A 57,671-nucleotide genomic window follows, 5' to 3' on the forward strand; every position below is an offset into this window, starting at 1 on the left:
CATCGCGCCGCGTCCGTTTGCGGTGCCTCTCGAAACCCGCACCTTCGTCAGCTTCCATCGCCAGCGTCTGCTGCTTCATCCTGTTCTGCCTTCCTTATCCACTCCGCTCTATAACGCTCCGAGTAGCTATGCGGTGGACTTGATCAGCAATGCCCTAACGCTGATGCGTCGTTCGAGCTCATCGGCCAGGCGCGCCTCGGTGTGCTCGGTCTCGTTTGAAGGAAGCCTTCGCTGCACGCAATGATGCGTCGGCGAAGGCCCTTTCTGATCGCAGCTTCGACCACCTTTACGAGCAGGCGGCGAGTACTGCCTCACCGTCGCGCGAGCATGGCAAGCGAGCGATGCTGCTGCAATTGCGAGTCATATCCGGCAAGCGCGCCTTCGAAAGAGCGCACAGCCGACCGTGTCGCGATAGTGGTTGTGACCGCGTCTTCGTGTGTCGTTTCGGTCGCGGCGCCTCCATTCACGACGTGACGCGCACCGCTCAGGCAATAACCCGAAACGCGCCGCGCGTTCAAACATACACGCCCGGTGCCGTTTTCGATCAGCGGCGCGAGCGCGGCTTCCACTGCCCGCTCCGAAACACCGAAAAGAAGTGTCGGCCGGTTCGCGTAGGAAGTCATGTTGCACCTCCATTCGTCTGGTTCCTCAACAGAGGCGACAGAGGGCCGATGGGAATGTTCCAGCTCGCACACCGCAACGGACGCCTGATCGGTTGGACTCCCCTGTAATCGACCAGCGTCTCGAGGCCTGCTTTATGCTGTTCAATCTCCAGGCTCGGGAATCGCCCATTTTCGATTCGAACAAGGAGATAGGCTCATGAGGGCCAGGTCCGGGCGGCACATATCTGCGCCACGGGCGGTCTACTACGCCCTCGCATCGAATATCGCTGTCGCCGTGTGCAAGTTCGCCGTCGCGTTCTACACCAACTCGGGGTCCGCACTCGCCGAAGCCGTACACTCCAGCGCCGACTGTCTGAACCAGATTGCGCTGCTCGTCGGGCATCGCGCCGCGCGAGCCGAGCCCGACGAGCAGCATCCACTCGGCTTCGGTCGCGCGACCTATGTCTACGCAATGCTGGTGGCGCTGCAGCTTTTCATCTTCGGCGGCGTTGCGTCGATGGTGATCGGCGGCTTTCGAGCAATCCATCACTCACGGCTCGAACAGCCTTCGCTCGCGATCGCCGTGTTGTGCGTGTCCGGCGTGATCGAGGCAGTCGCTCTCAGAGCCTCCATTCGCACGATCGAACCCCGCCATCGCGCCGGCGGGCTACTGAAATGGTTCAGGGAAAGCGGCAGGCCGTCCGTGATGCTCGCGGTCAGCGAGGATGTCGCCGCGGTAACGGGCGTGCTCGTCTCCCTGATCGCGATCGGCATTACGGTGCTCACCGGCAATCCGCTTTACGATGCGCTCGGCAGTGTCGGCGTCGGCGTCGTGCTGATGGTCACGGCTCTGTTCTCGATGCGCGAGATTCAATCGCTTCTCGTCGGTGAATCGGCGCACCAGCGCATACGCCAGGAGATGCGCGCGTGGCTCAGCGAGCGCCACGAAGTCCGTCGCATCGTCAGTCTGATCGCCTTGAAGTGGTCGGAGGATCTGGTGATTGCGATTCAGGCCGAACTCGAACCGCACGACAGTGCGAACGACATGGTGCGCACGATCAACCGCATCGAGCACGAATTGAAGGAGCGCTTTCCCTCCGCCCGATGGATATTCTTCGAGCCCGAATTGCGAGAACATGGCCGAGCCCCGCTCTAGTAACGAAAGAGAGCATCGGCGACACGTGGCGCGCCGCTTGCTTCGTATACTGATGCGCAGGCGAGACGGAGACGGTTTGTTCCCCCAATGAACGGCTCGGTCAGGCCGACCCGCGATACGGCTGAGGGTGGCAATGGATAGCTTGCAGTGTGAGTACGACGATTGCGTGGTGCTGGTTCGCGCACTTCGGAACTGGATTGACCGCCACTGGCCCATCGACCGAGCGCGCGTCAAGGCCGAGATGGGGCAGCTCATCGACATGGTGGAACGGGCCGGACCGCGCGACGCGATGTTTCACGGTCGTCTCGATGCGGCGCGCTCGCTGATCGTGCTCGGGCGATTGACGGACGCGCTGGACTGCGTCGATACGCTACTGCCGGTCGTGCAACAAAGCGAGCTCAGCCCCAGGCGTTGGCCGATTACCGCACGGCGCTGGAGACCGTAAAACTCGCCATGGCGTGATCGAACGCATCGCGCCTGTCGCAACGACTCAGGCCGGATAGCCTACCGGGATCAGATAGAGGACGGTCTGGCCGCGAGGCAGCCCGAGCTTGCGCGCCGCCGGAGCGCCGTCGACGGCGCCCACGGGCACGGCGACGAGCCCCAGCGCGACGATCTGCAGCAGCATGTTCTCGGTCGAATGCCCGACTTCGAGATCGGCATACAGATTGGCTCTCCCGCCATATCTCGCGGTCAGCCTGCTGGGGTCGGCGGCCACCACGAGCAAGGCCGGGGCCGCCTCGACCGACGCCTGATTGACCGCAAGCGCGCGCAGTTCGGGGCGCAGGTCGTGGCTGGCGCGCTTCTCTGCCCGATGGCCTTGCGGCAGATAGTGCATCACCTCCGTAGCAGTCACCACGTACAGTTCGAGCGCATACAAAGCGCCGGCCGCCGGAGCCGCACGCTTGCCGTCCGAGCTGGTGATGCCCTGCCCGGCCCACATCAATTGGCCGATGACCTCGACCGGCAGCGGCTTCGACGCGAATCTGCGCACGGACCTGCGCTTTGCGATGGCTTCCTCGAGGGACACCGTGCCTGTGAGGTTGGGCTTGGGCAACTCGATCTGATCAGTGAATTTCGCCTCGGCTCCGTGCGCCAGGCTGGTAGAACCCTCGGCGAGCGCGCCTGCGGCCAGCGCAACCAACAGTTCACGGCGTTTCATTGGGCACCTCCATCAGCAAAAAAGCAGGCTGGCAGGCAAAGCCTGTAGCCTGCGCGATTCTCGGCACTGCGCGTTGGCAAACACGGTCAGGCAACAGAACCCGCAACCGGTGTACGCCGCACATCCGACAGATAGATCAGGATCAGCGAAACCCAGACGATCCCGTAAACGAACATGAAGCAGGCCGAACGCACCCTGAAAAAATCCAGCAGGATGCCGAAGATTATAGGCAGCAGGAATCCGCCCAGGCCCCCTGCAAGCCCGACGATCCCGGTGACGACGCACATGTTCTCCGTAAAATCGTCGGCCACGTACTTGAAGTTCGACGCGATGCCAAACGCGAAAGCCGCGCCGAGCACGAACGCCAGCGCAACGAACACATAGACGGTTACGCGCAGGTGAATGCTCGCGGTACCGTCGATCGTGTGAATCACGAAATCGGTCGGCGGATAGGACAGCAGGAACAGGCAGATCCACGCGACCCATAGTCCCTACCACGTCACGCTATGGGCGCCGAGGCGATCGGCCAGCGCTCCGCCTACCGCCCGCAGCACCGACCCCGCGGATAGTCCGTCTGCTGCGTTTCTCACGTGACGATGCCGCCCTTGACATGGATCTTCCAGGAGCAGGACCCCGTGCAGTTCACGCCATGAGTGGAACGAACTATCTTGTCGTGCTGCCAGCGTTGGCTGGTAAGCATCTTCATTGCCGGTCTTCATCTGTGACAGCACCGTGACCATCCGAAAACTGCGGACGGAGGGCCGTAAAGTAACGTAACCTGTCCAGGAGATGGCTCATGTGCGTCCTGCCTCTATCGGAGTGGGTCGGCGCAAGGTCGCGAAGGGGATTTGAAACGGACAAACTGCGGATGACGTCCGCTTCGTGCCTGAAGGGCTGCCTTGATGCCCGGCACGGACGCTCCTTGGCACACTCAACGTCTCCATCTATGGTGACATGCGTCAAGTCTCCCCCAATCGGACTTTGGTCCTACAAACGCCGCCCGCGCGGTGGTGTAGGTTTGTGATGCGCAACCGACAGGAGAGCAATCATGTGCCGTTGGCTCGCTTATACCGGCAACCCGCTTCAGCTCGAAACCGTGCTGTTCAATGCCCGGCATTCGCTGATCGATCAGAGCATGCATTCGCGGCTCGGCGCCACCACCACCAATGGCGACGGTTTCGGGATCGGCTGGTATGGCCATCCCACCGACATTCCGTTTCGCTACCGCTGCATCCAGCCCGCATGGAGCGACCGCAATCTACGCGAGGCAGCACGGGCGATCCATTCGCCGCTATTCGTTGCGCATATACGCGCGGCGACCGACACGCCGTCGCAGGAAACCAACTGTCATCCGTTCCGCCACGGCCGCTGGCTGTTCGCGCACAACGGGCTGGTGCGCAACTACCCGAAGGTGCGCCGCGATCTGATGGTGCAGATCGACCCCGAACTATTCCCCTCCATCGAGGGCTCGACCGATTCCGAGGTGCTGTTTTTTCTCGCGCTGTCCTTCGGGCTGGAGCTCACGCCGGTCACCGCGCTCGAACGGATGGTCGGCTTCGTCGAAGCCACCGGCCGCCGGCATGGCATCGATGAACCGCTGAACATGACCGTGTGCGCGACCGACGGCGAGCAGATCATCGCGGTCCGTTATTCGAGCGAAGGGCAGTCGCGCTCGCTGTTTCACAGCACGTCGTTCCGTCATCTGCGCGAGTTGTATCCGGACGACGAGCGCATCAGGACGGCCGGCGAGAACGCGTTTCTCGTGCTGTCAGAGCCGCTCTCCGACTTGCCGGGCATCTGGCAGGAAATCCCCGAGAGTACGGCGGTGGTCGCACGCGGCGGCGAGATCGAGCAGTATGCGTTCAAGCCGCGAATGAACTGAACCGCGCCTGGAATTTTGCGCCCCGCCGCCCTATGCTGCGGGAATGAGCAAGGTCAACGGCACAAAACGTGCATACCGGCTCGGGAGAAACGCGGCGTGTCATCTTCGAATCCGGGACCGACGGCAGAAGACAAGCTCGCCTTCTGCGTCGCCTGCACCGCACTGGACCAGGCGACTCGCGATCTGCAACAGTTGAGAAGTAACCCGGCAGCATCGCTGAATGCGCTGTTAAGAGCGCAGCGCGACTACGAATTGACCCGGGTGCAATGGCAGCGCTGCCAGTGGCAACTGCGGGCCGCAACGGCCCACGCAGTGAAGAGACCATCACAATGCATCGGCGCGGTCGTCATCGTTGGGCACGACAAGGCGGTCCGGGATTCTCTGCGTGTTCTGCTCAATGTAAAAGGATATGGACGCTCCAAAGCGCTCGGTTTCGACCATTGGCATGAAATATGGCTCGAGCCATCGCGCCAATTGATCATTCTCGACGTTCCCGTCAATTCAATTACGACCGCGTTGTGGTTCGTGGAGAGCTTCGATACAAGCATCGATAAGCCGCGCATCATCGCGCTGGCGCGGCCGGAAGACGCAGCCAGTTTCGCTGGCAAGGTCGATGCCATCGTTGCCAAGCCCATCGTGCTCGAAGAATTGCTTTACGCAATCGACTTGATCCAGTTGCAGACGAAGACTCCTGCGCATCATAAGTGACGGTGTCCGTCGGCACGGCCCGAAGTTCGTTCGTTCCCTGTAGAAGCCCGTATTTCCGCGTATTTCCACCGAAGCCGCGCTTCGCATCTGCTTGCCGAAGCCGCGCAACGCCCCCACGAACACCCCGGGCCCGCAATTTGCTAAATGTGGCGGCGAGGTGACATATATATGAACGACGACAAATTGATCGAGCCGGAATCCGCCGTACGCGATCCCGTCGAGCGATCGTGGATCAGACGCCTGGGCCCTGGCCTGATCACGGGCGCGGCCGACGACGATCCCTCCGGCATCGGCACTTATTCGCAGGCAGGCGCGCAGTTCGGGTTCAACCTTCTGTGGGTGATCCTGATCACGTATCCGTTGATGACCGCGATCCAGCTGGTGAGCGCGCAGATTGGCCGGGTGACCGGCAAGGGTCTCGCGTCGAACATTCGCGCGCATTATCCGGCGTGGCTGCTGTACGGCGCGGTCGCCCTGCTCGTCGTGGCAAACGTGATCAACATCGCCGCTGACCTGTCGGCGATGGGCGCCGCGGCCGGACTGCTGCTGCCAGGTCCGCAGCACCTTTATGTCGTCTGCCTCGGGGCGTTCTCGGTGATCCTGCAGATTTTTGTCCCCTACGAAAGCTACGCGCGGATACTGAAGTGGACCGCTCTATCGCTTCTTGCGTACGTCGCGGTCGCTCTCATCGTGCCGATCCCTTGGGGCGAAGTCGCGCGCGCGATCGTGTTGCCGCGCATCTCGCTGACGTCGGACTATCTGACCATGATCGTCGCGGTGCTGGGCACGACGATCAGTCCGTATCTATTCTTCTGGCAGGCGTCGCAGGAAGTCGAAGAAATGCGCTCGGCACCGCAACAGGCGCCGTTGCGCCGCGTGCCGCACCAGGCGCCCGCGCAGCTGCGACGAATCCGCTTCGATACCTGGGTCGGCATGGGCGTGTCGAACTTCGTGGCATTTTTCATCATGTTGACGGCGGCGGCTACGCTGCATCTGCATCACATCGAAGTGAAAACCTCGGCCGATGCCGCGCGGGCGCTCGAGCCGTTTGCCGGGCGTTTTGCTTACGTCCTGTTTGCGCTCGGTATCATCGGCACCGGCCTGCTCGCACTGCCGGTTCTCGCCGGCTCGGCCGCCTACGCCGCCGCGGGCAGCTTTCGCTGGCGCAGCAGTCTGGCATTGCATCTGACGCTCGCGCGCGAATTCTATGCGGTGATCGCACTGGCCATCGTCGGCGGTGTGGCCATCACCTTCATGCATTTCGACCCTATCCGTGCGCTCTACTGGAGCGCGGTGATCAATGGCATTACCGCGGTGCCGATCATGGTCGTCATGATGCTGATCGCGCGAAGCCGGCGGGTCATGGGACAGTTCGCCGTCAAGGGCGTGCTGGCCTGGGGAGGATGGCTCGCAACGCTCGCGATGGCGCTGGCGGCGGTGGGCGTGTTCGTGCCGTCGTAACCAGACGCGTGTTCACCTCGAACCCGGCTTTCGTATGTGAAAACGATGCTTCGCAATTCGCGCCGCACGGGTTGCGCAACGGCAACCGTATCTGAACTTCCTCGTTTTACGTTCGTCTGAACGGTGCGTCCGGCCACGGACGGCGCCGCCACATGCTGACGGTTCGCCGACAACCGCGTGGCCGCTCCCCGTTCGACGATCAAGGAGGATTGCACATGCCGAAGAAGCGTTCAGACGAATCGCCAGCCGCACGCGGCAACCGCGGTAGCAGGATCCTCGCCGCGCCGGTTTTCTCGCAACCGCAGCCCACGCCGGACCCGCAAACTTTCGTGGTCAGGCACGCATCCGACACCGCGGCCTACAAGGTCATCGACGAACTGAACCGCGAGCACAAGCTGAAGGCGCTGCCGTTTCCGCCGCCGCGCGGCGGCACCGAGCCCCGGCTGACGTTTGCCGAAGTGGTGAACAACAACCAGAAGCTGCTCGATACGATCAGCGAGAGTGGACAGATCGTCTTTCACGCCACCGGCGATTGCGGCAGTACCAAAGGTCCGTCCACCCAGAACGAAGTCTCGGACAAGATGGTCAGCGACTTCGACGAAGCCGATCCCGCCGAGGTGCCGCAATTCAACTTTCTGCTGGGCGACATCGTCTACAGCTTTGGCGAGGCGCAGTACTACTACGATCAGTTCTATGAACCGTATCGCAACTATCATGCGCCGATTCTCGCCGCTGCCGGCAACCACGACGGAATGGTTTCGCCGTTGAAGCATGAGAAAAGCCTGCAGGCGTTTCTCAGGAACTTCTGCTCCGACTGCTTCCAGGTCTCTCCCGACGCGGGCCACCTTTCACGGACCGCGCAAATTCAGCCAGGCGTTTTTTTCACGTTCGAGGCGCCGTTCGTGCGCATCATCGCGTTGTACAGCAATACGCTCGAGGATCCCGGTGTGATCGCGGACCGTCACATCGGCAACAGTCAGCTGAAGTTCCTGAAAGCGGCGTTATTGCGGGTGAAGAAAGAGAACTATCGAGGCGCGCTGCTGTTCGCGCATCACCATCCGCCGTATGTGGCGCGCGGGCGTCACGGCTGGAGCGTGGAAATGCAACAGCAGATCGATACCGTTTGCGATGAGGTCGGTATCTGGCCGCATGCGGACCTCGCGGGACACGCGCACAACTATCAGCGCTTTACGCGAACCCGTTCCGATGGCACCCACATCCCTTACATCGTTTGCGGCAACGGCGGTCACGAGGTGCAGCGGCTCACCACCAACGGACAGCCGCCCCTTCGCGCGCCGCAGCTGATCCAGGCCGCGTCGAAAGACACCGATGCGGTCGTCCTTGAAAGCTACGACGACCGCAACTTCGGCTATTTGCGGCTCGTCGCCAACGCGAGGCAGCTGCGCATCGAATACCATCCCGCCGTCGACGGACCCAATACGAAAACCCCGGACGACCAGGTGACCATCGATCTGGCCACCCGACAGGTCGCTCATTATGTCGCTCGCGACTCGGGCATACCCGCTCTTGCGGAGCGCATTCGTCAATTCGCGCAGGTCCAGCCTCGCAAAGACTGACAGGTGCGCAACTCGTCCCGATCCGATGCGATCCGCGGCTCCCGCTGGTTTCCCCGCATTAAAGATTCGTGAAAATCTACCGTAATCGTAAAAGTGAGGCGGCTCGCAGCGTTCGAGCCGTCGCTCCACCCGGTAGTCGGAGAACAGCGTGAGATTCAAAGCGGCGGCCCCGTGCCCCAACAAACCCAACCCGATTGAGTCCCGGGTCGATAGCGACGCACACCCGAATGGCTGGTCAGCCCGCAACCAGCAGTTTCTTTCCTATTTCCTGTCGCGGTATGGTCAACGCAGGACCATACCGCTGACGAGTCTTTGCATCGCCGTCATTGCCGGCGTTGGCGTCGGCGCTCTCGTGCATCAAGCGGCCAGTGAAGCGGCGACTACTCTACGTGTTGCGTTGTCGATGATGTCCGGCGTCGCCGGCCTCGCGATCGTTCGTCGCAAACTCGGCCTGGATTACGCGCGGCAAAGCGCCGCCACCGCATTGGCGAGCGGGCTTCTGCATGCGAATCGCGACTGCCTGAAGGTGCTCTCTACCGACGGAAAAATGCTGCGGGTGTCGGAGCATGGCGCGATGTTGATGGAAGCGGAGTCGCCGGCGCAACTGTCCGGCGCGGACTGGCTCGCTTTCTGGACCGGCGAGGACCGCGCGGCGGCCGAGCAGGCTTTGGCGGGCGCCGCCGCCGGCAACAGCACATCGTTCACGGGAAGCTGCGCGACGACGCGCGGGCGCACCAAATGGTGGAACTCGACGCTCACGCCAGTAACAGGCGACGACGGCGCGGTGACCGCGCTGCTTTGTGCGTCGGAGGATGTCACCCAGCAATCGGAACTGTTGAAGACACTGCGCGAACGCGATGAGCTGATGCATGAGATGGAGTTGCATGTCCGGCTCGTGTTCTATTCGTATAGCTCGCATTTCGAACACTGTCATCACATCAGCGCGGGGGTCGAACGCGTGTTCGGCATTACGCCTCAAGAGCTCAGCAACCGGCCTTCGGCGTGGCTCGACCTCGTGGTGCCGGAGGATCTGGAGCCTTTGCTCGCCGAGATGAACCGCATCGCGTCCGAAGTGTCGGAAGGTCGCTTCGAATACCGCATCCGCCGCCCGGACGGTTGCCTGCGCTGGATCAGAAGCACGGCCTACCCGGTGTGCGATGGCTCCGCGAACGTGGTGCGCATCGTCGGGGTCAGCGAGGACATCACGCTGGAACAGGAACGCCTCGCGGCACTCGACCATCTGGCCTACACCGATGGGCTCACGGGGTTGGCTAACCGCGGCGCGCTGATCCGCCACATGAAGAAGCTTTGCAGGCAGAACGTCGCCTTCGGTCTGATGTTCGTCGATCTCGACCGCTTCAAGGTCCTCAACGATACGCTGGGCCATACGGCCGCTGACCGTCTGTTGCAGGACATCGCCAAAGTCATCCAGGGCGCGCTTCCGCCGGATGCCTGTGTAGCGCGCCTCGGCGGAGACGAGTTCGCGGTGATCGTCAGGGGCGAGAGCGACAAGGTCACGCTGGCAAGCCTCGCGCAGTCTCTTCTGAACCTGTTTTCAAGCGACGTTCGAAAAGACCACGCCGCGCCGTTCGTCACGGCGTCGATCGGCATATCCATCTATCCCGAGCATGGCCGCGATCACGAGGCGCTGCTGACGAGCGCGGACATCGCGATGTATGCGGCGAAAAAAGGCGGCCGCAACGGCTTCCGGTTCGCGGACGAAGCGTCCAGCGATGTGCTCGGAGATTTCGAACTGGAGTGCAATCTGCCCACGGCGCTGGCGTCGAACCAGTTCGTGCTGCATTTCCAGGGTATTCACGAGCCGGCCTCTCTGACGGTGAAAGGCGTCGAAGCACTGGTTCGATGGAATCATCCAATGCGAGGTCTGGTGGGTCCCGGCAGCTTCATCCCGATCCTGGAGGAAAGCGGGTTCATCGTCGAAGTCGGGACATGGGTCATGGACGCAGCCCTCGCTCAACTGGCCGTCTGGCAGGCCGCCGGCAAAAAAGGGCTGTCGATGTCGGTGAACGTGTCCGCGCGTCAGTTGCGGGATGACTCGCTGGTCGCGATAGTCGACCAGGCGCTGCGAAAACACCGGGTGCCGCCGCGCTGCCTGCAGATCGAACTGACCGAAAGCGCGTTGATGGAAAACCCCTCACTCGCGCAGGCAACGCTAATGGCGCTCAAGCGCCTGGGCGTGCGCATCGCCATCGACGACTTCGGAACGGGATACTCGAGCCTGCGCTATCTGGCCGATTTTTCGCCGGACATCGTCAAGATCGACCGCTCGTTCACGGCGAGGCTAGGCCGCGACTCGGCGGCCGCGTCGATCGTCCGGGGCATCATTCAGATGTCGCACGAACTCGGCATCAAGGTAACGGCCGAGGGTGTCGAAACGAATCAACAGCTGCATGCGCTGCGCGACGCAGGCTGCGACTTCGTGCAAGGGTTCTTTTTGACGAAGCCGATGAAGGCGGAGAATCTGGTTCAGTGCGAATGCTCTCTGTCCTCGTCCGCCGCAACCTCGGCAGCTAGCGTCTGCTCCCATTGAGAAACAGATCCGCGACGACCGAGCGCAGCCATCGATTGCCGGCTTCGTGATGGTATTTCGCGTGCCAGTGCTGGCGCACCGCGAACCTGTCAACCGGAAAAGGACACGAATGGACCACGACGTCGTTCGTCCGCGCCAGCGTCTCGCCAATGTGCCGTGGCAAGGTAGCGATCAGATCGGTCGACTTGATGATCGATCCGAGTCCGAGGAAGCCGGGCAATTCGAGCACGACGTCGCGTTCGATGTTCTCGCGCAATAACGCCTGTTCGAGCAGTTGGCCGCCCGTGCCAGCCGCAATGACGACGTGCCCCTCGCTGCCGTATTGCTTCAGACTCAGCCGCGCACGCACGCGAGGATGATTGCGGTTCGCAAGGCATACCCAGTCCTGCATATAAAGCTGTTGCTGGTACATACCGCCCCCCAGCCATGGCACGTGCCCGATCGCAAGATCCGCCTCGCCGGATTCGAGCGCCCGCTCCGTATTGCCGTCGATCCTTGCCGCTTCCAGCCGAACGCCCGGCGCCTGCGCCCGCAAATGCGCCAACATTCGCGGCAGCAGCGTAATGTGGCTCGCGTCCGTCATGCAAATACGAAAGCGTCGTTTGGCGGTGGCGGGATCGAACGAGATCTCCCAAGCAGCGAACCGGCGCAGCGACTCCAGAATTTCCCTGCACGGCCCGATCAGCGCGTCAGCCTGCGGCGTGGGCGTCATACCGCCCGGCGTGCGAACGAACAATGGGTCCTGCAAATGCTCGCGCAAGCGACCCAGCCAGATGCTGACCGTCGGCTGACTTTGCCCGAGCTGCTCTGCGGCGCGCGTGACGCTTCGCACGTCGTAAAGCAGGTCGAAAAGCTGAAGCAGCTTGAGGTCCGGAAGCTCAGTGGTACTCATGGCGGTATTGTCATTTGCAATATCGCCATTGTATCCATTACGTTATGCCCATGAACGGACGTCCGTACCCTGGGCCTCCTCGCCCCCACATGCGTCAAATGAGCGGAACGGTCAGGCGGTCGATGATCGCTTGCGTCTGCGGTCGAACGCCGCGCCACCACTCGAACGCCTCCGCAGCCTGCTCGACGAGCATGCCGACGCCGTCGGCGATGCCCTGCACGCCCGCATTTCGCGCGAGCCGCAGGAACGGCGTGAGCCCCTTTCCATACGCGAGTTCGTACGCGGTTCCCGCTGGACTGAACACCTCCGGGGGAACGGCGGGCAACTGACCGGTCAGGCTCGCCGATGTCGCGTTCACGACGAGGTCGAACTGCCCCATCCCTTCGAGTTCCCGGTAGCCGCATGCGATCAATGGGCGGCTGCTCGCGACTTGCGCGACCAGCGCCTCGGCCTTGCGCACATCGCGATTCACGACGACCAGTTGCGCCGGACGCGCCGCGATGAACGGCAGCAACGCGCCACGCACCGCACCGCCCGCACCGAGCACGAGCACGCGCTTGCCCGCCATCGGCTGAGCGAGGTTCACTTCGATATCGCGCACGAGACCGACGCCGTCGAAGTTCTCGGCAATGATCCGGTCGTTTTCGAACTTCAGCGCGTTCACGGCGCCCGCGAGCGCGGCCCGTTCGCTGCGCTCGTCGGCAATCGCGAACGCTTGCAGCTTGAATGGTGCGGTGACGTTCATGCCTCTGCCGCCCGCGGCGATGAACGTCTTGACGGTCTCGGCGAAAGCATCGGCGGGCTCGATCGGACCTTCGATCGCCGAGTAGCTGATGTCCTGTCCGGTCTCCTGCGCAAACAGACCGTGGATCAGCGGAGATTTCGTGTGGCCGATCGGATTGCCGATCACCGCGTATCGGTCGCTCATCACGCGCTCCTCTTCGAAAACAGCACGCCCTGGGTCTGCATCGCGTCGATTTCTGCGGCGCTGAATCCGAGCGACTGCGCGACTTCCGCGTTGTGCTGCCCCAGGTCCGGGCCGACTTCGCGGATCGACGTATCGCAGTCGGAGAAGCGGAACGGCAGGTTAGGCAGGCGCAGCTTTCCGAAGCGCGGATGGTCCTGCTCGATCACCATGCCACGCGCGACGATCTGCGGATCGTTGAGCACTTCATCGATGCGCTGCACTTTTGCGCAAGGCACGTCGACGCCATCAAGCAGCGCCAGCACGTCGGCGACCGGGCGCGCCGCAACCCATGGCTTGACGACCGCGAGAATTTCTTCGCGATGGGCGTTGCGTCCGTTCAGACGGTGGAACCTCGCATCGGTTCCGAAGCCGGCCGGACCGCCGTGCTGTTCGACGAGCGAAGCAAACCGCTTCCACGCATCGTCGACCTGCGCGGCGATCACCAGATCGCCATCGGCCGCGCGAAATACGCCGTACAGTGTCGACGTCGGCATGTCGTGCCCCGTCTGCTCGGGCAGCACGCCTTGCATCGTGTAGCACTGCACCGCGTACTCGTGCATCGACACCAGCGTGTCGTACAACGCCATGTCGATGTGCTGGCCGCGACCGCTCTTCACGCGCCCGAGCAAGGCGGCGTTGATCGCGGCGACCGCGTGAATGCCCGTGTACATATCGCCGAGCGAGATGCGCATCAGCGGCGGCGGTTCACCCGGATTGCCGATCATCTGCATGATGCCGCTCTTCGCCTCGGCGATCAGACCGAAGCCCGCGCGATGCGCGTCGGGTCCGGTGTGACCGTACGCCGAAATCGAGCAGTAAACGAGACCCGGATTGCGCTCGGACAGCGCGGCATAGCCGAGGCCCAGCTTGTCGAGCGCACCGGGCCGGTAGTTTTCGATGAACACATCGGCCGAATCGCACAGGCGTTGCATGAACTCCTTGCCGCGCGAGTCTTTCATGTCGACGCTGACGCCGCGCTTGCCCATGTTCAGTTGCAGGAAATAGGCGCTTTGCTGGTCGTCGAGGATGGTCGCGTGCTGCCGGCCGGCATCGCCGCTGCCGGGACGCTCCACCTTGATCACTTCGGCGCCGAGCGCCGCGAGGCAGCGGCCCACGTACGGACCGGCAAGAAAGTGGCTGTAGTCGACGACGCGAATACCTTCGAGGGGGCGGGCTTGCATCAGTTCGCTCCCGGACGGCGCGGCACCATCAGGCGATGTTCGCCGCGCTGGACGACCTGGCCGTCCTGATTGATCAGTTCGGACGGCAGCACGACGATGCCCCAGTCCGGACGGCTGTTGCTCGCGCGCATATTGCCGACGCGGAACTTGACGTGAAGCACGTCGTTGACCTTGATCGGCAGCAGGAAATCCCACGTCCAGCCGAGCGACATGCCGGGGAGAAAGCGATAGTCGCTCTGCGTCTTCAGCCCATCCGCGATCGACAGGCCGAACAGCCCGTGCGCGACGATCGAACCGAAGTGGCTCGCGTTCGCATATTCCTCGTCGACATGCACGGGCGTGTGATCGCCGGTCAGATCGGCGTAAGCGAGAATGCGTTCTTTCGTGACGGTATAGGTCGGGCTCACGCACTCGTCGCCCTCGTTCGCGTCGTCCCAGTACTTTTCGATGATCGTGCTCATGCTTTACGCCTCCGCGCGTGGATTGATCGCCAGCGCCTGCGCAACGCACGTGGCGGGTTTGGCCTGAATCACTTCGACCGCGAGTCCATCCGGCAGACGCAGCCAGTTGCGCCCCTGCGGCATTTCACTGACGCCGAACGCTTGCGCCGCGGCGAGCGACGCCTCGAGGTCCTCGCACATCACGCCGAGATGCGCGAGCCGGCCCTCGGGACCCTCGTAGCGCGGATCACTGATGAACTGCAGTCCGCCGAGCGTCCAGTACTGACGCGGCTCGTCGCGCGTGCCATCCACCTCGCGCATGGTCATGCCGAAGACTTCTTCGAAAAAGCGGATATGCCAGTGAATATCCGTCACCCAGATGGCGACGTGCTCCAGATAGGCTTTCGCGCCGCTCATGCCGTCGCTCCTTCTCGCTGACGGTCCGTCAACGCGCGCTCGATGCCCTTGATGCACGCGACGAGCGTCGAATTGACCGGCGTCGGCACGCCGAGGCGCTCGCCCCAGCGCACGACCGCTCCGTTGATGAAGTCGATTTCCGTGATCGAGCCTTTTTCGAGGCTCTGCAGCATCGAGGTCTTGAACGCGGGCGAGAGTCCTTCGGCCGCGAGCGTCCAGGCTTGTTCCGCTTTCGTCATCGAAAGATGGATGCCGGCGGCCTTCGCGGCTGCCATCGCTTCTTCGATCGCCGCCAACGCGGTGGCTTTCAGAACGGGCTCTTCGTACAGTTGCCCATACGTCAGACCGGTGATGCCGGTGATCGCGCCCGTCGCGACGTTGATCAGCAACTTGTCCCACATGGTGCCGAGGATGTTGTCGCTGATCGTGGTCGTCAGACCCGCGCTGTTGAACGCGTCGGCGATGGCGCGGACCCGGTCGGTGACCCGGCCATCGAGTTCGCCGACGATCGTCAGCTTTCCGTTCACGCCCGACTGGATGTGCCCCGGCGCCTTCAGCACGCCGCCCACATAGGTCTTGCCCGCCAGCACGCGCTCCCGGCCGACGATTTCGCTGAGCACGTCTTCATGGCCGAGGCCGTTTTGCAGCGACAACACGAGCGTGTCGGGTCCGACGAGATCGAGCGCGCCGCGCATTGCCGAATCGGTGTGGAAGGACTTGACCAGCACGATGACGAGGTCCACCGGCCCGACTTCGGCGGGGTTCATCGTCGCGCGAACTTTTACGCGGCGGGAGCCGTTGGCATCGTCGACTAGCAGGCCGTCGCGGCGCATGGCCTCGACGTGCGCCGCGAAGCGGTCGACCAGCCACGTCTGATGGCCGCCTTCAGTCAGCGCGGAGCCGATCGCGCAACCCAACGCGCCGGCTCCCAGGAATGCGATCTTCATAGATGTCTCCGTGATATGGAGACGAAGATACGATTCCGACCTCATGCTGGCAATGCAATGGATGCAATAACGTCATTGCGAATTTTAATATCGAAGCTATCAATGCGTGCCCACCATTTGCCCGCTCTGTCTCGCGCTCATCGCCGCGGCGCTTTCCGCTCGGTGCATCGCGGCCACCTTCGCTTCCGCTGCCTGGATATCGGCGGGATACGAACCATCATCGCCCATCGACGGGTTGTATCCCGCCGCTTCCAGTTCCTCGAGTTCGTGCATGACCTCCGCACGCGTGAGTTGATGAGGCTGGGGCTCCGACACAGTTTGCGCCTCCGCGCTTGCGGAACTCGCCATCAACATCGCACCGGCGATCATGAGGCTCAGTAACGGGGAAACCGCGTATTGATTCAACGAATCGGATTTCATGATGTACTCCTTTTGACCTGAGGATGTATTCGCGCATCTGCATTCACTTCGGACCGTCTCGTCAGATCGTGAGTGTTACGCGATGCACATCCGGTAGACGGAGTTTTCTCGTTGGATATTCCCGGTCTTTTCTAAATAGAACTACCACGCAATCTCCGACGTTCGATCCCATTGCGCAATTGACCTGCGACGAACGCGCCGACGATCAGAGACAGATACAAGGCCACGAGATCGTGACGCCATGCGTTCAATGCAAGCTGATGCGCAATCAGTTTCGGATCGGGAGTTGGAAGGACCGCCCGCTTCGCTTCGACCGCTCGCATCATCCGGACAAAGCCTGCGGCGGACAACAATGGCAGCACGATGACCCATGTCAACAGCACGGGCCTCATGCGAAGCGCCCAACGCATGTGACGCAAGCGAAACCATAGTCCGAGACATCCGTGTATCCATCCCGGCGCGAGCAGCGCAAGCTGCAAACCCTGCGTACCGGTCGTCAGCAACTGGATCACGACACGCTCGTAGTCCGGTTCGAAGCCATAGAGCGTGGACGCGAGCCGGGTCGTCACAGCATGACGGATCAGCAGCAGCGGCAGGCTGAGTCCTGCCCACAAACGCACCCATTCCGCCAGAGGCAATGCCCAGTGACGGCGGGCATAAATCGTTCGCATCGCCAGCACGAAATGCAGCGCGGCCGCTCCGTATAACGCGATCGTTCCAGGCGCGCTGCGCCAGAGCCGCAGCGCCAGAACCAGACCGCGTCCGGCCAGTTCGAGCGACCAGATGCCGAGCGCGTGATTGAGCAGATGGAGAAAGAGATAGACCAGCAACACCACGCCGGAGCCGAGTTGCAATCGCCGCAATGCGGCCTGCGTCCGCAACGTCATGCGAACGTCCCGCTGGTGTCGTGCGTCACGTGCGGGGCAAACGCCGCATCGTCGACCATGTTCATTTGATCACCCATCCGATGTCAGTCTTACCTGCAAGACCACCGAGATGCGGTGCTTATTCCCGATTCGACTCACGTCGCATCATCGGTTCGAGCCCTGTCAAAGCGTCGCCGTCACCCCACCATCGACATAAAGAACATGACCGTTAACAAAGTCCGACGCGCCGCTCGCGAGGAAGATCGCCGCGCCCACCAGATCCTGCACATCGCCCCAACGCCGCGAAGGCGTGCGATTGACGAGCCAGTTGCTAAACGCTTCATCGTTGACCAGCGCGTCGGTCAGTTCCGTCCTGATGTAGCCTGGGCCGAGTCCATTGACCTGAATGCCATACTGGCCCCAATCGATCGCCATGCCTTTCGTCAACATTTTCACGGCGCCTTTGCTCGCGGTATAGGCGGCAATATTGGGCCGGCCGAGTTCGCTTTGCACCGAGCAGATATTGATGATCTTGCCGCGCCTACGCGCGATCATGTGCCGCGCGACCGCCTGCCCGACCAGAAACACGCTATCCACATTGGTCTTCATCATTTGTTCCCATTGCGCATGGGAGAACTGCTCGAGCGGCGCGCGCCGCTGCATGCCGGCGTTGTTCACGAGAATATCGATCGAGCCGATCTCGCTTTCGATCTGCGCCACCGCCGCGTCCACCGCGTCCGGAGCAGTCACGTCGAAACATCGCCCGTGCACCTTCGCGCCCGCGTCGCGCAGGCGGCTGACCGCTTCAGTCAGCCTCGCTTCATTGCGGCCGTTCAGCACGACTTCGGCACCGGCGCCCGCGAGCCCTTGCGCCAACGCATAACCGATACCGGTACTCGATCCGGTAACGAGCGCGCGGCGCCCACTCAGGTCGAACATCTGCAGACTGTGGTTCAAATCATCCCCCTTTTTGCATTCGATGTACCAGCGTTCGAGTCGTGAAGCTAACCCGATGAATCGAGATCGTGCCGGAATCGACGGCGCTGCGCGGCGTCGGTGATGCAAGCTTCGACCCGTTGAACGAACTCGTCGAAACTTGCGGCATGCCGCGCCTCGCGACTGGCGATCATCTTCGCGATCGGCCCCACATAGACGGCCAGTTTAACGGCGACGGCATCGATGCTGGCCTGATCGATCGCACTGCCCGGTGACGTGCCTGCGGCGCTCGCGGGCGAGACAGCCGATACCTTCGCCGCAGCCGCCGCGACGCCTGAGCCCGGCGATGACGACGCGACCATCGACATATCTGGCGAGCCCGCCGTCAGCCGCGCGAAGGCCTGCTCGAATTCGAGCCGCGCCGTGTCGGGCAACCCCGCCGCCAGTTGCGCGCCGAGCGCCGGCAGGTCGCTCGCGTGGGCGGCCGCGCGTCGCACCAGCAGGCTCGCGAGCGGGCCCATGTGGATCGCGAGTTGGCGTTCGATGCGCGCGAGCATCTCAGGCGACCAGCTCCGCGGCGCCGAAGGCACAGGCATCGGCGGGTTGCCGCCAGCCGTCGCGTGCGCCGGCAAGGAAGCGGACGCGGACCAATACGCGGTGGGCGCCACGATAGTCCGGTCATCGTCGGCCGCGGCGGCTGAGACGGCCAACGACCTCAAGCTCGCGAGCCATTCCGCGGCCGAACCGAAGCGGTCGTCCGGCCGCCGCGCGAGTGCCCTGGCGAGCATCGCGTCGATTGCCGGCGGCAACGCGGAGACGATTTCCGATGGCCGGGCCGGCGCATCTTTGAGGATCTTCTGCCTGATCGTAGCCGGCGAGCCGACGAACGGCTGACGGCCGGTCAGCATCCGGTACAGCACGACGCCGGCCGAGAACAGGTCCGCGCGCGCATCGACCGATTCGCCCTCGAACTGCTCGGGCGACATGTAGCTCGGCGTGCCGATCATCCACCCGGACGAGGTTGCCGATGAGCCGATGCGCGCGACGCCAAAATCGGCGACCTTCAGCAGTCCCGCCGCCGTGACGAGCAGATTCGCGGGCTTGATGTCGCGATGCACGACGCCCGCCTCATGCGCATACGCGAGCGCGGCAAGCAATTGCGCAAGCCAGTGAAAAGCGTCCGAGAGCGGCAGCGGGTGGCCGGGCACCAGCAAGGTATCGAGGCCATGTCCGGCGACGTACTCCATCACGATGTAGGCCGTATCGCCGTCTTCGCCGAAATCGTGGACCGTGACGATGTTCGGATGCGCGAGCCGACCGGCCGCGCGCGCCTCGTTGCGAAAACGCAGCAGCATGTCGCCGCTACTGTCCTCGCTGGCGAGGAGTTCACGGCGCACGGTCTTCAGCGCCACCGGTCTTTCCAGGTGCGGATCGAACGCGAGATAGACGACGCCCATGGCTCCCGTGCCGAGCACGCGGTCGATCCGGTACTTGCCAATCCGAGTAGGCGTTGCTTCGTTGCTCATGCGGGTTCCGATCGAGGGGCGCCTGGCCGATCACGCCAGCTTACGCCCCCAGCATCCGCAGCGCTTCGACGAGACTCGTTTTCATGCGGTTGAACGACACGGCGAGCGACGCGATTTCGTCGCCGCCGCGCGTCGAAAACGATGCGGTGTCGAGCTTGCCGAGGCTGACTTCATCGGCCGCGCGCGACAAAGCCTTGAGCCGCTTCGTCACGAGGAAATGCACCATCAGGTTCAGCGCGATCAGCACGCAGCCAAACACCGCGGCGAACGACAGCATGAACGTGCGCCACACGCTGTGCGCCTGTCCCAGCGGCAGCGACATCGGCACGGACACGACCTGCGCGCCGATCGTTTCATGCAAAGGCCAGTTGAAGCCGTTGGCCGGCCCGTACTTGTCGATCATTGTGCGCGGCGCCGCGCTGGGCGTGCTGTGGCATTCGAGGCACGCGGCCGAGTCGATGCGGGTCGGCCGCGCGATGTAGAGACTCGGGCCCGACGGCGTCGCGCGTTCGCCAATCAGTTCGGGCAGTTCGGGGTGGTCGTGCAGGCGCCGGATCACATCGGTCTCCCAGTCCGTGGCGCGGTCGCGCGGGTTGGTCGGATCGAGCATCGCGCTCTTGTACGAGAAGCCCGGAAATTTCTTCTGGATCGCGAGCAGGCTTTCGACCGCGGAATATGCGGGAATCGACTGCGGCACGAACGCGTATTTGATCTGCGTGGCAAGCAGCGGCGTCACCTGTTCGGACGTGTAGTTCTGCGCCGCGGTGGCGGCTTCGATCATCAGGCTCGCGTCGCGCACGGTCGTCTGCACCGCGTTTTGCTGCAACACCCGGTCGGCCACGAAGCCGGTCGCGGCGAATCCCGCGGCGAACACGACGAGGAAGGCGAGATTGAACTTCACGGTCAACGACAGGTTCATGGCTGCTCCACGCGAATGGTGTGCAAGGGCGTCAACGCCCGGTGGTGCATGGTATGTCAATGATGCTCGTCGTCGTCCGCCGTCGGTTTGTCCCGGTATATCGAGCCGGGGCCGTATGGTGGACGCACTAGCGGCGCTGCTGACGCGGGCCTTTTGGGTGGCTCGCTCGCCGGGCGCGGCGGCGGTGGCGGATGCAAAATCGGCCGCCATTCCGGCAAAACGTCCAGATGGCTATCGACCTGCGCGCGAAAGGCAGCAGTTTTCAGCCGCGGCACGAAGCGTTTGACGAAAGTGCCGCGCTCGCTGACGCTGCTCGTGAGCCAGGCGGAGACGTCGGCGTAATCGACGGCGCGCAGTGGCGCGGCAAGTTCGTGTCTGCTCGGGAGCCGCCCCGCTACCCCGACCAACGCGTCCCGAAAGCCCGGCGGCATCGTGCCGATGAACTCCGCGGACGGCCGGGGTTGCGCGCGCAGAGGGTCGTCGGCATGTCGCTCGAGGTACTGGCCCGCGCGCAAGGTCAGTTTGGGCGCCTGGGCAGGGGCGCGAACGACGGCGATCGCATCATCGCCGGACTCCGCGAAGATGGCGGCGCGCTCGCCGGAGGTCATCGTGACGACCGACCACGGACCATTGCCTGAAGGTTTGAGCTCGAGGCCGTGAAGCTCGATCGACAGCGGCGCTTGCGTGGCTGCGCTCGGGTTGCGGGTGACCTTGAGCCAGCCGCTCAGCATCGTGATTTGCAGCGGTCCCGCCGCGGCGTTTTGCGGCGCCGACGGCGCGTTGAGCAGCACTTGCGTTTGCGGCCCGAGCGCGATCAGCGTCCCCGCACTGTCTTCGAGTTGCGCGGACTTGCCGACGTCGGTTTCGATGATGTCATCGTCGCGCAGCCTGGCGCCCTCTCCCGTCCGATACAGTGAGGCGCCGCGAATCACCGACACGGGACTCTCGGCGAACGACACGACAACCTCCGCATGCACAAGCGGCACCGCCGACGCAAGCAGCGCCAACGCGCCGCCCGCGCGTGCGCGCAAGAAGGCCGACGCCAGCATGACGAGGAAACGGCGAGCGAATGGCATCATCGGGGTCCGTTACGTCGGGGTCTGCGGTACTGTGTATCGTAGACGGTCCGATTCGTCGAGGGGTTCACCGACGATCGCCGACGCACAACGTATTTGCCCCAATCGCGGCACGCGAACCGCCGCGCCCGCGTCAATTCGCAAACGTGGCCAGCTTGAACGTGCACGCAGTCGCCCCCGGCATCAGCAGCCCCTGCTCCACGCCGACGGGCACCTGACTCTTGCCCGGCCCGTACAGCCAGTAGGTGAAGTAAAGCGCTCCCGCATGACTGACCGCGAGCCGTTCCAACGCTTGGAATGGCCCCGAATTGATCTTGCCCAATTGCGGCACGAGGTTGATATCGGTCGAACCGCCGAGCGTGTGCGGAATCGCGTGGCCGCGATGGTAGGTCCCGCCGTTCGCGAGCGGGTGTCCGCGCATCCGCGTGGCGATTGCCTTGCGCGGCACCGCACTCTTTCCCTGACTGATGCCCCACGCCGCGACGAGGCGCTCGGTCGACATGTCGAACAGATAGGAAAACTGGCTCACGGTCGTTTCGAGCAAGTCGCACGATGCCACGCGCCCAACGTAGTCGTCAGCCCACAGGTCGACTAGCAGCGGCGCGACCTCGTCGTTGAACGCGTCTGCCGCATGCGCTTGCGACAGGCGCGGCAAAATGCGGTTGAGTTCTGCGTAATCCGTCATACGTCACCTCGACAGCGCGTTTCGCGCGGGCTCGCTTCGTCCTCGCTTGGTCCTCGCTATCCGCCCGCTCTCGCGACCGCCTCCTGCAAGCGCCGCCGCACCTTGCCGACATCGATGCCGCCGGGTCCCGGCGTATCGATGATCGGCATATAGCGCGCGGGCGTATGCAGCAAGTAGGCCTGCATCTCATCGATCACGATCCGGTCGCTCGGGTCATAGCCGAGATTCTCCAGTTGCCGGGTCAGCTCCGCGCGTTCCTCGTAGCTCAGTACCTGCCACCAGAACGCGCGGCACGCGTGCGCGTATGCGCCGTCCGAGAAGTACTGCCAATGACCCAATTCGTGACTGAGGATCGCCGCCCGGACCGTGGCGTCGATCATCTCGCCGCCCGGCGCGCGACCCAGCCCGGGAATGGTGATCAGAAAGTCGTGTGCGTTGGCCGCTTTCCAGGTCCCCTTCTCGTCGCGAATCAAACGCCATCGCACGAGAATCGTCTGCAGAGTGCGCTCGCCCTGGTTCAGCACCACGCCCTGCTCGCGCGCGAGTTCGAAGAAATGCGTCAACTCCTCCGTGCTGAAGTTGTTGCCCGCCGTCAGCCCGGTCGGGTCGGTGCCGAAGCGCCGCGCGTGAGCCGCGATGGCCGCCGCCGACACCACCCGGTCGTGCGGCATGTCGCGGCGTTCGAGCAATGCCACCACCCGTGCGAACATCGCGCCCTGTTGCTCGAGGCTGGCCGCCTGCATCACATAGAGGCCGGGATGGTCCGTCACGGTGAACAGTTGCTGGCGGGCGTCGGGCGCCAACGCGGCGGCGAGCTGGGCAAGCGGCAAGCGCACCGCGCCGGTGTCGTCGTCGACGGCGGCGGGTCGGTTGGCGGCCTCGTTCGAGGCCTGCGGACCCGCGGCGACCGCGATCGTGGCCACGCACGCGAACAGCAGCATCGCCCGTTTCGCGACGTCGCAATACACGCGATAACGTGTCATCGGCGGCAACCTCGAAAGCACCTAATCCGTGACCGTGACGATCGTCACCCGACGGTTCTCGGGCGCCGTCGGATTGCGCTTGTTCAACGGATCGGAAGAACCCTTGCCGAGCGACGACAGCCGCTCCGCCGCGATGCCGTCCTTCTGCGTGAGATATTCGACCACCGCGGCCGCACGGTCTTCGGAGAGCTTCATGTTGGCATCGGCCGACCCGCGAGGATCGGCGTGCCCTTCGACGCGAAACCGGTACGCCGCGAGTTTCTCCGACTGCAATGCGCCGGCGACCTTGTCGAGCGCGGCCTTCGCGCTGTCGGTGAGCGTGGCCGAATTGGTGGCGAACGTGATCAGGATCTGCGCGGCGGGTTTTCTCGCGGCCGCGGGGCGGGGCGCGGCGGACGGCGGCTTGTTCGACAGCACGAAGCCGCGCGTCACGACGTTCTCGCCCGTCTCGCTCGACTCGTCGGGTTGGAGCGCGCGTGTCACCGACTGCTCGTTGATGTCCTGCTCGTTCAGGACCGGTTCGGCTGCGCGCGCGGCCGTGCACAGCAACGCAAGCAAGCACAGCGCAGCGGACAGAACGCTGCCTGGAAAGCGTCGTGCGGAACAGGAATAGGTCAGGCGTGACAGGCGTGACAGGCGTGACATACGGCGATCTCCGCGCAATGGAGTTGCGGTAAGGCCGCCAGCGCCCCGTCCCGGACCGTCGGCGAACACCGGCGGGAACCGGCGTATGACAGCCTCATCACTTAAAGACGAATGACGGGAAGTCAATTTGAAACGCTGCTCCTTACCCCGCGCCGCGCGTGTGTGTGAGGCCGTGACTACGCGACCGGGTTCGAAATCACGTCGATCAGCGAGTCCCACTCCTGCCCGCCGACGTCGAGCAGACTCGCGAACTGCGGGCCGGTCGTCGCGGCTGTGGAAACTCTCACCGAAGCCGGCACCGCCGGCGATCCTTCGCTCCACCAGACCGCGTGTCCCACTGCGACGGTCCGTTCGAGCAAGGCCGCGAATCCGCCGTCGGCTGCATCGGGGATGGCGAGCCGCCACGGCATCAAGGTGCGATCCTCGTTGAACAGGCTCTCGGCATACAACGCCGCGTCGAATGCATCGAGGGCGAATTCCGGCGTCAGTGTCGACAAGGCCAACGTCACCAGCCGGTCATACCATCCTTGCGCATCGGACAGTCGCCGTTCGAGTTCGGCGCCGTCGATCGCCTCGGCGATCGTGAACGGAAAATAGCGCCCCACACGGTCCACGCCGGGCGTCAGAACGCCCGCCCACGCGCTCGGGCCATACAGACCCGCGCCCAGCGCGAAACACCACACAGGGGCATTCAGATACAGTTCGAGCCACTGCGCGCCGAAGCGCTGCCGTGCGAGCAACATGCCTTCCTGCAAGCGCTCATCCCAACGCGTGACGAACTCGGCGTCCAGGCGCCGTCCTACGAAATCGCCATGCGTGCGCACCTTGCCGAAGAAACCGGGCCCCGGCGCCGGCTCCTGCGCATGCTCGCCTCTCATAGCCGATCCGGACAGCGGAACTGCTCGAGCATCGCGCGACGAAACGGATTCACGATGCTGCTGGCCGCCAGTTCGAAGTCCGCGCGCCGGCCATCCGAGTCGAAGCTCAGGCGGAAGCGGTCAGGTTGCGCGGTAGGTTGCAGGCGCGCGTTGTCCATCAGATGCAGCAGTGCCCACGGTCCGTCGGCGCGCGCCGCCGGTGCATTGCCCGGTGGCGTGAACTCGACGTGCGCCTGGCCGGTGCCCTTGCCGCTCGGCCACTGGAACACCATCGATTGCGGCGCGTCGGGCTTGACGACCATTTGCTGCCCATCGATATCGAGCGTGAACTGCGTAATCGATGGATCGATCGTGAGCGGCTTCACCGTGAAACGGACCGACACGTCGCGGCCGCCAGCCCGGAAGAACGCATCGCGGATCTGCGCCGCGCGCTGGAATTGCGCGAGCACGTCGACCGGGATGCCGAGCGTATCGACGCCGCTGCGCCACTTCCACTGCGGTCCCGACATGTCGACCATCGTTGCGAGGTTCTTCTGGAAGAAGTCGTCGATCAGGCCGCCCGGGCTCAGCAGCTTGCCGAAGTCATCGGGTGCGACGTCGCGCGTCGAGGCGCGCACCAGCGGATAGCGACCGTCGAGCGCCTGCCGGCACAGCTGCGCCACGTTCGCCTGCCACAACGCGTTCAGGCGCGCCCGCTCGCCGCCCACCATCAGCGACCCAGCGCCGCCCGCGACGTCGGTGGCCACCGTCGCGAGCGGCGGCGGCGCCCCCTGGGCGACCAGCTTGAGCTTGTTCAACGCGTCGCCGGGCGGCGGCGGCAAGCCCTGGCGGCGCGCCGAGTCCGCGGCCTCCAGATAGGTCGCGGCGTCCTTCAGCGCGGCGAGCTGCGTATCGAGTGGAACTGGGCCCGGTGCGCCGGGTTTGCCGGCGAGTTCATGCAGCGCCTGGAAATGCGCGTCGACCGGATTGAGTTCGGCCGGTGCGGGCGGCGCGGCGTCTTCCGGCTGATTGCCGAGCGCGCTCTCGAGACGCTTTTTGGCCGCATCGAGCTTGTTCGTCAATGCGGCGACGCCCTGCTGCGTCAGCGAGCCGCCCGTTCTGGTGCTGCCCAGCGTGGTTTCCTGCGCCGCGGCCAGCATCAGCGAGCGCAGCGGCGAGTCGGGCGCCGCGAGCACATTCGCCACGCGCGCGCCCTGTTGCACGCCGTCGAACGACACCACGTCGATATCGTTCAGCAACGCGTCCCACTGGCGGATGTACTCGTCGTAGTAAAGCCGCGTGATGCCCGCCTTCAGATCCTCGAGTCCGTTCGGCGTCAAGACCGATTCCTGACGGCCGAGCACCCAGTCGTCCTTCGCGATATCGATCACCGCCGCGTCGCGCAACTGGCCGAACTTCTGATAGCCGGCCCGCGTGTACGCGCCTGAAACACCGCGCGTCAACGGCGCGCCGCTCTTGCGCACCAGCACCAGCGACGCATTGCGCCCCGCCGCGTTGGCGACGCTGAACTCCGGCAGTCTGCTCTGTTCGAGATCGCGTTTGACGCGATTGAACAGGCGCTGCGTCAGCGGCATTTTGGCGAGCGTCGCGCGCGCCTGCGCGATCAGCTCCTTGTCGAGCGGCAGCGACGCATCGAAGCGCGCCGGCTCGAACAACGCGGCCAGATGGCCGTCGATATCGTTGCGCTGATCGTCGCTGGCATCGCGCAACGGCCCGCGGCGCCAATCGACGTCGGCCCACAAGCGCACCGAGTCGGCGTCGAAATGCATCGAATCGCCCAGCATCAGATACGCGCGCAAGACTTCGTACTGGAAGTCGGGATTGTTCGCGTCGCCGCGGCGCAATTCTTCTTCCATCCGGCTCACCACCAGAGGCAGCAGCGTCTGCCGCAACAGACGCCGGTAACTGGCCTGCGCTTCGAGGCCGAGCTTGTCGCCCTGATAAAGGCCGAGACGCGACAGCCACGGCACGCTTTTATCGCGGTCCGCATAACCGCCGGGCAGGTCGCGCGCGGCATTGAGCAGCGGCAGCAGCGCCAGCGGGTTGTCGCCGGCCTGAGTGGTCTGCGCGAGCTTCTGCAAGTCGGTGACATGCTGTTGAACATCGGCGACGTAGGCGCGATTGCGTTGATAGCTGACGAACAGCAGTACCAGCGCGAGCACGGTGACGACACCGATCGCCGCCAGCGCGGCGCGCTGGAACCACGCGCGGCGCCGCTCCAGCTTCTGGTTCACGCCCGCGAGTCCGGCTTCCTCGAAGATCACGCCGCGCAGCAGCCGCGTGATGAAGTACGCGCGCCCGCTCGCCGGATCGGGCAGCACCGCCTGTTGCTGGAAGCCGAGCGCCGAGGCCACCGCGCTCATCACGCGATCGATCGGCCGGCCTTCCTGGGTGCCGCTCGTGAAGTACACGCCGCGCAGCAACGCGGACTGCTCGAAGCGCGTGGTGCTGAAGGTTTCGTCGAGAAAGCTCTTCAGCACGGCTTGCAGACCCGCGAACTGCTGCGGGAATCCATAGACGAGCGCACGCCTGCGCACGTCGGTCTCGCGCTGCATGCGGCTCAGCACGCGGGCTTGCAGCTGCTTTTCCAGCGCGCCGAATTCGGCGGGAAATGCGGCCAGCGCGTCGTCGGGCGAACCGCCCTCGGTGAACGGAAACGTCATGCCCCATACCTGTTCGCGCTCGTCGCGGCCGAGGTCGTCGAAGAATTCGGCGAAACCCGCGAGCAGATCGCATTTGGTCACGACCACGTAGACCGGAAAGCGCATGCCGAGCTTGCCGTACAGTTCCCTGAGACGCTCGCGCACGGCTTGCGCCTGCTGCGCGCGTTGCGTGTCGGACAGTTGCAGCAGGTCGCGCGTCGACAGGGCCACGATCACGCCGTTCAGCGGCCGGCGCGGCCGATACTTGCGCAGCAGTTGCAGGAAGCCGGCCCACGCGGCCTGATCGGCTTCGGCGAAACTATCCTGGGTGGTGAAGCGGCCCGCGGTATCGAGCAGCACCGCGTCGTCGGTGAACCACCAGTCGCAATTGCGCGTGCCGCCCACGCCGCCGATCGACTGTTTGCCGAGCCGCTCGGCGAGCGGAAACTTGAGCCCGGAGTTCAGCAGCGCGGTGGTCTTGCCCGTGCCGGGCGCGCCGACGAACATGTACCACGGCAACTGGTACACGTACTGACTGCCGAAGCGCCCCTTGACCCGCGCCTTGCGCAAGGTTGCCATCGCGGCTTCGAAACGCTGCTTCAACGCGGCGATGTCGGCCTCGGATTCTTTCCTGCCGGGCTCGGCCGGTCCTTCCGCCACCACGCGGGTGAACCTGATGTTGGCCACACGCATTGCGATCCAGCGCACGCCCCAGTACACCGCCCACACCAGCAGCAGCGTGATGATCGCGGTCCAGCGGCTGCTGTCGCTTTCGAGCGGCTCATGACCCGCGTACGCGAAGAGCGGCCCCTCGACCCAGATGATCAACGACAGCGCGAGCACGCCGAGCAACGACAGCACGATGGCTCGTCTGAGCCAGCCAAAGATTTTCATATCCGGCTCCCCTGTGCCACGCGCGACGGACTGATCCCGCAGGCCTTCACGATGCCGCTCCCGGCGCCAGCACCGTGATATCGACGCGGCGATTGCGCGCGCGATTCGCGGCGGTATCGTTCGGCGCGATCGGCTCGGCGTCGCCGCGCCCTTCGGCGCTGAAACGGGCCGGGTTGCCGGCCCGCGACGCGAGCATGTCGCGCACCGCTTCGGCGCGCGCCTGCGACAGATGCCAGTTCGACGGGAAGCGCGCGGACAAGACTCGCTGGTTGTCGGTGTGTCCCGCGACCACCACGTTGCCCGGCACTTCTTTCAACGCATCGCCGATGCGCTGGATCAGCGGCACGAAGCCCGCGGCCACATCGGTACTGCCCGACGCGAACAGGCCGTCGCCGTTGATCGTGACGACGGTCCGGTCGGGCAACTCCGACACCTGCACGAGACCGCGGGCGATTTCCGGCGCGAGGAATTGCGACAGCTTCGGCGCGGGCTTGGGCGCCGCCGCCAGTTTCGACGCGAGCACAGGAGCCGGCGCGACGCGGATGCCGTGCAGCGCTTCGAACACGCGGTCGGACATGTCGTTGAGCCTGAAGCTCAACACCAGATGAGCGATCACCAGCACGAGGCAGGCGATTGCCGCCGCGACCCACAACGGCACCAGTTGCAGCAACGGCTTGCGCTCGACCTTGACCGGCAGCCAGTGCGGCGACAGATCGCGTTCGGCCGCGCCGCGCTGGCCGCGAATCATCTGTTCGAGGCGTTCGCGGATCGTGTCGAGCTGCGTGCGGCCACCGTCGATCAGACGGTAACGGCCTTCGAAACCGAGGCCGAGAATCACGTAGATCAGTTCGAGCACGTCGATATTGCCCGCGGGGTTCTGCGCGAGACGCTGCAGGATCAGGAAAAAGCGCTCGCCGCCCGAAGCCTCGTTGTGGAACGTCACCAGCAGGCTGCGGCTGCCCCACAATCCCGCCCCCCACGGCGTGCTGGCGATCGCTTCGTCGAGGAACGTGCACAGGCAGTAGCGCGAGGCGCCGAGCTTCTCGTCGTCGATACCATTGGCGCGGCCTTGCGTCTCGAAGTTGCGCACCATTTGCATCAGCTGGTTGCGCAGGTCTTCGACATTCGGATGGGTCGGCAACTGGCGCAACGGCAGCGCCAGTTCGATCAGCGGATTGGCCGCGCGCAACAGCGGATTCAAACCGCCGCCGGCGGGCAGCATCGGCGCGGGCGTCGCGGCGGTTGCGATGAACGGCGCCCGCGTGCCGCCCGGCGTCGGAATCAGGATCGTCGCGCCGGGATCGTCGGCGGGGCCACGCGGTTCGTCTGGACTCACGATGAACTTCCTCAATCAAAGCGTCAGCGGCGAATTGCCCAGAACTCCATCGTCAGTCCGGGAAAGTCACCGGCGACGTGCAACGCCATGCCCGCGGAATTCGCGAACTGCTTCCACAGCTCGTTGCCGCGATCGAGTTCGAAGTAGGTAAAGCCCGCATGGAACGGCAGCTGCCGCGGCGCCACCGGCAACGCGCGCAGGCCGACGCCCGGCAATTGCAGATTGACGAGATCGCGAATGCGTTCGATCGGGCCGATCTTCACCTGCGGCGCGAAGCCGGTCAGGATGTGCTCGGCCGGCATTTGCGCGCGCACCGCGAGCACGAAGGTCGCGCCGGCAAACAGCGTCTTGTCCGGCACGATCGCCACGCGCAAACCGAACTTGCGCTCTTCAAGCGGGATCGCCACCGCGTGCGGGTCCATCACCATGCTCAGCGACGCGCGAATGTCGTCGATCACCGGCGCGAAGGTTTCGCGCAGCCACTCATGGCGATACACCGGATACGCCGGCGGCCGCTTCGACGCCTGGCTGAAAGTTGCCAACTCGCCGGCCAGTTGCACGGCCAGCTGGTACAGCGCTTCGGGATGCAGACCGGTCATCGTCGACAGATGCGCGGCGAGCGGCTCGTGGCGATTGATCAGTTGCAGCAACAGAAAGTCGGCCACCTCCGCGACGCCGGTCACGCCGGGCTGCGCAAGCCGTCCGGCCAGCGCTTCGCCGCGCTGATGCAGAAGGCCCACGAGGTCATCGACGAACGCCGCGAGCCGGCGCGCCACCCGGTAGTCGAGACACGGCGGGCTGTAGTCGTTTTCGAGCACGACGCGGTTGTCCGGCAGACGCTCGAGCACGCGCGCGACGCCGAGCGCCGTGTACGCGTTCGCCACGTCGGGCGCGAGCGCGAGGCGCACCCGCAGTTTGCCGATCTGCAGCAACGCCGCGCCGGCATTCGGATCGTTGCTGTCGCTGACGTCGAATTCGGCGACACGGTGCCGCGCGAAGTTCTCCTCGCTGGCTTCGTTGCCGGTTTCGGCGACGCCCGGCCTGCGCACCGGCAGCGCCAGTTGCACCAGCATGTTGCGGGTGCCTTCGGGAATCTCGAGCGGCTCGGGCAGATCATCGTCGGCGGGCAGATCGAACGGCGTGCCGTCCGGCATCACGCCGGAGCACGACAGCAGCGCGAGCTTGCCGAGCTTGAGCAGCGGCTCGTCGATCTCCAGCGCGGTAAAGCCCCAGCTATACGGACGCAGGCCGGCCGCGCGCGTCTCCAGTTGCCGCTGCAGATAGCGGTCGTGCTGCTGCAGATGCTGGGGCTGCAGAAACATCCCCTCCGACCAGATGACTTTGCTGTTCCAGGACATGTTGTCTCGTTCAAATGTTGCTAGGTGGGATCGCCGGGATGTTTCGGCTGACGCTCGGGGGCCGCGCGCAGTTCGTCGATCTGGGCCTCGTACGCTTCATTGAATGCCCGACCGAAGAACTTCTGGAAGTCGTCGTCGGCATCGCGCGCGACGGCGCCCTGCAATGCGACGAACAGATCCCACAGTTTCGCCTTGCGGTTGGACAGCACTTTTTCGAGCGCGCCGGGGTCTTTCAGCTGCGCTTCGATCGAAGCGGGATTGAAGCGCGCCAGCACGTGCGCGAGCGCCGCGCGCATGCCGGCGAGCACGGCGAGCTCGTGCGCCTCGATATCGTCGAAGGCGCGCCTGAGCGCTTCGTCGGGCGGCAGATAACCGGCCGAGCGGCCGGTCAGCATCTGCGCCAGCGCGCTGTCGACGTCGGGGAAAAATTTGAGCGGGTTGTTGTCGCGCGCGACGATTATCGTCATGTCGAGACGGGCTTCACGCTTGGTCATCGAGCGCGCGCGCAGCACGCCCATCGTGCCGCGCAGCGCTTCGCGCAGCATCGTGCCGACCAGACGCGCGAACTCCGGTTCGGGCAGGTTCGGCGCGCGCGACGGGTCGAGGCCGAGGCCTTCGAGCAGCGCCTGCATGATCGCGGGGTTCTGGCTCGTGGTGGTGGCGGTGGCCGTTTGGCGAACCGGGGCTGGGGCTGGCTGCGCGCTCGGCGCTGGTGCCGGAGACGGCGATGCGGTCGGGCCCGCGGATGGAGCCGGCCGCTGAACCGGCTGCGCCACTGGCTGCGGGGCCGGCTCCGAAGCGGGCTCGGTAGCGGGCTCCAAAGCGGACTGCCCAGCCAGCGACGGCCCCGGCGCCGCAGCCGGCACGGCAACCCGCGCGGTGGCGGCCTGCGGCGCGACCACGGGCACGATCACCGGCACCACCGGCGCCAGAGGGGTCGATGGCGCGAACTGGGTCGACGGCGTGGACGCCGCCGACGGTATCCCGAACAGATCATCGAACGGTGTCGGGGCCGACCCCGCCGCGCCGGGATCGAGCAATCCCGGCGGCAAGCCGGTCGGGCCGCCCAAAGGCGCCGCCGACGGCGCGGGCGCAGTGGGCCATCCCGGCAACTCGTGCGCGGGACGCGGTGCGGCTTGCGGCCCGCTGGCCGGCCCCGGCGTTTCCCACTGCGCCAACGCATCCGCGAGCGGGTCGTAGTCCGCCGGGATGCCTCCCACGGGCGTGGCCGGCGTGCCGGGCTCGGGCCGGGATGCCTGCGGCGCCGAGAACGCCTGCAACTCCGGCGATACATGATCGCTCTCCGAGCCCGCAAAGCCCGGACGCGTCGAGATCCGCTGCTGTGCGCCGAAGCCCGGCTGCCCGAGCGGATCGAGCGCGCCGAGCTGCAACACGTCGCCCTGCGAATCGGCGGGCAACGGTCCACTGAGCACTTGCGCGGCACTCAGCGGATCATGGCCGCCCGTCAGCCCGCGCACGTCCGCCGCCTGCTCGCCGATCGACACCTCCAGCAGATACGGACCGATCACCAGACGGTCGCCGTCCGCGAGCCGCGCCTCGCGCGTGCCGCCGAGCGCGCGCTGATTCAGCACGCTCGGATTGCTGCCCAGATCGCACAGCAGATAATCGCCGCCGCGAAACTCGACGCGCGCGTGCACGCGCGAGATCGCGCGCTGTTGATCGGGCAGCACCAGCGTGCAGTCGTTGGCCCGGCCGATCGTGCCGCCGGCGGGGCCGAACGCGATCACGATCGGCTCGGCCAGCGTCTCGTCGTTGAATCGCGCAACCCGCAGCGAAAGAATCGGATAGTTCACTTGGCTCCCCACGAGCGGTCAGGTGCATCACTCACGATTTGATTTTTTTGGTTCCATCATCGGCGTCTTTGGGCGCGCTCGGTGCGCTCGGCGACGAGCCGCTGCCGGAGCCCGCCGAGCCGCCCGAATTGAGCAGGATCGGTGTGCCCGACACCGCCACGCTGACCGGGCCGACCACCACGAACGCGCCGCCCGCTTTCAGCGTAATACTCGCGCCGGCTTCGATCACGATGTTCATGCCCGCCTTGATATGGATATTCATGCCGGCATCGATCGCGTAGTCCATGCCGACTTTTTCCTGCAGCTTCTGCCCAACCTTCAGCGACGCGTTGCCGTCGACCTGGGCGTTCTGGTCGCCCGTCACGGCATCGTGGCGCGCGCCGGTGATCGCGACGAACTCGTTGCCGGTCACCTTCAGATGCCGGTCGTTGCCGACATTGCTCAGCATGTCGTTCTTGACCCAGGTCTCGTGGTCCTTCTCGGCGTGGAAGAACAGTTGTTCACTGCCCTTGTCGTCGTCGAAGCGCATTTCGTTGAAACCGCCGCCGCCCTTGGTCGAATTGCTCTTCAGCGTCGAGAACATCTGATTGGCCGGCAGCGCGTACGGCGGCATCGTGTTCGCGTTGTACACGCACCCGGTCACGAGCGGCCGGTCCGGATCGCCTTCGACGAATTCGACGATCACCTCCTGACCGATCCGCGGCAGGAAGAACGTGCCCCAGTTCTTGCCGGCCCAGCTCTGCGACACGCGCACCCAGCACCGCTTCATGCGCGCGTCCGAATCGGACGGCGGGGCGAACTGCTCCCAATGAAACTGCACCTTGATGCGGCCGTATTTATCGGTGAGGATTTCTTCGCCGTCCGGGCCGACCACCATCGCGGTCTGCGGGCCCGCCACGACCGGCTGCGGCGTCAGCCGCTCCGAGCGGAAGTGGTTTTCCTTGCGCAACGCGCTGAACGCGCAGTCGAAGAACGGCAGCGAAGGATCGTGGCGCACCGTCGACACATAGACATCCGAATTGATCTCGTACGCGGCGCTGACCACCAGATAGTCGTGGTTCTGCGTGTCACAGGCGTGATTTTCGAGCTTGAACTGACCGCCCGGCCAGATGCCGCGCGCGCTCGCGCGGCCCGAGATGCTGTCGTTGCGTGCCTGACGGATCTCGATACCGACCTTCGCATAGCGGTCGCCGTCGCTCGCCTGCACGTGCCCGCTCAGATGTTCCTGCATCGCGTACACCGGCGGATCGTAGACTTTCGGCCGGGTCGCGCGCGACAGCAGGCCTTGCTGATTGCTCAACGTGGGCTTTTCGAAATCGTAGTCGTTGACTTCGTACTTGCCGGTCTGCAATTCCGCGCCCGAACTCCACGCATACACGCATTCCATCTCGTTCGAAGGCTCGTACCACGCATCGTATGGAATCGACGCATAGTGTTCGATCGGTGCGTGCACGTCGCTCGAATCGGTCAGCACCAGCGTGTGCTTGCCCCCTTTGTGCTCGAAGTAGTAGTAGATGCCCTCGTGCTCCATCAGGCGGCTCACGAACGCGAAATCGGTCTCCCGGTATTGCGCGCAGTGCTGCAGCGACGGATAGGTCGCCTGGCACTTGTTGCTGACGTCGATGTTGTAGTCCTGCAGCACGCTGGTCACGATGTCGAGCACGCTCTTTTCATGGAAAAAGCGGCTGTGCGACGCGCGTGTGAGCAGCCACAGCCGCGGGCGCACCACCGCTTCGTAGCGCGCCATGCGGTTGCGGGTGTTGTCGCCCGGCGCGACGATCCGGAATGCCGTGACGATGCCGTTGAATTGCCGCTCGCCCTCGCCCGGCAACGACAGCGCAATCGAGATGTCATGCCCGAGCAGATCGCCGGCTTGCAGATCGTTGCGCTTGCTCAGCAGGTCGAGCCGCCATTCGCTCAGGCGCCCCAGCTCCTCGGTGCCGCTCAGATGCAGAAACAGCAGATCCTCGCCGGCAGGCGCGCAACTGACGGTGACGTGTCGGTTCGGGTTTTGCGAGGTCATATCACGGAATCATCGTCTTGACCGTCGCCGGATTGACGATCGTGACCACGCCGCCCCAGTTGCACATGCAGGTCGACACGTTGTCGAGCGACGGCTGGTTGCCGAGCAGCACGGTCGGCGCGCCCGGCGTCCACGGCGTCATGGTGGCCGGAATGCACGGCATCGGCGTCAGCACGCCCAGCGCCGCCGCCGTCGCGGCGGCGACGGTCGGGTTGGCCGGCGAACTGCACACGCCGAACGGCATGATGTTGACGAGCGGAATGTGATCCATGATGTTGGCCGCGGGCGGCCCTTCGCCCATCACCCGGTTGATCGGTAGCACCGCCAGTGTCGAAGGCGCCGCGCCGAACGAACATTGCAGCGTCGCGCCCATGCTGACTTGTTGCGGCATATGAAGGCATCCTCCGGTTGGATCGATCAATCGAACGTATAGAGAAATTCACCGTCGCGCGCGCCGATCTGCACTTTCGTGACCGCGCTTCCGTTCATCATGCGCGTCAAAAATTCCGTGCTGATGCGCGGCAACAGCGTGTTGGTCAGGATTGCGTCGATCATGCGCCCGCCGCTTTCGAGTTCCGTGCAGCGGCTGCCGATCAGCTTCACGACGTCGTCGTCGTAGGTAAACGGAATCTTGTGCGACACGCGGATACGCTTCTCGATCCGGCCGAGCTGTAGCCGGATGATCGCGCCGAGCATTTCGTCGGACAGTGGGAAGTACGGGATCACCACGACGCGTCCCAGCAAGGCCGGCGGAAACACCTTCAGCAACGGCTCGCGCAACGCTTTGGCGATGCCGTCCGGCTCCGGCATCAGCTCCGGGTCCTTGCACAGGCTCGTGATCAGATCCGTGCCGACATTGGTGGTCAACAGGATCAGCGTGTTCTTGAAGTCGATCACGCGGCCCTCGCCGTCTTCCATCCAGCCCTTATCGAACACCTGGAAGAACAGCTCGTGAACGTCGGGATGGGCCTTCTCGACTTCGTCGAGCAGCACCACGCTGTACGGGCGGCGCCGCACCGCCTCGGTCAGCACGCCCCCTTCGCCATAGCCGACGTAGCCCGGCGGCGCGCCCTTCAGCGACGACACCGTATGCGCCTCCTGGTACTCGCTCATGTTGATCGTGATGACGTTCTGCTCGCCGCCATACAGCACCTCGGCGAGCGCAAGCGCGGTCTCGGTCTTGCCGACCCCCGAGGTGCCGGCGAGCATGAACACGCCGATCGGCTTGTTCGGATTGTCCAGACCCGCGCGCGAAGTCTGAATGCGCCGTGCGATCATCTCCGTCGCGTGAGCCTGGCCGATGATGCGGCGGTTCAGGTTCTCCGCGAGCTTCAGCACGTTCTCGATTTCGTTGCGGACCATCCGGCCCACCGGTATGCCGGTCCAGTCCTGCACGACCGAGGCGACCGCCTGCTGATCGACGGTCGGCAGGATCAGCGGGTCTTCGCCTTGATGCTGCGCGAGCTGCGCCTGCAACTCGCGCAGTTCGGCGAGCCGCGCTTCGCGCGTCGCGGTATCGGTGGCGGGGTTTCCGGTTGCGCCCGGTGCGGCTGTTTCGTTTGCGGCTTCGTTTGCGTAGCTCACCTGCGCCGCGCCCTCCACCTTGCCGGTCTCGCCGCGCAGTTGCGCGCGCAGCGCGAGAATCCGCGTGACCAGTTCTTTTTCCGCCTGCCAGCGGGCGTCGAGCGTGGCGAGACGCGCCTGTTCGGCGGCGAGCTTTTCCGCCGCGGCGGCTTCACGCTCCCGCGTGTCGACGCCCACCGCGCTTTCGCGGCCGATGATCGCCAACTCGGTTTCGAGCGCCGCGATCCGCTTGCGCGAATCGTCGACCGACGCCGGCGTCGCATGCTGGCTGACCGCCACGCGCGCGCAGGCGGTGTCGAGCAGGCTGACCGCTTTGTCGGGCAACTGCCGCGCCGGAATGTAGCGATGCGACAGACGTACCGCGGCTTCGAGCGCTTCGTCGAGCACCTGCACCTTGTGGTGCTGCTCCATCGTCGAGGTGACGCCGCGCATCATCAGGATCGCGCGGGTCTCGTCCGGCTCGCTGACCTGCACGACCTGAAAGCGCCGCGTCAGCGCCGGGTCTTTCTCGATGTGCTTCTTGTATTCGGCCCACGTGGTTGCGGCCACCGTGCGCAGCGTGCCGCGCGCGAGCGCGGGCTTCAGCAGATTGGCCGCATCGCCGGTGCCGGCCGCCCCACCCGCGCCGACCAGCGTGTGCGCTTCGTCGATGAACAGGATGATCGGCTTCTCCGAAGCCTGCACTTCCTCGATCACCTGCCGCAAGCGATTTTCGAATTCGCCCTTCATGCTCGCGCCGGCCTGCAACAGACCGACGTCGAGCGTGCGCAACTGCACGTCGCGCAGCGACGGCGGCACGTCGCCCGCCGCGATGCGCTGCGCGAAGCCTTCGACCACCGCGGTTTTGCCGACGCCCGCTTCGCCGGTCAGGATCGGATTGTTCTGCCGGCGGCGCATCAGGATGTCGACCACCTGGCGGATTTCCTCGTCGCGCCCAACGATCGGATCGAGCTTGCCGTTGCGCGCCTGTTCGGTCAGATCGGTGGTGAAGCGGCGCAGTGCCTCCTGCTTGCCTAGCGCGGCGGCCGGCACCGGCCCGCCGGTGGTGTCCGCGTCGCTGCCTTCGCGCTGCGCGCCGCCCGCCTGAAAACCATCGCTCGCGCTCATCGCCGCTTCCGGCGACTCGCGCAGCAGGCTGTGAAATTCATCGACGAGCGAATCGAGCTTGATGCGCTCGAACTGACGCGAGATGCCGTAGAGCCCGTTGCGCAGCGACGGCGTCTTCAGGAGGCCGACCACCAGATGCCCGGTGCGCACCTGCGATTCGCCGAACATCAGCGAGCCGAACACCCAGCCACGCTCGACCGCCTCCTCGACCTGCGACGAAATATCGGTCACCGAACCCGACCCGCGCGGCAACCGGTCGAGCGCTTCGGTCAGATCGCGCGCCAGCGCGGAAGGCTCGAGCCCGTAGTGTTTGATGATGCGGTGCAAGTCGGAGTCCTGCAGTTGCAGGATCTGATGGAACCAGTGCGACAGCTCGATATAAGGATTGCCACGCAGCTTGCAAAACACGTTCGCGCTCTCGATTGCGCGGAATCCGAGCTTGTTCAGCTTGCCGAACAACGCTGCCCGTTTGATCTCGGCCATTTTTCTATTCCCTCGATGATGTCGATGGCGGCGCCCCCGCGGGCGCCTCGCGGGCCGCCACGGCAATCCGTGAACGGCCGTCGGGACCGGTCGGCTGCAACACCAGCTGACGCTGATCGCCGCGCGCCGGGCGGCCGAGCGTCCACGTGGTGTAGCCGAGCCGCGTGTGGCGCCCGAGCTTGAGGCGCGGTACGTCCTCCTGCTTCAACACCAGCCGGACATCCCAATCGAGCCCGTCGCGCGCGTAATTGCGCACCCAGTCGACGAGGCGGTTCAGACTCTCGCCGCCCGGCAGGAAGCGCTCGTAATCGGCGCGGCTCAACGGTCCGATCACGATGCGGAACTTGTGCTGGCAATCCCACACGCGCGCGCCGAGCAGCGTCGACACGCCGAGCGGGGCCGAACCGTCCGCTGCGCCGAGGCGCAACAGCGAGTTCGCGGGCAGCGTCATCCAATGGCCGACCCACTGCTCGATATCGACCGGCAGGTTGAAAAAGCGCGCGAGCACGAGTTTCAAACCGGCGGCGGGACGGGTCGGCCCGCCCAGCAAACCGGCGAAGTGCAGCTTGGCGAAATCGGGCACCGCGTCGCGCTCGCGCAGCGTCGGCTCGCCGAGCCCGAACACGCTGCCGACATAAAACGAAAAGCGATCGCGCCCCGGACGGTCCAGACTCACGGCCGGTTGCGCATTGGCCCAAGCGCGATAGAACAGCGACACCATGCGGTGATGGAAGACATCGAGAAAGCGCGCGAAGGTCGGATCGTTCGCGTTGCGCGCGCGGTCGCGCGCGTATTCCGTCAGATGGGTCGGCAGGGGTCCGTGCGGCCCGAGCAGACCGAAGAATTTCACCGCGAGGCGCGCGGCATGATGCTCGCCGGCCGGCGTGAAATCACCGAGCGTGGTCGGATGGAAAACCAGTTCGGGTTCCTGCACGAAGCGAATGGCGTCGTCGCGCGGCTGCATCGACTCCCCCACGCGCGGCTTGTCAGGGTACGCGTTCTCCAGCAGCCGCACGACCTGAAAAAAGTCGAAGCGGCGCGCATCGTCTTCGAGCCGGCGCAGCAGTGTCAGAGCGTCCGGCATTGTCCGACCCTCGCTGGCCAGCGCATGATCTCGCCGCGTGAAAGCGTCTTCACGATGGTCTCGGTGAACGAGTTGATCGATACGTATTGCGCGAAATAATGCGCGAGCACCGCGCCGAGCAGAAACGCGCCGGCACCTTCGAATGCGGCTTCGTCGAGCGTCACCGTCACTTCGAGACCGCGGCCGAACACGATCGGTCCCGCGCACGGCAAGCGTCGCGTCACCGAGCGCGAATCGATCGAGCGCACGCCCTCGATCAGCCGCTGACTCGCGATCTCGTCGGCGGGACAGTAGAGGCTCAGCAGATCGCGCAGCGCGCGGGCGCCCTCCTGCGCATCGTTATCGAGCAGCGACGAGTAGTTCAGCGACAGGTGGCTCAGTAGCCGCCATGCCACGGCCCCATGCGCATACGACGGCAGCGGCCGGCTCGGGCCGCTCACGCAGCGCACGCTTTGCACCGGCGCTTCGACATCGAGCGTGAAATCGGCGGGGCCGACGCCGACCGGCATCGTCAATGGCAGGTCGCGGTTCGTGCATAGCACCTGCAAGCCGAGTTGACGCAGGTCGGCGCGAAACGGCGCATTGCTCGCATCCACCAGCGCGATGAACATCTCGCTGCCGAGGTAGCTCGTGCGCGGGCCGCGCTCATGCTGACGTGCCGACGGCAGACGCTTTTCGCGGCGCACCTGGTAGTACGCGCCGGCACGATACGTCGCACCGAGATCGCGCGCGTGATAGAACGGCTCGAAGCGCTGCTCGCCGCCGGCGCCCGCGCTATAGCCCGTCGCACTCTCGATCTGGTAGATCTCGAAGTCCATCGGCCGGGTGCGATCGGCCACCACGTGATACTCGAACTGTTCGTCCGACAGCGCGATGCGATCGGTACGCTTCGAAAAAAGATTGATCGCGGGCGTGCAATGCAGCGCGAAATTATTGGCATCGAGCGACTGTTCGAGCAGCGGATCGCCGCGTTTGAGCAGCACGACGACTTCGATCTCGGTGTCCGCGCAGCGCCGCAACGCCGCCTGCAAGCCGTCGATGGCGACGAACATGAAGCGCTGCGGAAACGCGAAATACTCCTGCAACAGCCGGTAGCCCTGGAACGACTGCCGGCTGACCGGCAGCAATGCCTGATCGTCGGCAAAACCGAGCGGCCGCAGCGCGCTCGCCGGCAATTGCACGTGCCAGGCCGCCGGACGTTTGGCCGGCATCACGACGACGCCGCTCACCGAACCGAGCAGACGCTCGTGGATCCGCGTGGCCATCCCGTCCGAGCCGCGCAGATACAGCGTCAGCCGGTCGAGTTTCAGCTGGTTGATTTTCAGACCGGCGGTGGCGCGCAGACGCAGTCTCAGACCCGCCTTGATACCGGTGCCCGCCGCCATGCTCGCCGGCAACGCGCTGTCGACGCCGCCGAGCGAGCCCGCGTGCGTAAAAAACCGCGCCTCCGTGATTTCTAGCGGCCAAAGCGTCAGTTCGTGCGCGCTGCGGTATTCGCAGCGCGTCGAGCCGTTCTTGTCGAGCACACTGCGCAGCGCGCTGCCGCGTGGAACCCGCACGCCGTCCGCGAGATTGGAGCTCGTCAGGTCGGGCTGGATCTGCACCACCGCCATCGACGGTGTCGGCGCGAGGTAATGCGGATACACCAGTTCCGCGAGGTGCTGGGTGAAGCGCGGGAACTCGTCGTCGATCTTCAGTTGCACGCGCGCCGCGAGGAAACTGAAACCTTCGAGCAGACGCTCCACGTAGGGGTCCGCGCATTCGAGGCTTTCCATGCCGAGGCGCCCGGCGATCTTCGGAAATTCGCGCGCGAACTCGCCACCCATCTCCCGAAGATGCTGCAATTCCTGGCTGTAGTATTTGATCAGGTCGGGATTCATGGCTTCAGCGCGGGCCGCCCTGGTCGATCACGCGGATTTCGCCCACTTCCAGATCGAGTTCGGTCCTGAAGAAAAGCCGCTCCGGATACGGCTGCGCCCACAGATCGCCCTCCACCAAAAATGACACGGTGTTGTGGCGCCCGGTCGTCTCTTCGACTTGCATCGAACTGACCCGCACGGTATCGCGCAGAATGCGAGGCTCGAACGCCCAGATCGCATCGCGCACCAGCCGCTCGAGCCGCAACGGATCGATGCCTGAGGCGGTCTTGCCGGCAATATCCGGCAAGCCGAAATTGATCACGGAGGTCGCGACATACGGATAGCCGCTCAGATCCTGCACCGACGCGAGGCCATTCGCGTTCAGCAGCCAGCCGAGGTCGCGCTGCACGCTCTCGCGCAGCGCGCGCATCGACAGAACGCGGCGCTCGCGCGCTTCCTGTTTGACTTCCGGTTCGAGATCGGTCAGCCGGTCGAGCAGCGACGGTTGCAGGCGATCACGGGCGGTCAGCTCAGCCATGATCCGGCACGGCCGCGCCGTCCTGTTCGGCAGGCGCGTCGCCGCTCGTCAGTTCGATGCTGCGCACGTCGAAGAGCGCGTAGTCGTTCGCATCGGAGGCGAACATGCGCTGTCCCACCGGCCGCGCGAGCGCGGGATCGTCACCGATCCATTCGGTCAGGCGCGCGAGCCACAGCGCGCGATTCGCCTCGGCGAGCGTGCCCGGATAGCGGGCGGGAATCAGGCCGGCGGCCTGGCCGTCGTTGGCCCACGTGAAGACGGCCGGCATCCAGACCCGATCGCGCAGGTCGGACGGCGGCTCGATTTCGATGCGCTTGATGCGCGAAAAAGGAATCCAGTAATAGCGGCCGTTCAATACCGCTTCGAGCGTCGGGCCGAGCCGGTTGTCGGCGTCGGCGAGCCACTCGAACGGTTCGCCGTTCAGTGCGCCGGCGGTGGCGGGCGCCTCGTCGAGCGCCCGCGCGCGCGCGGCGGCCGCCGCGCCGCTATCGCCTGCGGCATCGAGCCGCAATGCCTCGAGCAGCAATGCGAGCCAGCCGGTCGGCTCGCCGAAGATCAGCGGCGCGCGCTCGCCTTTGAAAACCGCCTCGCGCAGCGCCTCGCATTGCAACGCTTCACGATAGGTCTGCACCATCGGCAACGCGGCCGCGTCGAGTTCGCCGACGACGTTCAGTTGCGTCAAGGCGCGATCCCAGGCGCCCATCACCGCGAGCAACTGGAACAGAAACACGCGATAGGCGGCCTTCGACGGATCCTTGCGAACCTGGTTTTGCAATTCGCGCAGACATCCGTCGAGATCGCCTTCGCGCAAGCATTCTTCTGCGTTCATGCCGGTTCGCTCCGGTCTGTCTCAAGTCGTCCCACTCGCCGCCGCACTGCAGCGGCGCGGCCGGTGCAGTGCAGTCGCCCCTTTTTGCCGACAGCCGATCAGGTTTCCGCGTTGCCGGGGATGTTCCATTTCACTTCGACCACGCCGCCCTCCTTCGCGCCCTTGGCGTTTTGCGGCTGATACTCGACATGGAATTTTTCGAAGTTCAGCGTGACGTTCTCGGTGAAGCGCTCTTCGCCGCCGGAGCCCCCCGTCGAATACGAGCTGACCAGCACGCCTTCCAGCGTGATCTTGTAGTACTCGAGCGGATTGTCGCCGCCGGCTTTGCGCACGGTCAGCAAGGCCTTGTCGATGTGGGTGCCCTTGGTGCAGGCCGCCATGATCGGCGGACTCGCCTTGTCGCTGTATTTGGTGAACGACAGATCCTGCACCGACACCTTGCCGGCGCCACCGCCCGTGCCCATGTGCATGGTGCCGCTCTGGCTCAGGCCCCAGCTCCACGCGAGCACTTCGATCTCTTCCTTGTGGGTCTTGTCCTGCGACTCGCCCTTGATGTCGCCCAGCTTCATGAACATGTCGATGGCCATCTTATTCTCCGCTCAAAGCAATTCGTCACTGAATGGGGATTTCCGTCATGCCGCCTTGGCGGACGGAAGCTTCGAAACCAACCGTAGCGATACGGTCAGGCCTTCCAACTGGTAATGCGGACGCAGGAAAAATTTCGACGTGTAATAGCCCGGGTTGCCCTCCACTTCCTCGACGACCACCTCGGCGGCAGCGAGCGGGCGTCGGGCTTTGGATTCTTCGCTCGAGTGCGCCGGATCGCCGTCGACGTACTGGAGGATCCAGTTCTGCAGCCAGCGCTGCATGTCGTCCTTCTCCTTGAAACTGCCGACCTTGTCGCGCACGATGCACTTCAGGTAGTGAGCGAAGCGGCTGCATGCGAACAGATAAGGCAGGCGGGCGGCCAGGTTCGCGTTCGCGGTGGCATCGGGATCTTCGAACTCGGCGGGCTTGTGCAGCGATTGCGCGCCGATGAAGGCCGCGAAATCGGAGTTCTTCTTGTGCACGAGCGGCATGAAGCCGTTCTTCGCGAGTTCGGCTTCGCGGCGATCGCTGATCGCGATTTCGGTCGGGCACTTCATGTCGACGCCGCCGTCGTCGGTGGGAAACGCGTGCACCGGCAGATTTTCGACGGCGCCGCCCGACTCGATGCCGCGAATCCGCGAACACCAGCCGTACATCTTGAACGAGCGGTTGATATTGGTCGCCATCGCATAGGCCGCATTGGCCCACGCGTATTTGCTGCTGTCCGCGCCCGCGGTGTCTTCCTCGAAATCGAATTCCTCGACCGGATTGGTCTTCGCGCCATACGGCGCGCGCGCGAGAAAGCGCGGCATCGCGAGACCGACGTAGCGTGAATCCTCGGATTCACGCAGTGAGCGCCACGCGGCATGCTCAGGAGTCTGGAAGATCTTCGTCAGGTCGCGCGGATTGGCCAGCTCCTGCCATGAATCCATCAGCATCACCGCGGGATCGGCGCCGGCGATGAACGGCGCATGCGCGGCGGCCGAGATCTTGGCGATCTGCGTCAGCAGATCGACGTCGGGCCCGCTGTTGTCGAAGTAATAGTCGGCCACCAGGCAGCCATACGGCTCGCCGCCGAACTGGCCGTATTCCTCTTCGTAGAGCTTCTTGAAGATCGGGCTCTGATCCCACGCGGTGCCCTTGTACTTCTTGAGCGTCTTGTACAGATCGCCCTTCGATACGTTCATCACGCGGATCTTCAAGGTTTCGTCCGTCTCGGTGTTGTTGACCAGATAGTGCAAGCCGCGCCACGCGCTCTCGACTTTCTGGAACTCCTCCGAGTGAATGATCTGATTGACCTGGGCGGTCAGCTTCTCGTCGATCCGCGCGATCAGCGATTCGATCGTCGCGAGCACGTCGCCCGAAATTACGTTGGTATCGCGCAGCGCCTGTTCGGCGAGCGTGCGCACCGCCGTCTCGACGGCTTCCTTCGCCTTCTCGCTCTTCGGCTTGAATTCCTTTTGCAGCAGATTCGCGAAATCGCTGGTTTCAAGCGACGTCTCGCCGGGTTGCGCTTGCCCTTCGGTGCTAGGTTCAGCCATGGTCAGACTCCCCTGTAGGTCACGCTCATTCCTGCGGCTTCGGTGCGGACGCCAACGACTGCAGCAACGCAGGATCGTTGAGCAGCTTCGCGATCAGTTCCTCCGCGCCGGTCTTGCCGTCCATATAGGTCAGCAGGTTCTGCAACTGGCCGCGCGCCTCCAGCAGCTTCGCCAACGCGTCCACCTTGCGCGCGACCGCGGCGGGCGAAAAATCGTCCATGCTCTCGAAGGTCATGTCGACGGCGAGGTTGCCTTCACCGGTCAACAGGTTCGGCACCTGCACGGCGACGCGCGGCTTCATCGACTTCAGACGCTCGTCGAAGTTGTCGACGTCGATCTCGAGAAACTTTCGATCCGCCACCGGCGCGAGCGGGTCGGCCGGCTGACCGGACAGATCGGCCAGCACGCCCATCACGAAGGGCAGATTGACCTTCTTCTCCGAGCCGTAGACTTCGACGTCGTACTCGATCTGAACCCGCGGCGCTCGATTGCGCGCGATGAATTTCTGGCTGCTTTCCTTGGCCACGACGATTCCCCTGGTTGACGCCGCACGGCCGCGAGCAGCATGGCGCATGACTGGCGTTGCTATAAGCGAAAAGGCACATCCCCGCCTGACTGCTTACTCGTTTTCTATACCGCCGACCTGCCGGGCCTGGCTCACGCCTTCGGGCGCGAGGTCCTGCAGAATTTCCATGAAGTTCTTGTCGACTAGCCGGCGCGCGCGCAGCAGCAGCAGCGGCACCGGGCTGGAGGGTTCGTGACGCTCGTAGTACGCGCAGATCTTGTCGATCATGCGGATCACGTCCTGACGGTCCGTGATGTCGCCGGACACCGGTACGGGTGCGGGCGCCGCGCCGGCGTGCTCGCCCGTGGCCGCGTCGCCGTTTGTCGATGCTTGCGGCGCGCCGCCCGGTACGTCCAGACGTTCGCCGAGAAAATCGGCCGCACGCCGCAGCAGTCTCGACAGCGGCGACAGATCGATGGAACGCGCCGCGCCGACACGCTCGGTCAATACCGTCTCGATGCGCGTCGCGCTATGCGTGGCCGCGAGCAAGGCCGTGTGCGCTTCGGCGGCGTCTTCGTGAGCGTCGGCGATCACCGCGTCGATCGAACTCAGCGACGGCGCGTCGACGCCCTTGGGCAGCGGCACTTCTCCGGTCGCATATTCGATGTCGCGCAAACTGACGACACCGTGCGCGCGCGACGACGCGAGCGGCGCGTCGCGCACATCCACCAGCATGCCGGACGCGTCGACGAGCGCGGCGAGCGCGTTGACGCGGGCGGTCGGATCGTTGTCGTCGTCGGGATCGAGCTGCGGGTAGACGTGGTCCCAGCGCTGTTCGAGCAGGCCTTCGACGAGCGCTAGACCCTCGGCGAAGCCGGCGAAACGCCGGCGATTGAGCAGCGCGCGCGCCAGGTGTACCGCGACACGCAAGTCGCGGCCTTTCGCGAGCAGATCGAGCGATAGCGCTTCGGCCACTTTCCAGTCGGGCGGTGTGGCGGCGACCATGGTCTCGCCGAACTGCACCTCCGGCTTGCCATGAACGACCTGTTCGAGCGCAAGGAAGTCAGGGTCGTACTCGAGGTCGTCCCCGCACGGACTGGCAGCTGATATGTCGGCGAGCAGTTCGCCCGCGAGAAGCGTGGCCATGTCTGTATCGGTCTCGGATGAGTAGTCTCGACGCACCGTAAGTGACCGGTACGGGTTGCCCTTGCCCGCCAGGAATCAGCGTTTCCCGGAAATACGTGTTAACTCTAATTAGATTGCCCGTGCCAGCTATTGCGATGTTTTTAGCGGGCATTGCCCATTCTCGGCGGCAATCCGATATGAGAATAGCACGCAGCCCGGAAAAACAAAGCCGGATACCAATAGAAGCGGATTTTGTTTAATTAAGCGAAACAGTATATGTAATACCATTCAACTCCATAAACATTTAAAAAGTTTTCACCTTTCGTTCCGTCACCATTAACCATCCAATGCTCGGCCAGTCGTCTTACGACCTCGCCAGCGCGCCCTTTCAGGACAGGCGATTGGCGGGATCGCCCGACATCTAAGTAAACGAATCAAGCGCTCGATTTTTAAAAAATTCGACCTTTCGAGACTACCGGTAAGCGTTTACATTTCGTCCAGGGTTAATCCTGATAGCGATAGAACACCGCGACAAAGCGGTGAATAACATATTGAGTTTTACCTTGTAATAAATAAAACGTGCCAATAGACTAACTTTGTTTTCCAATCATGCGCCGGTTGCCCGGCCGAATTGCCTGGTATTGCAGGCGTTTGGCACTCGCATCAGCCCGATATGGCGGCAAAGCGAGTGCCGGATTCGTTGGGGGACAGGAAGCCGGCGCACCACAAGCGCGGCGCAATGGGTAGTGTCAGCAGCGGGCTCCGCCGCAGGAAGCGGAGTTCACACCTCGGGGTGAAAAGTGGCAGATATCCAAAGCGCAGCAATGGCCGACCACGCTGGAGAGAGCGCATTGCCCGACCTGTGGCAACGCCGCACCTGCCTGAGCCACGACGAAATGGCGTCGATCTATACGATCGTGCGCCGCGCGTTGACCGGCTACCATCCTTCGGAATTGCAGGCGCTGGGCGAGGACAAGGAGGAACTGATCTCGCAGTTCCTCTATTTCAAGGTGTTCCGCCTCGATACCGCGCCTACCGCCTCGCCCACCTTCCCGCTGCATAGCGCGCCCTCGAACAGCCATGCCGTGTGCGCCTATTTCCGCCGCTACCTGATCGACTGTCTGCGTAGCGCGAGCCATCAGCGCAACGTGTCGCTCGATGAAGACGACGTGATGCTCGAGATCGACCGGCAAACCGCCTTTCACCCCGATCCGATCGGCTCGGTCCTGCTGCAATACGGTCTGCACGAAGCCGAAGTCCGCGAATCCGCGTCGGATTTCATCGCTTCGCTCGACGAAGCGAACCGCATGCTGCTCGCCGGCAGTCTCGGCTGGCTGTCGAACGAGAAAGGCGGTCTGTCGCAGGTCGCCGCGCGTTACGGCATCGCGTCGTATCACTACCGGGCGCGCAAGCTCGGCGTCACGCTGAAAAAAGGCTCGATACCCGCCGACTTCGCCCGCACGGAAATCGGCCAATGGATCGAGCACAGCCTCGGCATCGACATCGCGCCCGGCAATCGCATCGTCATCCTGCTGGTTCTGGGCATCCTGTCCGCGCAGTCGCACGCACAGGAATGAGGTCGACCGACCACGAGCACATGAGAGGTCAACGGTGCAACTCGCCACCGCAAGCCTGACCGACCGGGGCGACCGCCCGCGCAATGAAGATTCGTTCGGCGACTGGTCGAGCGAGCGGCTCTACTATTGCGTCGTCGCCGACGGCGCCGGCGGACATGGCGGCGGCGACACCGCCGCGCGCCTCGTCGTCGATTCGGTGCTGGCGGATTTGCGCTATCTGACCGTGGCCGAATTGCCGCCGACCGGCGAACGGCTGATCGGCTCGCTCACGCATGCCAACGAGAACATCCTCGAAGAACAGTTGCGCGGCAAGGACAGTGAAAAAGACATGCGTTCGACGGCCGTGGTGCTCGCCATCGATCGCGAATGCGCGACGGCCGCATGGGCCCATTGTGGCGACACCCGCCTGTACTGCTTCCGCCACGGCGAAATCAGCGCGCGCACGCGCGACCACAGCATGGTTCAGCAGATGGTCGACGCGCAGTTGCTCACCGAGGAGGAGATGCGCCATCACCCGCGCCGCAACGTGCTGTATGCGGCGCTGGGCACCCGCGACGCGCTTTCCATTGCGGGCATCGACGGCACCTTCGCGCTGCGCGACGGCGACGCTTTCCTGATCTGCACGGACGGTCTGTGGGAGTACGCCGACGACGCCGGCATCGCCGATGCGCTAGCCCATGCGGCGACACCCGGCGACTGGCTCGACGCACTCGCGCAGCAGGTGCGCGCGAACGCCAGCACGAATCACGACAACTTCACGGCGCTCGCGGTGTGGGTCGGTGACGATGGGGAAGCGACACAGTTGATGCCAGGCCCGGCACAACCGTGACGCAGCGGATCAGCATCGCAACGGGGCTCGCATCATGCCGATCTCGATCATCATTCCCTGTCTGCAGATGGCGGCAACGCTTGGCCGCGCGCTCGAAAGCTGCCTGATTCAGCCGGAGGCCGCGCAAATCATCGTCGTCGACGATGGCTCGACCGATGCTTCGATCGACGTCGCGCAGCATTACGGCCGCCTCGACGCGCGCGTGCAGATGCTGCGCATGCACGTGAGCGGCGGCGTCGCGGCCGCGCGCAACTGGGCCGCGATGCACGCGAGCGAGGATCTGCTCGCTTTCATCGACGCTGACGACGAATACCTGCCCGGCGCGCTGGCTGCGGCGAGTGGCTATCTGCAGCGCTGTCCCGAGGAAGCATCGGTGCGGCTCGATGTCGACTATGCGGGCTTTCCGCGCGCGATCGTCGAGCATCCCGATTTCGAAAAATACGCTGCAATCCTGAGCAACACCGTGCCGAGCAGTCTGGTGATCCGGCGGGCGGTGTATCGCGCGCTGGGCGGGTTTCCGCTCGACGCGTTCTTTCGCCGCGTCGGTGGCGAAGACGGCGCGTTTTCGTGGGCATTGAGCCGGCTGTTCGGCAACCGGCGGCTGATCGACGCGAAGCGGGTGCGCCAGCATTACCACCCGGAAATCCACGCGGAGCGATTCTTCCGTATTCACCTCGGCATGGAGCAGCCCGTCCACGAGGACGTCGTCGAAGCATGGCGGCTCTCGCAGCGGTTCGTCGCGAGCGCCGAGGCCGCCATCGCGCAACTGCGCGCGCTGCATTCGCCCGAAGGCGCGCCGCCGCCGGTTCCGTCCGCTTCGCCTCGCTCCCGCTAGAAGTCGCCGCAACCGTGCTGGGCGTTCGTCAGCATGCAGCTGTTCAGGTTCGGCTGCGAGCGCACCCGTTTCCATTCGACCGCGAGGATGTCCTGATTCTCGCCCGGCGGCGTCGTGCTGAAGAGTGGCTGGTTAGAGCCGATGCAGATGTTGGTGCCCTGCAGATTGTTTTCGTAGACGAACGTCTGCTCCTGGCTGCTGAAAAACGTCTGCAGCCCGCTTTGCGCGACCGGATTGGGAATCGGGCCCTGAGGGTTCGAGTTCTGGAACGGAATCACCGTCAGCGTGCCCGGCACTTCGTTGACGATATAGCCAACGCTGGACGTGAAGTTGGGGTCGATCGGATAACCGCCCGCCGGTGACGTCAGAGTGGCCGTGGTCGTCTCCGAGCCGCTCAACGTGCCCGCGGCAGTGTCGCCATTGATCAGGCCGCTCGTCGTATAGGTGAACGCCGGGTTAGGCGCACCGACGAAGCGCGTCGCGCCATCCGCGGTGACCGTGACCGTCGGCCGTGCGGCATAGACGAAATGATTGCCGGTAGCGGGCACCGTGCCGCCCCAACTACAGCCCGAGCCAAACAGGCAGCCGTAAAAATTCGGCTGCGCGGTGTTCGGCTGCACGCTGCCGCGTGTTTCGCCGGTCCAGGTGCTGGCCCAGACTCGCCATGCGTTGCCGGCGCCAAGTGTGCCGGAGTTCGCATCGACGAAAACGCCGTTCTCCATCACCAGATCGATCGAGCCGCCCGCGCTCAGATTCGTGCTCGGCGCCGTCGCGGACGGCGTGGCCGCGCCCAGCCCGATATTGCCGGTCGTGGCGGTCGCGACGAGGTTGCCGGTCAGCGTGGAGTTCGTCACGCTCATCGGGTTCAGCTGGCTCGCGGCGGTGTCGAACGTCCGGCTCGTCAGCGGGCCGATCACGAAACCATGCGAGTTCGAGAAGTCGACGTTGCCCGCATTGGCCATCGCCAGCACGCCGACGTCGTTTTGCGGATCGGTCAGCGTGAAGCTACCGGGGCCGGCAAGGATCAGCCCGGCGGTCTGGATGCCGCCGGGGTCCGTGACGGGACCGGCGGACAACAACATCAAGGTCTGGCCCGGGGTCGAGATGCCGAAGCTCAGCGCGATCCCTTGACTGCCCGGGCCCGGGTTCGACAGCGTCAGATTGTTCGCGAAGGACGGCCGCGTCGGCACGCAAGGCGAGCCGGCCGATACGCACTGCCCGCTTACCGTGATGCGTCCGGTCTGGGTGCTGGACCCCAGCACGATGTTCGGGATCGATGCGAAGCTCGAGAAAGTCGGGGCGTCGATGCTGAGGCCGCCGCCCGTGCCGAGCAGCGTGATCGGCGTCGCGTTCTGCGCGGTGATCGCGAAGCTCGACGGGTCCACCGACGCCGGCATGATCGACAGCACGCCGCCCGACGACGTCAGCGTCGCCTGCGTGATCGCGAGGCTGCTCGCGGTGCCGTCGTTGAATGCGCGCAATACGATCGAACCGGGACTCGTGGTCGAGATCGTCACGTTGTCGGTCGCGGCATTGGCGACCGCAGTCGTTATGCCGCCGGTGACGCCGGTGGTCGGATTGAGCAGCCCGAACTCGCTCTGCTCGACCTCCGGGACGGCCAGGCCGATCGCGACGCCCGGATCGGACGTGGTAGTCGAACCGGCGATGCCGATCGTCGTGTTACGCGTGCCGGTCGCGCCGATCGTGCCATTGGCGATCAGCACGCCGAAGTCGTTCTGCAGGTTCGGACTGCTGCCGGCCGGGCCGCTCACCGTGCCGCGAATATCGATCGCCCCGCCGTTGGTCGACGTGATCGTCGTGCCGTCGGTGATCAGCACGCCCTGCACGAACGGACCGGTGCCGCTGCCGAACAGGCTCACCGTGCCCGTTCCGGTCGTCACCGATACGGGGGCCGTCTGGACGCATTCCACGCATGGCGTGTTCTCAAACATCAGTCCGATCACCGAGTCGCCGTTCACCGCGGCGCCGACGCTTTGTCCGGTGAACTTGATGTTGCCGCTCGTCGACTGGACCGACGACCCATGCATGTCGAGGCCGATACTGACGTTCATGTTCGACGACACGCTGCCGGCGGCGGAAATGTCGCCACTGCCGGTGCTCAGCGTGGCGCCCGAAAAAAAGACGCCGTCCGCGAAGGTGCCGCCGGTGGCTGTGCCGTTGACATTGCCCGTCACGCCGATCGAGCCGGTCGTGTTGGAGATCGTGGTGTTCTGAATCTCGACGCCGAAGCCCCCTTGCGCGCTTTGCGCGACGCTCCCGTTGACCGAGATCGCGCCGCCCGAACTGCTGAGCCCAGGTTGCGGCGTGGCACTCCCGCCCACCGTGGCGCCGCCGCTCAGGAACACGCCCGTTGCGCCGCTGCCAGAGGCACTGCCGTTCACGCTCAATGCCCCGCTCGTCGTGCTGGCGGAAGTGCTGGATAGAAACACTCCGATGCCTTGATCCTCGATATTCGAACTGCCGGCACCGCTGATGGTGAGCGCGCCGCTGCCGGTTCGAATCGTGTTGTTACCTTGCGCGAAGACGCCGTCGTTGCCTCCGCCGCCGGCGGTCGCCCTGCCGGTGATACGCAGCGCGCCGCTCGTCGTCGACAGCGCGCTGGCGTCTTCGATCGCCGCGCCGTTGGCGTTCGCGCCCAGCGCGACGCCCGACAGCGAGAACAGGCCGGCCTGCGTGGAAATGGTCGACGCGTCGATGAAGACGCCCGACGACGACGTGACCAGATAGCCAATCGCCACGCCATTGATCGGGAACGTGCCGGTCACCGTCAGATCGCCGCCCGCCGTGTCGATGTTCGAGTTCTGGATCAGGATCGGGCTCGCGCCGCCGCTGCCCAACGTCACGCTGCCGCCGTTGGTCCTCACGGTGACGCCCTGGAACGAGACCAGGCTGAGCGGGCTCGTGCCGCCCACGTTCGCATCGAATACGAGGCTGAGCGGCCCGGCACTCGACGTGATGGTGTTGTTGACCAGCACCGATCCCGTCGCGCTCAGCTTCAGCGTGGCGGGAAGCGTGCCGGTCGTGAGGCTGAGCGGCGCGTCGACGACGATGTCGCCCGCGCCCAGGTTGGGATCGGTCCCTGTCAGTACCGTCACCGACGTGCCAAGGCTCAGCGGGCCGGTAAGCGCCGTGTTCAGGATGAACGTGCTGCCGGTGATCGGCCCGAACGTCATCGTGTTCGAATCGGCCGCGGTTTGCGTTTGGACCGGCGCGGCGGTGACATCCGGTATCTGCGTCACGATGTCGACCTCGAACGGGTCGAGCAGCCACCGGCCGCCCTGGCCTTTCGGCGCCGATGCATCGACGCTCATGCCGGTCGTATCGAGCGTGTGGCCGGACGTTTCGATCAAGCCGCCGTTGCCGCCCCGCGGACCGCCGTTCGCGGTCAACGTGCCGTAAATGCGGCTGGCCGTTTCGCTGTAAGCGACGACGTTGCCGCCATTGCCGTCGACGAGCGCATCCGCATGGATGCTGGCGGTGGGCGACATCCAGATCGCATCGGCATTGCGGATGGTGGGGTCCGCGCCCGCCGGGCCGCCGCCGAAGTGCACGGTGCCGCCGCCCGCGGCGCCGCTCGCATCGATGTACGCCCCGGGCAGCAGCGCCACGTCGTAGCCGGTCACGTCGATCCTGCCGCCGGTTTGCCCTGCGCCGTCGCTGGCGTCGAGCGTACCGCCCACCTGGGTCACGCCATTCGTGCCGCCGTCGAGCAGTATGTGGCCGTTATGCTCGCTGAGGCCTTGTGCGCGCACGATGCCTTGCTGGTTGATGACCGTGCCGGCCAGCGCATCGGCCGTCTGTGCGCTCATCACGACGGTGCCGCCGTCGGCGGCCACTGTGCCGGTATTGCCGATCAGCGCGTGCGCCGCGCCCTGGTTGATCTTCAGCGTGGTCAACCCGTCGCCGGCGAAGTCGACGGTGATGTCGTTGCCCGCGCCCAGCGCGACGGTGCCCAGTTTCGCGCTGACCGTGCCGCTATTGCTGACCGTGCCGCCGAGCAACGCGATGGTGCCGCCCTCGGCCGCCGTCAGCGAACCGGCATTGCTGAGCGGCGCCGCGGACGCGCCGACGAAATGGTAGTTGCCGGCAAGAAAGTCGGCATTCGAGATATTGAGCGTCGAAGCGACCATCGATCCCACGTTCACCGAGGACCCTGGCGCAAAGATCACCCCCGCCGGATTGACGAGAAACACCTTGCCGTTGGCCTGCAAGCGTCCGGCGATCACGCTGGGGTCGTTGCCCGTCACGCGGTTGAGCAGCGCGGAGGAAGCCGACGGCTGCGCGATGCGGACCGCTTCGCCGCTGCCGATCGAAAACGTGTTCCAGTTGACGATCGCATTGGACGAGCCCTGCGTGATGTGCATCTGGCCAGCGGCCGGCGAGTTGATGCTGACCGTGCCGGCCACCACCTGGCCGCCGGTCGGATTCGCGAGCACGAGCGGCATATACGATGCCGCGAACAACGCGGCGACCGCGCCGGCGATCGTGCTCGCATGCGCGGGTCGCACATTGCATGGCTTGTTCATCACACACCTCGGCACAGATTGCTGCTTGTCGTTGCGTTGCGTTGCGTTGCGTTTGGTCGCGTCTGGCTGCGTTTGGCTGCCTGCTAGAACGTCTTGGTCAGTTGCACATAAAAGCGCGGCAACCTGTCGTTGCCGGTCGTATCGGGCCCGGTCGTGCGCCATGCGACCGTGCCCTGTAGCGAAAAACCGCCCGGCGCGGCCCAGAACGCGCCGAGACCCACGCCACTGCGCGTGATCACGTTCGACTCCTGGCCCGGGCGCGACGTCGCGTTGTACCAGCCCGTACCGAAGTCGAAGAACGTGAACACGGTGGCCCGCGCATCGATCGCAAAGCGCCCTTCGAGGGTCGCGACGAAACCCTCGTCGACCAGTGCCTCGGACGGCGAATAAGCGCGCACCGCGTGCGGTCCGCCGAGCAGGAAGCGCGACGAACTGTCGAGCGTGGTTCCGGCCCACTGGCCGGACACGCCTGCGAATACGCTGAGCCGCTCGGTGATCGCGTTCAGGCGGTTCGCGAAGAACGTCGCGCGCACTTCGGTGCCTTGCGTGTCGCGCCCGAGCGGCGACGCATCGAGTGCCTCGGCCTGCGCGTTGCGAAAATGCAGACTGCCGATCAACAGTTCGACATCCGCGCTGTTGAAGCCGCCGCCGAACAGCGCGTCGCGGCTTTCGTAGCTGAGGCCGACACTGCCCTCAACGAGCGATCTGGGATTGTGTTGATCGACGACGCCGATGTTGTCGATCAGGTCGCGATATTCCAGATTCACCCGCGCCAACAGGCTCTGATTGCGTGTGCGCACGAGTGGATGCGTGAGCGTGAAGTCCACCACGGTCGCCTCGCCCTGCGCGTCGAGCGACGCGAATTCCTTGCCGAGCACATAGTTGAGCCGCGACACCGCGACCCCGACGCGCGTGCCTTGCGCATTGATCGGCGCTTCGTAGCCGATGCGCCCGTAGAGCGTGTCGCCGCGTTCGCTGCCGAGCAGCCGCAGGTCGAGGTTGTCGCCGATCATGAACGGCGAATTCAGGCGCGCGAGCGCGCCGAGCCGCCAGGTACCGCTCGACTCCGCGCCGAAGTTGTCGACATCGAGCGCAAAGGTCCAGCGTTTGGCCGGCGCGACGTTGACGGTCAGATCGACCGTGCCCGGCTCCTCGCCCGCTTCGATCGCCGAGGAAACCTGAATACCCGGCAGATCGGACAGCAGCAGCATGGTCCGTTCGAGTTCGTGCTGCTGCAGCGGCTTGCCCAGCGGAATCTGCGCGACCCGCGCGCGCAACAGGTCTTCGCGGATCGGCGTGCCAGCCGCGACGTCGAGCCGCACGTGGCCGACGCGTCCTTCGAGCACGCTCATTTCGACGTTGCCGGACGTGACGTCCTGCGGCGGGATCACCACCTGGGCGAGCAGATAGCCGTGATCGCGATAGACCTGCGTGATGCGCGCGGCAATTTCTTCGAGCCCGGCGAAACTGGTTTGCTTGCCGAGCTTGTCTTGCACGGGCGCGAGCAGTGCATCGCTGGCGATCGTGTCGTTGCCCTTCAGCGTGATGCTCTTCAGCAGGAAGGTCTGGCCGGGCGCCGTCACGGGTGCCGCCGGCGGCGGCACGGCGGGCAGCGCCTGATTGCCGCCCGGCGGCGCGGGCCGGGTCTCGCGCGGCGCCGTCTGGTTCAGGATGCTGCCCGCGTTCGGCAATGTCTGGCCCCACGCGAGCGCACTGCTGCAGGACACCGCCGCGGCGATCAGTCGGAGTCTTCTCATCGGTCTAGGGTTGGTTGGGTTCATCCCTGTTGCTGACGCGCGATGGTCAAACGCCAGCCACCCATCAGATCGAATGGCGCCCAGAAGAACGGATGCGCGAAGCGCGGCGTGTGCAGAACCGCCAGTTGCGCGGTGCGCATCGCGTCGATCGCCTCATGGCCTTGCGCGAGTTGCGCGTAGAAGGTGCGCATCGTCAGCGCGCTCGATTCGTCGGCGACCGGCCACATCGACACGATCAGGCTGGTTGCGCCGGCATAGAAGAACGCCCGCGTGAAGCCGAGAATCTCGTCGCCGCGCGCGATCCGGCCGAGCCCGGTCTCGCAGGCCGACAGCGTGACGAGCGACACGTCGTTGAGCTTCAGGTTGTAGATGTCTTTCGCGAGCAGCGAGTCCGGGCCGTCGGCGGGCTGCGTCGCGGGCGCGAGCAGGATGCTCGAGTGCAGCGGATCGATGGTGTCGGCGTGCGCGTGCGTCGCCACGTGCAGCACGCGTCCGGCGGGCGCGTTGTCGCGAAAGCTCAGGCGCGTGGCATCGCTATGCAGGAACACTTCGTTGCGCGCGAACAGCGGCGCAATGCCCTGCACTTCCGCTTCGGCGCCCGGCAGCGCATAAGCAGGCGTGATGGTCGGATTGCCGAATGCGACCAGATCGCTCGCGATCTTCCGCTGGCGCTGCGCGAGTTGCACCGCGACGCTCGCCGAGGGTACGAGCGCGATCGCATGGCGTTCGATCAGAAAGCCGTCGGCATCGTGCAGAGCCTGAAAAGGCAGATAGTGCAGCGCGCCGTGCGGCACGACGATCAGCCGCTCGTTCGGGCGCAGGCCGAGCGGCGCGATCAGCAACGCGTCGAGCTTGTCGCCGTAGGTCAGCGCGGCCGGCCGCCGGCGCACGATCGCATTGCGCAGGTCGGTCACGGCGGCATCCATGTCCGCGCGCGCAATTGGCAACGTGTGGCCGGTCAGGCCATCGGCACGCACCACCCAGACGATCAGCTCCTTGTCGAGACTGTGAAACTCCACGATCGCCTCGTTGGGCTCGAGCGCATTGCGCGTCGCGGCGAGGCTCGGCACCTGCCCGTTCAGTTGACGGTCGTCGACGCCGGTATCGACGCGATTGCGCACCACGTCGAGCAGCGCGCGCGCCCGGCTGCGTTCGGATAGATCCCAGGCAATCGCGTAGTCGCCGGTTTCGACCGTCAGCGCGATCGCCTGTTCGAAGACCGTTTGCGTGTCGCCGAACAGCGCCGTCTTGAACTCGTCGCTGCGAAACCGCGCGCGGATTTTCTCGGAGTCGTCGACGGCGAGCAGGTAGGCTTCGCGCGCATTCGCCTTGTCACCGAGCGCGAGGTCGGCGCGGCCGATGCCTTCGTGAGCCCACAGACGGTCGTAGTTGGCGTCGCTGGAATTGCCGCTTTCGCTCAACAGCGTTTCGAACGCGTGTTTCGCCTCCTCGGGCTTGCCTTCGGCCAGCAGCAGATTGCCTTCGATGCGCCGGTAGGCGGGTGCTAGCTCCGCGGTGGCCGGGGCGCCGACCGCGTCGAAGGTTTGGCGCGCGCCGAGCGTATCGCCCCGGGCAAGCTGCGCGTTGATGATCGACATCAGCACCAGCGGCTTGTAGCGCGGCGACGCGGTCGTCAGCGCGTCTTCGTAGGCGGCCAGCGCCTGCTGCGGCTTGCCCCGGCGCAACGCGACATCGCCAAGCACCTTGTTGGCCGGCGCAAAGACCTGCTCGGGCGCCTTCGGTGTGGAAGCTAGCGCATCGCGGGCATAGCGCTCGGCGTTGTCGAGGTCGCCGGCATAGCTGTAGGCGATCGCGAGGTCGCGTTTGGACAGGGCCGCCAGATCCTCATTGTTGGTCTGCCCGGCCACCACCAGCGCGCGCGCCGCGGCATCGACGCTGTCGCGGAAGTCGCCGCGCTCGGCGGCCGCGACGGACATGC

General features: G+C 64.8%; 47 protein-coding genes and 2 pseudogenes (1 of these 49 running past the window's edge). 11 read left to right on the plus strand and 38 right to left on the minus strand.

Features of this window, described 5'->3' with window-relative positions; genetic code table 11:
* Nucleotides 1-244: hypothetical protein (locus ACLFKU_RS13030; RefSeq protein WP_410849364.1), on the plus strand; the 244-nt coding region annotated here is incomplete at its 5' end.
* A gap of 67 nt (nucleotides 245-311) precedes the next feature.
* Here the strand turns inward: ACLFKU_RS13030 and ACLFKU_RS13035 are convergent.
* Nucleotides 312-623, minus strand: a complete 312-nt coding sequence (locus tag ACLFKU_RS13035; RefSeq protein WP_410849365.1) for a hypothetical protein — start codon at nucleotides 621-623, stop codon at nucleotides 312-314.
* Between the two features lie 196 nt (nucleotides 624-819).
* Here ACLFKU_RS13035 and ACLFKU_RS13040 point away from each other — a divergent pair, with 196 nt between their 5' ends.
* A complete protein-coding gene (locus ACLFKU_RS13040; protein ID WP_410849366.1) occupies nucleotides 820-1,758 on the plus strand; it encodes a cation diffusion facilitator family transporter in 939 nt (312 codons plus the stop codon).
* 133 nt (nucleotides 1,759-1,891) lie between these two features.
* Entirely contained in the window at nucleotides 1,892-2,203 is a 312-nt protein-coding gene (locus ACLFKU_RS13045) for a hypothetical protein (RefSeq protein WP_368581749.1), read from the plus strand.
* 45 nt (nucleotides 2,204-2,248) lie between these two features.
* Here the strand turns inward: ACLFKU_RS13045 and ACLFKU_RS13050 are convergent, their stop codons facing one another.
* From ACLFKU_RS13050 to ACLFKU_RS13060, 3 genes and pseudogenes are all read right to left on the minus strand, one after another.
* Complete coding sequence (locus ACLFKU_RS13050; RefSeq protein ID WP_410849367.1) at nucleotides 2,249-2,920, minus strand: SagB/ThcOx family dehydrogenase; 672 nt, start codon at nucleotides 2,918-2,920, stop codon at nucleotides 2,249-2,251.
* 86 nt (nucleotides 2,921-3,006) lie between these two features.
* Nucleotides 3,007-3,480 (minus strand): annotated as a pseudogene (locus tag ACLFKU_RS13055) (MFS transporter); the annotation flags it as partial.
* A gap of 29 nt (nucleotides 3,481-3,509) precedes the next feature.
* Nucleotides 3,510-3,718: pseudogene (locus ACLFKU_RS13060) on the minus strand (nitrate reductase); the annotation flags it as partial.
* A 250-nt stretch (nucleotides 3,719-3,968) separates the two neighbouring features.
* On the opposite strand from ACLFKU_RS13060, the gene ACLFKU_RS13065 reads away from it, so the two are divergent.
* The 5 genes from ACLFKU_RS13065 to ACLFKU_RS13085 all read left to right on the plus strand — a co-directional run bounded on the left by ACLFKU_RS13065 (nucleotide 3,969) and on the right by ACLFKU_RS13085 (nucleotide 11,099).
* On the plus strand, nucleotides 3,969-4,802 hold the full coding sequence (locus tag ACLFKU_RS13065; protein ID WP_368581747.1) for a class II glutamine amidotransferase: 834 nt from the start codon (nucleotides 3,969-3,971) through the stop codon (nucleotides 4,800-4,802).
* Nucleotides 4,803-4,898: 96 nt separating this feature from the next.
* On the plus strand, nucleotides 4,899-5,510 hold the full coding sequence (locus tag ACLFKU_RS13070; RefSeq protein ID WP_410849368.1) for a response regulator receiver protein: 612 nt from the start codon (nucleotides 4,899-4,901) through the stop codon (nucleotides 5,508-5,510).
* Between the two features lie 168 nt (nucleotides 5,511-5,678).
* A complete protein-coding gene (locus tag ACLFKU_RS13075) occupies nucleotides 5,679-6,971 on the plus strand; it encodes an NRAMP family divalent metal transporter (RefSeq protein WP_410849369.1) in 1,293 nt (430 codons plus the stop codon).
* A 215-nt stretch (nucleotides 6,972-7,186) separates the two neighbouring features.
* Nucleotides 7,187-8,548, plus strand: a complete 1,362-nt coding sequence (locus tag ACLFKU_RS13080) for a metallophosphoesterase family protein (protein ID WP_368581744.1) — start codon at nucleotides 7,187-7,189, stop codon at nucleotides 8,546-8,548.
* A 148-nt stretch (nucleotides 8,549-8,696) separates the two neighbouring features.
* Nucleotides 8,697-11,099: an EAL domain-containing protein gene (locus ACLFKU_RS13085; protein ID WP_410849370.1), complete on the plus strand. Its 2,403-nt coding sequence runs from the start codon at nucleotides 8,697-8,699 to the stop codon at nucleotides 11,097-11,099.
* Here the strand turns inward: ACLFKU_RS13085 and ACLFKU_RS13090 are convergent.
* The 31 genes from ACLFKU_RS13090 to tssA all read right to left on the minus strand — a co-directional run bounded on the left by ACLFKU_RS13090 (nucleotide 11,080) and on the right by tssA (nucleotide 46,208).
* Entirely contained in the window at nucleotides 11,080-11,991 is a 912-nt protein-coding gene (locus tag ACLFKU_RS13090) for a LysR family transcriptional regulator (RefSeq protein ID WP_410849371.1), read from the minus strand. The genes ACLFKU_RS13085 and ACLFKU_RS13090 overlap by 20 nt on opposite strands.
* 94 nt (nucleotides 11,992-12,085) lie before the next feature.
* Nucleotides 12,086-12,919, minus strand: coding sequence for a shikimate dehydrogenase (gene aroE / locus ACLFKU_RS13095; protein WP_410849372.1), 834 nt, complete (start codon nucleotides 12,917-12,919; stop codon nucleotides 12,086-12,088).
* Entirely contained in the window at nucleotides 12,919-14,139 is a 1,221-nt protein-coding gene (locus ACLFKU_RS13100; RefSeq protein ID WP_410849373.1) for a CaiB/BaiF CoA transferase family protein, read from the minus strand. Before ACLFKU_RS13100 ends, aroE begins: the two co-directional genes overlap by 1 nt.
* A complete protein-coding gene (locus ACLFKU_RS13105; RefSeq protein ID WP_176120311.1) occupies nucleotides 14,139-14,600 on the minus strand; it encodes a MaoC family dehydratase in 462 nt (153 codons plus the stop codon). Before ACLFKU_RS13105 ends, ACLFKU_RS13100 begins: the two co-directional genes overlap by 1 nt.
* Before the next feature lie 3 nt (nucleotides 14,601-14,603).
* Complete coding sequence (locus ACLFKU_RS13110) at nucleotides 14,604-14,996, minus strand: VOC family protein (protein ID WP_410849374.1); 393 nt, start codon at nucleotides 14,994-14,996, stop codon at nucleotides 14,604-14,606.
* Entirely contained in the window at nucleotides 14,993-15,943 is a 951-nt protein-coding gene (locus ACLFKU_RS13115) for a ketopantoate reductase family protein (RefSeq protein WP_368581738.1), read from the minus strand. Before ACLFKU_RS13115 ends, ACLFKU_RS13110 begins: the two co-directional genes overlap by 4 nt.
* A 99-nt stretch (nucleotides 15,944-16,042) precedes the next feature.
* A complete protein-coding gene (locus tag ACLFKU_RS13120; protein ID WP_410849375.1) occupies nucleotides 16,043-16,363 on the minus strand; it encodes a DUF4148 domain-containing protein in 321 nt (106 codons plus the stop codon).
* 131 nt (nucleotides 16,364-16,494) lie between these two features.
* Nucleotides 16,495-17,250 (minus strand): hypothetical protein, encoded by a 756-nt coding sequence (locus ACLFKU_RS13125; RefSeq protein WP_410849376.1) that lies wholly within the window; start codon nucleotides 17,248-17,250, stop codon nucleotides 16,495-16,497.
* 162 nt (nucleotides 17,251-17,412) lie between these two features.
* Nucleotides 17,413-18,168 carry a glucose 1-dehydrogenase gene (locus tag ACLFKU_RS13130; protein WP_368581955.1) on the minus strand — a complete coding sequence of 252 codons (756 nt, stop codon included), beginning with the start codon at nucleotides 18,166-18,168 and terminating at the stop codon, nucleotides 17,413-17,415.
* 65 nt (nucleotides 18,169-18,233) lie between these two features.
* Nucleotides 18,234-19,691: a serine/threonine-protein kinase gene (locus ACLFKU_RS13135; protein WP_368581735.1), complete on the minus strand. Its 1,458-nt coding sequence runs from the start codon at nucleotides 19,689-19,691 to the stop codon at nucleotides 18,234-18,236.
* A 40-nt stretch (nucleotides 19,692-19,731) separates the two neighbouring features.
* On the minus strand, nucleotides 19,732-20,610 hold the full coding sequence (locus ACLFKU_RS13140; RefSeq protein WP_368581734.1) for a DUF3365 domain-containing protein: 879 nt from the start codon (nucleotides 20,608-20,610) through the stop codon (nucleotides 19,732-19,734).
* Nucleotides 20,611-20,666: 56 nt separating this feature from the next.
* Entirely contained in the window at nucleotides 20,667-21,689 is a 1,023-nt protein-coding gene (locus ACLFKU_RS13145) for a hypothetical protein (protein ID WP_368581733.1), read from the minus strand.
* Nucleotides 21,690-21,819: 130 nt separating this feature from the next.
* Nucleotides 21,820-22,371: a hypothetical protein gene (locus tag ACLFKU_RS13150; protein WP_368581732.1), complete on the minus strand. Its 552-nt coding sequence runs from the start codon at nucleotides 22,369-22,371 to the stop codon at nucleotides 21,820-21,822.
* A 56-nt stretch (nucleotides 22,372-22,427) separates the two neighbouring features.
* Nucleotides 22,428-23,354, minus strand: coding sequence for a hypothetical protein (locus ACLFKU_RS13155; RefSeq protein ID WP_368581731.1), 927 nt, complete (start codon nucleotides 23,352-23,354; stop codon nucleotides 22,428-22,430).
* A 21-nt stretch (nucleotides 23,355-23,375) separates the two neighbouring features.
* Nucleotides 23,376-23,999, minus strand: coding sequence for an OmpA family protein (locus tag ACLFKU_RS13160; protein ID WP_410849377.1), 624 nt, complete (start codon nucleotides 23,997-23,999; stop codon nucleotides 23,376-23,378).
* 176 nt (nucleotides 24,000-24,175) lie between these two features.
* Entirely contained in the window at nucleotides 24,176-24,877 is a 702-nt protein-coding gene (tagF, locus tag ACLFKU_RS13165; RefSeq protein WP_410849378.1) for a type VI secretion system-associated protein TagF, read from the minus strand.
* Nucleotides 24,874-28,413 carry a type VI secretion system membrane subunit TssM gene (gene tssM / locus ACLFKU_RS13170; RefSeq protein ID WP_410849379.1) on the minus strand — a complete coding sequence of 1,180 codons (3,540 nt, stop codon included), beginning with the start codon at nucleotides 28,411-28,413 and terminating at the stop codon, nucleotides 24,874-24,876. Before tssM ends, tagF begins: the two co-directional genes overlap by 4 nt.
* Before the next feature lie 46 nt (nucleotides 28,414-28,459).
* Nucleotides 28,460-29,749 carry a DotU family type VI secretion system protein gene (locus ACLFKU_RS13175; protein WP_368581727.1) on the minus strand — a complete coding sequence of 430 codons (1,290 nt, stop codon included), beginning with the start codon at nucleotides 29,747-29,749 and terminating at the stop codon, nucleotides 28,460-28,462.
* Between the two features lie 23 nt (nucleotides 29,750-29,772).
* Complete coding sequence (gene tssK, locus ACLFKU_RS13180; RefSeq protein WP_410849380.1) at nucleotides 29,773-31,107, minus strand: type VI secretion system baseplate subunit TssK; 1,335 nt, start codon at nucleotides 31,105-31,107, stop codon at nucleotides 29,773-29,775.
* Between the two features lie 20 nt (nucleotides 31,108-31,127).
* Nucleotides 31,128-32,921, minus strand: a complete 1,794-nt coding sequence (gene tagH, locus ACLFKU_RS13185; protein ID WP_410849381.1) for a type VI secretion system-associated FHA domain protein TagH — start codon at nucleotides 32,919-32,921, stop codon at nucleotides 31,128-31,130.
* Nucleotides 32,922-32,952: 31 nt separating this feature from the next.
* Nucleotides 32,953-34,944, minus strand: a complete 1,992-nt coding sequence (locus tag ACLFKU_RS13190; RefSeq protein WP_410849382.1) for a type VI secretion system Vgr family protein — start codon at nucleotides 34,942-34,944, stop codon at nucleotides 32,953-32,955.
* Nucleotide 34,945: 1 nt separating this feature from the next.
* Entirely contained in the window at nucleotides 34,946-35,335 is a 390-nt protein-coding gene (locus tag ACLFKU_RS13195) for a DUF4280 domain-containing protein (protein WP_410849383.1), read from the minus strand.
* Nucleotides 35,336-35,361: 26 nt separating this feature from the next.
* Complete coding sequence (gene tssH / locus ACLFKU_RS13200) at nucleotides 35,362-38,118, minus strand: type VI secretion system ATPase TssH (RefSeq protein WP_368581722.1); 2,757 nt, start codon at nucleotides 38,116-38,118, stop codon at nucleotides 35,362-35,364.
* A gap of 4 nt (nucleotides 38,119-38,122) precedes the next feature.
* Nucleotides 38,123-39,202, minus strand: a complete 1,080-nt coding sequence (gene tssG, locus ACLFKU_RS13205) for a type VI secretion system baseplate subunit TssG (RefSeq protein WP_410849384.1) — start codon at nucleotides 39,200-39,202, stop codon at nucleotides 38,123-38,125.
* Nucleotides 39,187-41,082: a type VI secretion system baseplate subunit TssF gene (tssF, locus tag ACLFKU_RS13210; protein ID WP_410849385.1), complete on the minus strand. Its 1,896-nt coding sequence runs from the start codon at nucleotides 41,080-41,082 to the stop codon at nucleotides 39,187-39,189. Before tssF ends, tssG begins: the two co-directional genes overlap by 16 nt.
* Before the next feature lie 4 nt (nucleotides 41,083-41,086).
* Complete coding sequence (tssE, locus tag ACLFKU_RS13215; protein WP_410842506.1) at nucleotides 41,087-41,599, minus strand: type VI secretion system baseplate subunit TssE; 513 nt, start codon at nucleotides 41,597-41,599, stop codon at nucleotides 41,087-41,089.
* Nucleotides 41,592-42,428: a type VI secretion system accessory protein TagJ gene (locus ACLFKU_RS13220; protein WP_410849386.1), complete on the minus strand. Its 837-nt coding sequence runs from the start codon at nucleotides 42,426-42,428 to the stop codon at nucleotides 41,592-41,594. Before ACLFKU_RS13220 ends, tssE begins: the two co-directional genes overlap by 8 nt.
* Nucleotides 42,429-42,526: 98 nt before the next feature.
* Nucleotides 42,527-43,015, minus strand: coding sequence for an Hcp family type VI secretion system effector (locus ACLFKU_RS13225; protein ID WP_368581717.1), 489 nt, complete (start codon nucleotides 43,013-43,015; stop codon nucleotides 42,527-42,529).
* A 45-nt stretch (nucleotides 43,016-43,060) separates the two neighbouring features.
* Complete coding sequence (tssC, locus tag ACLFKU_RS13230) at nucleotides 43,061-44,557, minus strand: type VI secretion system contractile sheath large subunit (RefSeq protein ID WP_368581716.1); 1,497 nt, start codon at nucleotides 44,555-44,557, stop codon at nucleotides 43,061-43,063.
* A 25-nt stretch (nucleotides 44,558-44,582) separates the two neighbouring features.
* On the minus strand, nucleotides 44,583-45,083 hold the full coding sequence (gene tssB / locus ACLFKU_RS13235; protein ID WP_368581715.1) for a type VI secretion system contractile sheath small subunit: 501 nt from the start codon (nucleotides 45,081-45,083) through the stop codon (nucleotides 44,583-44,585).
* A gap of 93 nt (nucleotides 45,084-45,176) precedes the next feature.
* The gene (gene tssA, locus ACLFKU_RS13240; protein ID WP_410849387.1) at nucleotides 45,177-46,208 is read right to left on the minus strand and encodes a type VI secretion system protein TssA; all 1,032 of its coding nucleotides are present in this window, start codon (nucleotides 46,206-46,208) and stop codon (nucleotides 45,177-45,179) included.
* 779 nt (nucleotides 46,209-46,987) lie between these two features.
* Between tssA and ACLFKU_RS13245 the strand changes: the two genes are divergently transcribed.
* The 3 genes from ACLFKU_RS13245 to ACLFKU_RS13255 are packed head-to-tail and all read left to right on the plus strand — an operon-like array spanning nucleotide 46,988 to nucleotide 49,428.
* Nucleotides 46,988-47,764 carry a hypothetical protein gene (locus tag ACLFKU_RS13245; protein ID WP_410842505.1) on the plus strand — a complete coding sequence of 259 codons (777 nt, stop codon included), beginning with the start codon at nucleotides 46,988-46,990 and terminating at the stop codon, nucleotides 47,762-47,764.
* A 34-nt stretch (nucleotides 47,765-47,798) separates the two neighbouring features.
* Nucleotides 47,799-48,593: a PP2C family protein-serine/threonine phosphatase gene (locus tag ACLFKU_RS13250; RefSeq protein ID WP_368581713.1), complete on the plus strand. Its 795-nt coding sequence runs from the start codon at nucleotides 47,799-47,801 to the stop codon at nucleotides 48,591-48,593.
* A 31-nt stretch (nucleotides 48,594-48,624) separates the two neighbouring features.
* Nucleotides 48,625-49,428, plus strand: coding sequence for a glycosyltransferase family 2 protein (locus tag ACLFKU_RS13255; protein WP_410849496.1), 804 nt, complete (start codon nucleotides 48,625-48,627; stop codon nucleotides 49,426-49,428).
* On the opposite strand, the gene ACLFKU_RS13260 is transcribed toward ACLFKU_RS13255, so the two are convergent.
* The 3 genes from ACLFKU_RS13260 to ACLFKU_RS13270 form a co-directional block, all read right to left on the minus strand.
* Nucleotides 49,425-53,975, minus strand: coding sequence for a beta strand repeat-containing protein (locus ACLFKU_RS13260; RefSeq protein ID WP_410849388.1), 4,551 nt, complete (start codon nucleotides 53,973-53,975; stop codon nucleotides 49,425-49,427). The genes ACLFKU_RS13255 and ACLFKU_RS13260 overlap by 4 nt on opposite strands.
* Before the next feature lie 83 nt (nucleotides 53,976-54,058).
* Complete coding sequence (locus ACLFKU_RS13265) at nucleotides 54,059-55,732, minus strand: ShlB/FhaC/HecB family hemolysin secretion/activation protein (RefSeq protein ID WP_410849389.1); 1,674 nt, start codon at nucleotides 55,730-55,732, stop codon at nucleotides 54,059-54,061.
* Between the two features lie 20 nt (nucleotides 55,733-55,752).
* Nucleotides 55,753-57,671 carry the 3' portion of a CHAT domain-containing protein gene (locus tag ACLFKU_RS13270; protein ID WP_410849390.1) on the minus strand. It continues 346 nt past the right edge of the window, so only the last 1,919 of its 2,265 coding nucleotides appear in the window; its start codon lies beyond the right edge, outside the window; its stop codon occupies nucleotides 55,753-55,755.

Origin of the sequence: Paraburkholderia sp. EG304 (assembly GCF_046543485.1) — a bacterium.
In the GTDB taxonomy this organism is placed as follows: Bacteria; Pseudomonadota; Gammaproteobacteria; order Burkholderiales; family Burkholderiaceae; genus Paraburkholderia; species Paraburkholderia youngii.

Coding starts and splice junctions, on each gene's coding strand:
- ACLFKU_RS13140 (WP_368581734.1), bottom strand. CDS start 20,610: ATGAACCTGTCGTTGACCGTGAAGTTCAATCTCGCCTTCCTCGTCGTG.
- ACLFKU_RS13130 (WP_368581955.1), bottom strand. CDS start 18,168: ATGTTCGACCTGAGTGGGCGCCGCGCGCTCGTTACCGGATCGAGTACC.
- ACLFKU_RS13045 (WP_368581749.1), top strand. CDS start 1,892: ATGGATAGCTTGCAGTGTGAGTACGACGATTGCGTGGTGCTGGTTCGC.
- ACLFKU_RS13100 (WP_410849373.1), bottom strand. CDS start 14,139: ATGCAAGCCCGCCCCCTCGAAGGTATTCGCGTCGTCGACTACAGCCAC.
- ACLFKU_RS13120 (WP_410849375.1), bottom strand. CDS start 16,363: ATGAAATCCGATTCGTTGAATCAATACGCGGTTTCCCCGTTACTGAGC.
- ACLFKU_RS13190 (WP_410849382.1), bottom strand. CDS start 34,944: ATGACCTCGCAAAACCCGAACCGACACGTCACCGTCAGTTGCGCGCCT.
- ACLFKU_RS13110 (WP_410849374.1), bottom strand. CDS start 14,996: ATGAGCGGCGCGAAAGCCTATCTGGAGCACGTCGCCATCTGGGTGACG.
- ACLFKU_RS13220 (WP_410849386.1), bottom strand. CDS start 42,428: ATGAACGCAGAAGAATGCTTGCGCGAAGGCGATCTCGACGGATGTCTG.
- ACLFKU_RS13075 (WP_410849369.1), top strand. CDS start 5,679: ATGAACGACGACAAATTGATCGAGCCGGAATCCGCCGTACGCGATCCC.
- ACLFKU_RS13195 (WP_410849383.1), bottom strand. CDS start 35,335: ATGCCGCAACAAGTCAGCATGGGCGCGACGCTGCAATGTTCGTTCGGC.
- ACLFKU_RS13155 (WP_368581731.1), bottom strand. CDS start 23,354: ATGACACGTTATCGCGTGTATTGCGACGTCGCGAAACGGGCGATGCTG.
- tssA (WP_410849387.1), bottom strand. CDS start 46,208: ATGGCCACGCTTCTCGCGGGCGAACTGCTCGCCGACATATCAGCTGCC.
- ACLFKU_RS13050 (WP_410849367.1), bottom strand. CDS start 2,920: ATGAAACGCCGTGAACTGTTGGTTGCGCTGGCCGCAGGCGCGCTCGCC.
- tssM (WP_410849379.1), bottom strand. CDS start 28,413: ATGAAAATCTTTGGCTGGCTCAGACGAGCCATCGTGCTGTCGTTGCTC.
- tssG (WP_410849384.1), bottom strand. CDS start 39,202: ATGCCGGACGCTCTGACACTGCTGCGCCGGCTCGAAGACGATGCGCGC.
- tssH (WP_368581722.1), bottom strand. CDS start 38,118: ATGGCCGAGATCAAACGGGCAGCGTTGTTCGGCAAGCTGAACAAGCTC.
- tssF (WP_410849385.1), bottom strand. CDS start 41,082: ATGAATCCCGACCTGATCAAATACTACAGCCAGGAATTGCAGCATCTT.
- ACLFKU_RS13105 (WP_176120311.1), bottom strand. CDS start 14,600: ATGAGCACGATCATCGAAAAGTACTGGGACGACGCGAACGAGGGCGAC.
- tssE (WP_410842506.1), bottom strand. CDS start 41,599: ATGGCTGAGCTGACCGCCCGTGATCGCCTGCAACCGTCGCTGCTCGAC.
- ACLFKU_RS13035 (WP_410849365.1), bottom strand. CDS start 623: ATGACTTCCTACGCGAACCGGCCGACACTTCTTTTCGGTGTTTCGGAG.
- aroE (WP_410849372.1), bottom strand. CDS start 12,919: ATGAGCGACCGATACGCGGTGATCGGCAATCCGATCGGCCACACGAAA.
- ACLFKU_RS13065 (WP_368581747.1), top strand. CDS start 3,969: ATGTGCCGTTGGCTCGCTTATACCGGCAACCCGCTTCAGCTCGAAACC.
- ACLFKU_RS13225 (WP_368581717.1), bottom strand. CDS start 43,015: ATGGCCATCGACATGTTCATGAAGCTGGGCGACATCAAGGGCGAGTCG.
- ACLFKU_RS13080 (WP_368581744.1), top strand. CDS start 7,187: ATGCCGAAGAAGCGTTCAGACGAATCGCCAGCCGCACGCGGCAACCGC.
- ACLFKU_RS13135 (WP_368581735.1), bottom strand. CDS start 19,691: ATGAGCAACGAAGCAACGCCTACTCGGATTGGCAAGTACCGGATCGAC.
- ACLFKU_RS13265 (WP_410849389.1), bottom strand. CDS start 55,732: ATGAGAAGACTCCGACTGATCGCCGCGGCGGTGTCCTGCAGCAGTGCG.
- tssC (WP_368581716.1), bottom strand. CDS start 44,557: ATGGCTGAACCTAGCACCGAAGGGCAAGCGCAACCCGGCGAGACGTCG.
- ACLFKU_RS13115 (WP_368581738.1), bottom strand. CDS start 15,943: ATGAAGATCGCATTCCTGGGAGCCGGCGCGTTGGGTTGCGCGATCGGC.
- ACLFKU_RS13160 (WP_410849377.1), bottom strand. CDS start 23,999: ATGTCACGCCTGTCACGCCTGTCACGCCTGACCTATTCCTGTTCCGCA.
- tssK (WP_410849380.1), bottom strand. CDS start 31,107: ATGTCCTGGAACAGCAAAGTCATCTGGTCGGAGGGGATGTTTCTGCAG.
- ACLFKU_RS13260 (WP_410849388.1), bottom strand. CDS start 53,975: ATGAACAAGCCATGCAATGTGCGACCCGCGCATGCGAGCACGATCGCC.
- ACLFKU_RS13145 (WP_368581733.1), bottom strand. CDS start 21,689: ATGATGCCATTCGCTCGCCGTTTCCTCGTCATGCTGGCGTCGGCCTTC.
- tagF (WP_410849378.1), bottom strand. CDS start 24,877: ATGAGAGGCGAGCATGCGCAGGAGCCGGCGCCGGGGCCCGGTTTCTTC.
- ACLFKU_RS13040 (WP_410849366.1), top strand. CDS start 820: ATGAGGGCCAGGTCCGGGCGGCACATATCTGCGCCACGGGCGGTCTAC.
- ACLFKU_RS13125 (WP_410849376.1), bottom strand. CDS start 17,250: ATGACGTTGCGGACGCAGGCCGCATTGCGGCGATTGCAACTCGGCTCC.
- ACLFKU_RS13150 (WP_368581732.1), bottom strand. CDS start 22,371: ATGACGGATTACGCAGAACTCAACCGCATTTTGCCGCGCCTGTCGCAA.
- ACLFKU_RS13090 (WP_410849371.1), bottom strand. CDS start 11,991: ATGAGTACCACTGAGCTTCCGGACCTCAAGCTGCTTCAGCTTTTCGAC.